The organism is Chryseobacterium sp. GW823-FHT05E08 (assembly GCF_058795655.1).
Genome location: NZ_JBXAHY010000001.1, coordinates 901,001 through 956,211 on the forward strand (window position 1 = coordinate 901,001; position 55,211 = coordinate 956,211).

61 protein-coding genes (2 of these 61 running past the window's edge) are annotated in these 55,211 nt (G+C 33.5%); 33 read left to right on the forward strand and 28 right to left on the reverse strand.

Features of this window, described 5'->3' with window-relative positions:
- From AC1Q7L_RS04175 to AC1Q7L_RS04190, 4 genes are all read left to right on the forward strand, one after another.
- Positions 1-1,760 carry the 3' portion of a M16 family metallopeptidase gene (locus tag AC1Q7L_RS04175; RefSeq protein WP_492306528.1) on the forward strand. It extends 1,180 nt beyond the left edge of the window, so 1,760 of the gene's 2,940 nt are visible here — the last part of the coding sequence; its start codon lies beyond the left edge, outside the window; the stop codon is at positions 1,758-1,760.
- Positions 1,761-1,909: 149 nt separating this feature from the next.
- On the forward strand, positions 1,910-2,542 hold the full coding sequence (locus AC1Q7L_RS04180) for a peroxiredoxin (RefSeq protein ID WP_410690271.1): 633 nt from the start codon (positions 1,910-1,912) through the stop codon (positions 2,540-2,542).
- 106 nt (positions 2,543-2,648) lie between these two features.
- Positions 2,649-2,957: a thioredoxin family protein gene (locus tag AC1Q7L_RS04185; protein ID WP_066758846.1), complete on the forward strand. Its 309-nt coding sequence runs from the start codon at positions 2,649-2,651 to the stop codon at positions 2,955-2,957.
- Complete coding sequence (locus AC1Q7L_RS04190) at positions 2,957-3,205, forward strand: DUF6952 family protein (RefSeq protein ID WP_027375263.1); 249 nt, start codon at positions 2,957-2,959, stop codon at positions 3,203-3,205. Before AC1Q7L_RS04185 ends, AC1Q7L_RS04190 begins: the two co-directional genes overlap by 1 nt.
- A 172-nt stretch (positions 3,206-3,377) precedes the next feature.
- Here AC1Q7L_RS04190 and AC1Q7L_RS04195 read toward each other — a convergent pair whose 3' ends face one another.
- The 3 genes from AC1Q7L_RS04195 to AC1Q7L_RS04205 are packed head-to-tail and all read right to left on the reverse strand — an operon-like array spanning position 3,378 to position 5,627.
- Positions 3,378-4,064: a Bax inhibitor-1/YccA family protein gene (locus tag AC1Q7L_RS04195; RefSeq protein ID WP_492306529.1), complete on the reverse strand. Its 687-nt coding sequence runs from the start codon at positions 4,062-4,064 to the stop codon at positions 3,378-3,380.
- A 37-nt stretch (positions 4,065-4,101) separates the two neighbouring features.
- Positions 4,102-4,548, reverse strand: a complete 447-nt coding sequence (locus tag AC1Q7L_RS04200) for a peptidylprolyl isomerase (RefSeq protein WP_492306530.1) — start codon at positions 4,546-4,548, stop codon at positions 4,102-4,104.
- 44 nt (positions 4,549-4,592) lie between these two features.
- A complete protein-coding gene (locus tag AC1Q7L_RS04205; RefSeq protein WP_492306531.1) occupies positions 4,593-5,627 on the reverse strand; it encodes an aldehyde dehydrogenase family protein in 1,035 nt (344 codons plus the stop codon).
- Positions 5,628-5,686: 59 nt separating this feature from the next.
- On the opposite strand from AC1Q7L_RS04205, the gene AC1Q7L_RS04210 reads away from it, so the two are divergent.
- From AC1Q7L_RS04210 to AC1Q7L_RS04235, 6 genes are all read left to right on the forward strand, one after another.
- Positions 5,687-6,037 (forward strand): 4Fe-4S binding protein, encoded by a 351-nt coding sequence (locus AC1Q7L_RS04210; protein ID WP_054508722.1) that lies wholly within the window; start codon positions 5,687-5,689, stop codon positions 6,035-6,037.
- Between the two features lie 123 nt (positions 6,038-6,160).
- Positions 6,161-7,225 carry a 3-phosphoserine/phosphohydroxythreonine transaminase gene (gene serC, locus AC1Q7L_RS04215; RefSeq protein WP_410690266.1) on the forward strand — a complete coding sequence of 355 codons (1,065 nt, stop codon included), beginning with the start codon at positions 6,161-6,163 and terminating at the stop codon, positions 7,223-7,225.
- 58 nt (positions 7,226-7,283) lie between these two features.
- A complete protein-coding gene (locus AC1Q7L_RS04220; RefSeq protein ID WP_410690265.1) occupies positions 7,284-8,249 on the forward strand; it encodes a D-2-hydroxyacid dehydrogenase in 966 nt (321 codons plus the stop codon).
- A 3-nt stretch (positions 8,250-8,252) separates the two neighbouring features.
- On the forward strand, positions 8,253-9,497 hold the full coding sequence (locus AC1Q7L_RS04225; RefSeq protein WP_492306532.1) for a DUF1015 domain-containing protein: 1,245 nt from the start codon (positions 8,253-8,255) through the stop codon (positions 9,495-9,497).
- Between the two features lie 57 nt (positions 9,498-9,554).
- A complete protein-coding gene (locus AC1Q7L_RS04230; RefSeq protein WP_410690264.1) occupies positions 9,555-10,961 on the forward strand; it encodes a M28 family peptidase in 1,407 nt (468 codons plus the stop codon).
- A gap of 1 nt (position 10,962) precedes the next feature.
- Positions 10,963-12,321, forward strand: coding sequence for a M20/M25/M40 family metallo-hydrolase (locus AC1Q7L_RS04235; RefSeq protein ID WP_492306533.1), 1,359 nt, complete (start codon positions 10,963-10,965; stop codon positions 12,319-12,321).
- Positions 12,322-12,388: 67 nt separating this feature from the next.
- On the opposite strand, the gene AC1Q7L_RS04240 is transcribed toward AC1Q7L_RS04235, so the two are convergent.
- The 3 genes from AC1Q7L_RS04240 to AC1Q7L_RS04250 are packed head-to-tail and all read right to left on the reverse strand — an operon-like array spanning position 12,389 to position 15,484.
- Positions 12,389-13,534, reverse strand: a complete 1,146-nt coding sequence (locus AC1Q7L_RS04240; protein WP_492306534.1) for a hypothetical protein — start codon at positions 13,532-13,534, stop codon at positions 12,389-12,391.
- 41 nt (positions 13,535-13,575) lie between these two features.
- Positions 13,576-14,124, reverse strand: coding sequence for a DUF6705 family protein (locus tag AC1Q7L_RS04245; RefSeq protein WP_492306535.1), 549 nt, complete (start codon positions 14,122-14,124; stop codon positions 13,576-13,578).
- Between the two features lie 19 nt (positions 14,125-14,143).
- The gene (locus AC1Q7L_RS04250; protein ID WP_492306536.1) at positions 14,144-15,484 is read right to left on the reverse strand and encodes a hypothetical protein; all 1,341 of its coding nucleotides are present in this window, start codon (positions 15,482-15,484) and stop codon (positions 14,144-14,146) included.
- Positions 15,485-15,619: 135 nt separating this feature from the next.
- Here AC1Q7L_RS04250 and AC1Q7L_RS04255 point away from each other — a divergent pair, with 135 nt between their 5' ends.
- Complete coding sequence (locus AC1Q7L_RS04255) at positions 15,620-15,985, forward strand: helix-turn-helix domain-containing protein (protein ID WP_066758876.1); 366 nt, start codon at positions 15,620-15,622, stop codon at positions 15,983-15,985.
- 346 nt (positions 15,986-16,331) lie between these two features.
- Positions 16,332-17,066 carry a DUF6261 family protein gene (locus tag AC1Q7L_RS04260; protein ID WP_492306537.1) on the forward strand — a complete coding sequence of 245 codons (735 nt, stop codon included), beginning with the start codon at positions 16,332-16,334 and terminating at the stop codon, positions 17,064-17,066.
- 316 nt (positions 17,067-17,382) lie between these two features.
- Here AC1Q7L_RS04260 and AC1Q7L_RS04265 read toward each other — a convergent pair whose 3' ends face one another.
- The 5 genes from AC1Q7L_RS04265 to AC1Q7L_RS04285 all read right to left on the reverse strand — a co-directional run bounded on the left by AC1Q7L_RS04265 (position 17,383) and on the right by AC1Q7L_RS04285 (position 22,813).
- Positions 17,383-18,546, reverse strand: a complete 1,164-nt coding sequence (locus AC1Q7L_RS04265; protein ID WP_492306538.1) for a retropepsin-like aspartic protease — start codon at positions 18,544-18,546, stop codon at positions 17,383-17,385.
- A gap of 101 nt (positions 18,547-18,647) precedes the next feature.
- Complete coding sequence (locus tag AC1Q7L_RS04270; protein WP_492306539.1) at positions 18,648-19,871, reverse strand: hypothetical protein; 1,224 nt, start codon at positions 19,869-19,871, stop codon at positions 18,648-18,650.
- Between the two features lie 153 nt (positions 19,872-20,024).
- Complete coding sequence (locus tag AC1Q7L_RS04275) at positions 20,025-21,062, reverse strand: peptidylprolyl isomerase (RefSeq protein ID WP_410691276.1); 1,038 nt, start codon at positions 21,060-21,062, stop codon at positions 20,025-20,027.
- Positions 21,063-21,139: 77 nt separating this feature from the next.
- The gene (locus AC1Q7L_RS04280) at positions 21,140-21,649 is read right to left on the reverse strand and encodes an FKBP-type peptidyl-prolyl cis-trans isomerase (protein WP_492306540.1); all 510 of its coding nucleotides are present in this window, start codon (positions 21,647-21,649) and stop codon (positions 21,140-21,142) included.
- A gap of 90 nt (positions 21,650-21,739) precedes the next feature.
- Positions 21,740-22,813: a branched-chain amino acid aminotransferase gene (locus AC1Q7L_RS04285; protein ID WP_066758892.1), complete on the reverse strand. Its 1,074-nt coding sequence runs from the start codon at positions 22,811-22,813 to the stop codon at positions 21,740-21,742.
- 84 nt (positions 22,814-22,897) lie between these two features.
- Between AC1Q7L_RS04285 and mnmC2 the strand changes: the two genes are divergently transcribed.
- Both mnmC2 and AC1Q7L_RS04295 read left to right on the forward strand, forming a co-directional pair.
- The gene (mnmC2, locus tag AC1Q7L_RS04290) at positions 22,898-23,572 is read left to right on the forward strand and encodes a tRNA (5-methylaminomethyl-2-thiouridine)(34)-methyltransferase MnmC2 (protein ID WP_492306541.1); all 675 of its coding nucleotides are present in this window, start codon (positions 22,898-22,900) and stop codon (positions 23,570-23,572) included.
- Between the two features lie 123 nt (positions 23,573-23,695).
- Positions 23,696-24,112 carry an NUDIX domain-containing protein gene (locus AC1Q7L_RS04295; protein ID WP_492306542.1) on the forward strand — a complete coding sequence of 139 codons (417 nt, stop codon included), beginning with the start codon at positions 23,696-23,698 and terminating at the stop codon, positions 24,110-24,112.
- A 34-nt stretch (positions 24,113-24,146) separates the two neighbouring features.
- Here the strand turns inward: AC1Q7L_RS04295 and AC1Q7L_RS04300 are convergent, their stop codons facing one another.
- Positions 24,147-24,851, reverse strand: a complete 705-nt coding sequence (locus AC1Q7L_RS04300; RefSeq protein ID WP_492306543.1) for a DUF4294 domain-containing protein — start codon at positions 24,849-24,851, stop codon at positions 24,147-24,149.
- A gap of 51 nt (positions 24,852-24,902) precedes the next feature.
- Between AC1Q7L_RS04300 and chrP the strand changes: the two genes are divergently transcribed.
- Positions 24,903-25,976, forward strand: coding sequence for a chryseobasin maturation metalloprotease ChrP (chrP, locus tag AC1Q7L_RS04305; RefSeq protein WP_492306544.1), 1,074 nt, complete (start codon positions 24,903-24,905; stop codon positions 25,974-25,976).
- Positions 25,977-26,060: 84 nt separating this feature from the next.
- Positions 26,061-26,711: a ribulose-phosphate 3-epimerase gene (gene rpe, locus AC1Q7L_RS04310; protein ID WP_066758901.1), complete on the forward strand. Its 651-nt coding sequence runs from the start codon at positions 26,061-26,063 to the stop codon at positions 26,709-26,711.
- Positions 26,712-26,941: 230 nt separating this feature from the next.
- Here rpe and chrI read toward each other — a convergent pair whose 3' ends face one another.
- Complete coding sequence (chrI, locus tag AC1Q7L_RS04315; RefSeq protein WP_492306545.1) at positions 26,942-27,427, reverse strand: chryseobasin maturation helper ChrI; 486 nt, start codon at positions 27,425-27,427, stop codon at positions 26,942-26,944.
- Between the two features lie 193 nt (positions 27,428-27,620).
- Between chrI and AC1Q7L_RS04320 the strand changes: the two genes are divergently transcribed.
- A complete protein-coding gene (locus tag AC1Q7L_RS04320) occupies positions 27,621-29,459 on the forward strand; it encodes an alpha-L-fucosidase (protein WP_492306546.1) in 1,839 nt (612 codons plus the stop codon).
- Between the two features lie 90 nt (positions 29,460-29,549).
- On the opposite strand, the gene AC1Q7L_RS04325 is transcribed toward AC1Q7L_RS04320, so the two are convergent.
- From AC1Q7L_RS04325 to AC1Q7L_RS04360, 8 genes are all read right to left on the reverse strand, one after another.
- On the reverse strand, positions 29,550-29,966 hold the full coding sequence (locus tag AC1Q7L_RS04325) for a nucleoside-diphosphate kinase (protein ID WP_066758910.1): 417 nt from the start codon (positions 29,964-29,966) through the stop codon (positions 29,550-29,552).
- Between the two features lie 315 nt (positions 29,967-30,281).
- Complete coding sequence (rsgA, locus tag AC1Q7L_RS04330) at positions 30,282-31,208, reverse strand: ribosome small subunit-dependent GTPase A (RefSeq protein ID WP_123984264.1); 927 nt, start codon at positions 31,206-31,208, stop codon at positions 30,282-30,284.
- Positions 31,209-31,333: 125 nt separating this feature from the next.
- Complete coding sequence (locus tag AC1Q7L_RS04335) at positions 31,334-32,416, reverse strand: chorismate mutase (protein WP_066758914.1); 1,083 nt, start codon at positions 32,414-32,416, stop codon at positions 31,334-31,336.
- Positions 32,417-32,824: 408 nt separating this feature from the next.
- Complete coding sequence (locus tag AC1Q7L_RS04340) at positions 32,825-33,259, reverse strand: DUF8439 domain-containing protein (RefSeq protein ID WP_492306547.1); 435 nt, start codon at positions 33,257-33,259, stop codon at positions 32,825-32,827.
- 182 nt (positions 33,260-33,441) lie between these two features.
- The gene (gene dnaX, locus AC1Q7L_RS04345) at positions 33,442-34,527 is read right to left on the reverse strand and encodes a DNA polymerase III subunit gamma/tau (protein WP_072406777.1); all 1,086 of its coding nucleotides are present in this window, start codon (positions 34,525-34,527) and stop codon (positions 33,442-33,444) included.
- A gap of 97 nt (positions 34,528-34,624) precedes the next feature.
- Entirely contained in the window at positions 34,625-35,254 is a 630-nt protein-coding gene (locus AC1Q7L_RS04350) for a TetR/AcrR family transcriptional regulator (RefSeq protein WP_072406779.1), read from the reverse strand.
- 15 nt (positions 35,255-35,269) lie between these two features.
- Positions 35,270-36,526 carry an aminotransferase class I/II-fold pyridoxal phosphate-dependent enzyme gene (locus AC1Q7L_RS04355; RefSeq protein WP_410690248.1) on the reverse strand — a complete coding sequence of 419 codons (1,257 nt, stop codon included), beginning with the start codon at positions 36,524-36,526 and terminating at the stop codon, positions 35,270-35,272.
- A 343-nt stretch (positions 36,527-36,869) separates the two neighbouring features.
- The gene (locus AC1Q7L_RS04360; RefSeq protein ID WP_492306548.1) at positions 36,870-37,613 is read right to left on the reverse strand and encodes a response regulator transcription factor; all 744 of its coding nucleotides are present in this window, start codon (positions 37,611-37,613) and stop codon (positions 36,870-36,872) included.
- Between the two features lie 94 nt (positions 37,614-37,707).
- Here AC1Q7L_RS04360 and AC1Q7L_RS04365 point away from each other — a divergent pair, with 94 nt between their 5' ends.
- Complete coding sequence (locus AC1Q7L_RS04365; protein WP_492306549.1) at positions 37,708-38,355, forward strand: DUF1349 domain-containing protein; 648 nt, start codon at positions 37,708-37,710, stop codon at positions 38,353-38,355.
- A 201-nt stretch (positions 38,356-38,556) separates the two neighbouring features.
- Here AC1Q7L_RS04365 and AC1Q7L_RS04370 read toward each other — a convergent pair whose 3' ends face one another.
- The 4 genes from AC1Q7L_RS04370 to AC1Q7L_RS04385 all read right to left on the reverse strand — a co-directional run bounded on the left by AC1Q7L_RS04370 (position 38,557) and on the right by AC1Q7L_RS04385 (position 42,273).
- Positions 38,557-40,419, reverse strand: a complete 1,863-nt coding sequence (locus tag AC1Q7L_RS04370; protein WP_492306550.1) for a phage tail-like protein — start codon at positions 40,417-40,419, stop codon at positions 38,557-38,559.
- Positions 40,420-40,735: 316 nt separating this feature from the next.
- On the reverse strand, positions 40,736-41,605 hold the full coding sequence (locus tag AC1Q7L_RS04375) for a LysR substrate-binding domain-containing protein (protein ID WP_492306551.1): 870 nt from the start codon (positions 41,603-41,605) through the stop codon (positions 40,736-40,738).
- 63 nt (positions 41,606-41,668) lie between these two features.
- Positions 41,669-41,878, reverse strand: coding sequence for a hypothetical protein (locus tag AC1Q7L_RS04380; protein WP_410690242.1), 210 nt, complete (start codon positions 41,876-41,878; stop codon positions 41,669-41,671).
- Positions 41,879-42,063: 185 nt separating this feature from the next.
- Complete coding sequence (locus tag AC1Q7L_RS04385; RefSeq protein WP_492306552.1) at positions 42,064-42,273, reverse strand: hypothetical protein; 210 nt, start codon at positions 42,271-42,273, stop codon at positions 42,064-42,066.
- 536 nt (positions 42,274-42,809) lie between these two features.
- On the opposite strand from AC1Q7L_RS04385, the gene AC1Q7L_RS04390 reads away from it, so the two are divergent.
- Positions 42,810-43,142 carry a hypothetical protein gene (locus AC1Q7L_RS04390; protein WP_492306553.1) on the forward strand — a complete coding sequence of 111 codons (333 nt, stop codon included), beginning with the start codon at positions 42,810-42,812 and terminating at the stop codon, positions 43,140-43,142.
- 3 nt (positions 43,143-43,145) lie between these two features.
- Here AC1Q7L_RS04390 and AC1Q7L_RS04395 read toward each other — a convergent pair whose 3' ends face one another.
- Positions 43,146-44,723, reverse strand: a complete 1,578-nt coding sequence (locus AC1Q7L_RS04395) for a Na+/H+ antiporter (RefSeq protein ID WP_492306554.1) — start codon at positions 44,721-44,723, stop codon at positions 43,146-43,148.
- Between the two features lie 221 nt (positions 44,724-44,944).
- Positions 44,945-45,793 (reverse strand): phage tail-like protein, encoded by an 849-nt coding sequence (locus AC1Q7L_RS04400; protein ID WP_492306555.1) that lies wholly within the window; start codon positions 45,791-45,793, stop codon positions 44,945-44,947.
- A gap of 287 nt (positions 45,794-46,080) precedes the next feature.
- Between AC1Q7L_RS04400 and AC1Q7L_RS04405 the strand changes: the two genes are divergently transcribed.
- From AC1Q7L_RS04405 to AC1Q7L_RS04425, 5 genes are all read left to right on the forward strand, one after another.
- Positions 46,081-47,064, forward strand: coding sequence for a helix-turn-helix domain-containing protein (locus tag AC1Q7L_RS04405; RefSeq protein WP_492306556.1), 984 nt, complete (start codon positions 46,081-46,083; stop codon positions 47,062-47,064).
- Positions 47,065-47,195: 131 nt separating this feature from the next.
- A complete protein-coding gene (locus AC1Q7L_RS04410; RefSeq protein WP_492306557.1) occupies positions 47,196-48,104 on the forward strand; it encodes an MFS transporter in 909 nt (302 codons plus the stop codon).
- A 13-nt stretch (positions 48,105-48,117) separates the two neighbouring features.
- Positions 48,118-48,381 carry a hypothetical protein gene (locus tag AC1Q7L_RS04415; RefSeq protein WP_492329374.1) on the forward strand — a complete coding sequence of 88 codons (264 nt, stop codon included), beginning with the start codon at positions 48,118-48,120 and terminating at the stop codon, positions 48,379-48,381.
- A 208-nt stretch (positions 48,382-48,589) separates the two neighbouring features.
- Positions 48,590-49,006, forward strand: a complete 417-nt coding sequence (locus AC1Q7L_RS04420; RefSeq protein ID WP_410690235.1) for a hypothetical protein — start codon at positions 48,590-48,592, stop codon at positions 49,004-49,006.
- A gap of 157 nt (positions 49,007-49,163) precedes the next feature.
- Positions 49,164-49,910, forward strand: coding sequence for a ThiF family adenylyltransferase (locus AC1Q7L_RS04425; protein WP_410690233.1), 747 nt, complete (start codon positions 49,164-49,166; stop codon positions 49,908-49,910).
- A 24-nt stretch (positions 49,911-49,934) separates the two neighbouring features.
- Here the strand turns inward: AC1Q7L_RS04425 and AC1Q7L_RS04430 are convergent, their stop codons facing one another.
- Complete coding sequence (locus tag AC1Q7L_RS04430) at positions 49,935-50,693, reverse strand: response regulator transcription factor (protein WP_492306559.1); 759 nt, start codon at positions 50,691-50,693, stop codon at positions 49,935-49,937.
- A gap of 126 nt (positions 50,694-50,819) precedes the next feature.
- On the opposite strand from AC1Q7L_RS04430, the gene AC1Q7L_RS04435 reads away from it, so the two are divergent.
- From AC1Q7L_RS04435 to AC1Q7L_RS04475, 9 genes are all read left to right on the forward strand, one after another.
- Positions 50,820-51,452, forward strand: coding sequence for a hypothetical protein (locus tag AC1Q7L_RS04435; protein WP_492306560.1), 633 nt, complete (start codon positions 50,820-50,822; stop codon positions 51,450-51,452).
- Positions 51,453-51,556: 104 nt separating this feature from the next.
- Positions 51,557-53,032, forward strand: a complete 1,476-nt coding sequence (locus AC1Q7L_RS04440; RefSeq protein WP_492306561.1) for a hypothetical protein — start codon at positions 51,557-51,559, stop codon at positions 53,030-53,032.
- A 105-nt stretch (positions 53,033-53,137) separates the two neighbouring features.
- Positions 53,138-53,437 carry a hypothetical protein gene (locus AC1Q7L_RS04445; protein ID WP_410690229.1) on the forward strand — a complete coding sequence of 100 codons (300 nt, stop codon included), beginning with the start codon at positions 53,138-53,140 and terminating at the stop codon, positions 53,435-53,437.
- A gap of 8 nt (positions 53,438-53,445) precedes the next feature.
- Positions 53,446-53,754: a hypothetical protein gene (locus AC1Q7L_RS04450; protein WP_492306562.1), complete on the forward strand. Its 309-nt coding sequence runs from the start codon at positions 53,446-53,448 to the stop codon at positions 53,752-53,754.
- 7 nt (positions 53,755-53,761) lie between these two features.
- Positions 53,762-54,055, forward strand: a complete 294-nt coding sequence (locus tag AC1Q7L_RS04455; protein WP_410690227.1) for a hypothetical protein — start codon at positions 53,762-53,764, stop codon at positions 54,053-54,055.
- Positions 54,056-54,068: 13 nt separating this feature from the next.
- On the forward strand, positions 54,069-54,362 hold the full coding sequence (locus AC1Q7L_RS04460) for a hypothetical protein (RefSeq protein ID WP_492306563.1): 294 nt from the start codon (positions 54,069-54,071) through the stop codon (positions 54,360-54,362).
- Positions 54,363-54,386: 24 nt separating this feature from the next.
- On the forward strand, positions 54,387-54,683 hold the full coding sequence (locus tag AC1Q7L_RS04465; RefSeq protein ID WP_492306564.1) for a hypothetical protein: 297 nt from the start codon (positions 54,387-54,389) through the stop codon (positions 54,681-54,683).
- A 17-nt stretch (positions 54,684-54,700) separates the two neighbouring features.
- A complete protein-coding gene (locus AC1Q7L_RS04470; protein ID WP_492306565.1) occupies positions 54,701-55,000 on the forward strand; it encodes a hypothetical protein in 300 nt (99 codons plus the stop codon).
- A gap of 22 nt (positions 55,001-55,022) precedes the next feature.
- On the forward strand, positions 55,023-55,211 hold the 5' portion of the coding sequence (locus AC1Q7L_RS04475; RefSeq protein ID WP_410690223.1) for a hypothetical protein. Its footprint extends 99 nt past the window's final position; only the first 189 of its 288 coding nucleotides appear in the window; it begins with the start codon at positions 55,023-55,025; the stop codon falls past the right edge of the window.

The following is a 55,211-nucleotide window of genomic DNA, read 5'->3' on the forward strand; positions in this document are numbered from 1 at the left end:
TTTTATTACAGGGGAAACCTACTGAGGGACAGTCTTTAGATGAAGTTAAAAACTTATTGCTTCAGGAAATCGATAAATTAAGAAAAGGTGAATTTTCGGATGACCTTATCCAATCTATCGTAAACAACGAGAAGAAAAGCATCATTCAGAAAGATGAAAAATATTCGTCAAGAGCTGGTATTTTGATGGATGAATTTACTTCTGATATCGATCATAAAACTTCTCTTGAATATGTAGAAGAGATCTCAAAGCTTACCAAGAAAGATATTATGGATTTCGCTTCAAAATATCTTCAAGCTAACAATTATGTTGCTGTTTATAAAAGAAAAGGTGAAGATAAAAGTATTGTAAAAGTTGACAAGCCTACCATTACTCCGATTTCTGTAAACAGAGAAGATCAATCTGAATTCCTGAAAAAAGTTGAGGAAATGCCGGAAAATGCAATTGCTCCGGTTTGGCTGAATTTTGATAAAGATATCACTAAAAACAAGCTTGGAAATGTAGATGTTCTTTCTGTAAAAAATACAGATAATGCGCTTTTCAGATTGTATTATCATTTCGATTCCGGAAAATGGAATAACAAAATTCTTCCTTTGGCAGCGGAATATTTACAGTATTTAGGTACAAAAGATAAATCTTCCGAAACGATAAGTAAAGAGTTTTACAAATTAGCTTCAAGCTTTAATGTAAGCGCAGGAAACGAAGAAACTTATGTTACTTTGGAAGGTTTAAATGAAAACTTCGATAAAACAATCGCTTTATTTGAAGATTTAATTAAAAATTCTCAGGCAGATCAAAAAGCTTTGGATGCCTATAAAATAAGACTGAAAAAATCAAGAGACAATGCAAAACAGAACAAATCTACCATTATGGCAGGTTTGAGAAGTTACGCACAATATGGCGCTCAAAATCCCTTCAATAATGTTTTAAGTGATGCTGAATTAGATGCTTTAAAAGCGGAAGATTTAATTAATGTTCTTCATGATCTTTTTAATTTCAAGCATAGAGTATTGTATTACGGACCAAAAGCAGGAAATGAAGTTGTTGCTTCTTTAACTCCAGTTCACAAGCTTCCTGCTACATTGAAAGAATTGCCGAAGTCTAAGACTTTTACGCAGGTTCCAACAGATAAAAGCAAAGTTCTATTTGCTCATTATGATATGGTTCAAGCCGAGATCTTCTGGGTGAGAAATTCTGATCAGTACAATGCTTCTATAACGCCGACTGTAAGCTTATTCAACAATTATTTTGGAGGCGGAATGGGTTCTATTGTTTTCCAGACAATCAGAGAATCTAAGGCTTTAGCATATTCTACTTATTCTTATTTCTCACTTCCGAGCAAAAAAGAAGATAAGGATATCGTTATGGCTTACGTAGGAACGCAGGCTGATAAGTTCAATGACTCTACTCTAGCGATGAATGAACTTCTGACAACACTTCCAAAATCTGATCAATTATTCGAAACAGCGAAAAATGGATTGAAAAAATCTATTGCTTCCGAAAGAATAACCCAGGACGGAATTATCTTCTCTTATTTAAGATCCCAAAAGCTTGGAAATAACTTTGATATGAGAAAGAATGTCTACGATCAGGCTCCGAAATTAGCTTTTACAGACATCAACAGCTTCCATGACAAGGAAATGAAAGGCAAGAACTTCACTTACTGCTTAGTAGCATCGCAAGACAAAGTAAATGAAGCCGATATGAAGAAATTAGGCGAAGTAAAAAAACTTAATTTAAACGAAATATTCGGTTACTAAAATAAATGAAAAAGCTCTGGAAACAGGGCTTTTTTCTTTGTACTACATCAAAAACAATTATAGATTTTATTTATCGAAATCAACTTGTTCGATAGATGAAATACTCTTATCTTTGCCACAGAAAATTTAATTATAAAAACGAGAAAATTATGTCTTTAGTAGGAAAAAAATTCCCGAATGTAGCAATTGATGCAATGTCTGAAATGGGTGATGATCTTAGAATCAACATCTTCGAAGAAACAACTAAAAACCAACAGAAAGTAATTTTGTTCTGGTATCCAAAAGATTTCACTTTCGTATGTCCCACTGAACTTCACGCTTTTCAAGAGGCTTTAGGTGAATTCGAAAAAAGAAACACTAAAGTAATCGGTGCTTCTTGCGATACAAACGAGGTACACTTTGCTTGGTTGAACGTTTCAAAAGATAACGGAGGTATTGAAGGGGTAACTTACCCACTTTTAGCTGATACTCACAGACAATTGGCAAACATGCTAGGAATTGTAGATCAGGATTTCGAATATAACGATGAGGGAGAAGAAGTTTTCACAGGTTCTAACGTAACTTACAGAGCAACTTACCTAATCGACGAAACTGGAAAAGTATTCCACGAGTCTGTAAACGATATGCCTTTAGGAAGAAACGTAAAAGAATATTTAAGATTGATCGATGCTTACACGCACGTTCAGAAGCACGGTGAAGTTTGTCCTGCAAACTGGGAAGAAGGAAAAGATGCAATGAAAGCTGACAGAAATTCAACTGCTGAATATTTATCAAAGAATTAATTTAATGTGTTAATATGGCAATGAGATAGTTTGCTGATGATTCTTAGGAGCATTTTCAAATTATCTCATTCCTTTTTTAATTAAATTATTAATCAACAAATCAATTATGTACACAGAATTAACCGAAGATACGTTACAAAATATCGTAACAGACAATGAAAAAGTAGTTGTTCAATACGGAGCAACATGGTGCGGAAACTGCAGAATTATGAAGCCAAAATTCAAGAAATTAGCTTCTGAAAATGACAGTATCCCTTTCCTTTATGTAGATGCAGAAAAATTACCGGAAAGCAGAAAATTAGCTAAAGTTGACAATTTACCTACTTTCGCGATCTTCAAAAATGGTGAATTGGTAAATCAGGTTCAATCTAATCAGGCTGAAAGTTTAATTAACCTTTTTAACGAATTAGCATAATGAAGTTACCCGTAATAAGACAGTTTTACCAAAATCAAACTCCTGAAAATCTTGAAAAAACATTAGAAGTTTTAGAAAGTTTCAGTGAATTCAGAGGAACAAGTGAGGAGGACTTAAACGTTGCAGGTGAGTTAATTACAAACATCTGTGGAGCACTGGAAGTTCACGCCAACGTACAAAACGGAATGAGCGAGAAAGATGCTTTAAATTCTTTTGCTCAAAAGGTTTTAGGATCGATTGATAAATAAAACTTAAACACTAATACCACAAATATTTCACGAATCTACACAAATAAGCTTATAAAAATTTAGTGTTTATTTGTGATAAAATTAGTGTCATTTGTGTTTAAACCACCAAAAATAAAATCCCGATGAAAAGACATCAGGATTTTTTGGGTTTATAAAATTTCTTTATTTTAAATTAGCTTCTTCTGCTCATCAAAATACTCAAGATATACCAGAACAATAACATAATAGAAGCAAAAAGCTGTAACGAAGCTCCTACATATTGATTTGTAGCGTAAGAATCTTTAAGCTTACTTGTTTGATATAAAATTGTTGCAGAAGCCAAAATCACCATTCCTACAGAGAACCAAAGTCCAAGATTGAAACCGAAAAGCATTCCGCCAACGATTAATCCTAATGCGATAAATCCACCAATTACGATGATATTTCTTAGAAAAGAAAAATCTCTTTTAGAAGTAAAAGCAACCGCTGAAATTCCTGCAAACATTGCAACTGTTAATGTCGCTGCTTGGAAAATCACTTGCGCTCCGGAATACACCATCGCAATATAAATTAACGGTAAGAAAATAACCGCTTCAAGCAAAATATAAAATCCAAGTCCCATATATTGCGTTGATTTACTTTGTGAAAGTGACCATTTTGCAGCTAAAACTGAAGCTAACCAAAACACACCAATAATCAACAACCAAGCGAATCTTTGCGCGAACATTGCAACGATCAATTGCTCAGGAACCACTTTTAATAAAACGGTTTCAACTCCAATAAATCCAAGAATCGCCAAAGCAACATGCAAATACGTTTTCTTGTAAAAACTGGCCTTTTCTACGTCTGTAGAATTCGCCACTAAAACATCTGTCATCATAGTTTATATTTTTTATTTAAATATAATTAAAAATAAATTATTTTTTGAATGGCTTAACTCCAAGAATCTTACCATTATTTTCAAAAACTGCTGTAATTACCTCCTTTGGATCAGCAGACTTATCATCAGCGTATTTATATTGGATCATCGGATAACTATTACCGTCTATCAAAGGTTTATAGCCTGTTTTAATGATCGTAAGTTTTTTGCTTGTATTGATATCTGCCGACAGTTTTGTAAACACTTTATCGGTCACTACTTGCTTTGCCTTGTCGGAAAGTAAAGCTTCCATTCCTTTTCTGTCAGATGATTTCAGGGCAGTGATAAATTGCAGAAATTTCCCGTTGTATAGATCAATCTGTTTTTTATTCAGATCTAAAGGAGTTTCTGTCTTTCGATTGTTTTCTACCTTTAAATCAACAACTTCCTGCGAAAAGAAAAGCTGTACAGATAAGATTGAAAGTATTAAAAATATTTTTTTCATTTTAGTAATTTCGGATATAAATTTACAATTGAAGATACGTAAAATTAAATTAATTCTAAAAATTTCATCGTATCCACATTATCCGCATAAGTATCCAAACCTGGATTTTGCGCTTGTCCGAAATATACAGAATCCAGGCCAAGTTCTTCTTTAGCAACAATACATTGAATATTTTCTTCATTTTCAGCAATAAAGCTTTTAACTTCATCCAAAGAAGAATATCTGCTGAAATTAATGACAGAAAGTGGACTGAATAATTTATCATCTTCTTTCATCATCACAAAATTATTATCCCAGAATTTATCCAGATTTAAAAGATAAACTGCTCTGTTGTACTCATAATTATTCGCATATTTATTATGATTGATAATATCCTGATAACCTACAAAACTTTCAAACAATCTGTCAATTACAAAATCCTCCGGAATTAAAATTCTCGTTACATTTCTGCAACCCAATCCAAAATATTGGAAAATATCATTCGCTAAAAGTTTTAATTCTTCAACAGTTTCGTCACCTTTCAAAATGGCAACTGAAGTTCTGTTTTTACGGATAATATTCAGATGATTTTTAAAGTAATATTCTAAATATCTTGCTGTATTGTTGCTTCCTGTTGCAATCACTGCGTCATAACTTTCTAGCCTTTCAACAAATTCATATTCAACATTATCGTTAGAAAACTCTTTCCATTTTTTTAATAAAAACGGAACCATATATCTGTCTTTTGAAGATAATTTAATCACCGGAATATGATTGCTCAACACCACTGAAATCACATCATGCAATCCAACCAAAGGAATATTTCCGGCAAGGATCAATCCTACTCTTTTTGTGATTTTAGAGATAGAATATTGCTTAATCCAATCCTTAATATTTTCTTCCGTCAGCAGATCCGACCATTGTTTTAAAGCAAATTTCTGATTATCAATGGTAAACCATGGATTTTCCATTTCAGACTTTCTTAACAATAATTCAAAATCAGAATCATTCTCGTTATATTCAGCAATATCTTTTGCTAAAAACTCTTTTATATAATCACTTAGGTTAATAAGTCCTAAAACTTGATTTTCGATATTCATAATTACTGTAAAATTGGGGAATATTTTGTAATTTTGTGCAAATTTAAAAAAAATTAGCGATGGCTATTAAAATAACTGATGAATGCATTAATTGCGGTGCCTGCGAACCAGAGTGTCCCAACAATGCAATATATGAAGGAGCAGTAGACTGGAAAGCTTCCGAGGGTACTGAGCTTAAAGGTACTGTCACATTGCCATCAGGACTTACAGTGGATGCAGATGCACCGCAAGAGCCTGTAAATGATGATGTTTATTTTATTGTAACAGATAAGTGTACAGAATGTAAGGGATTCCATGAAGAACCACAGTGTGCAGCGGTTTGCCCGGTAGATTGCTGTGTTCCTGATGAAGATCATGTAGAATCTGAAGAAGCATTGCTTAACAAGAAAGCATTTTTACACGGTGAATAAAAAACGCCGTCTCAGCCAGTATGAGACGGTTTTTTTAACCAAATATTTCAAAAGATCTAAGTAAAATATTAAAAATGAAACGGTAAGCCCGAAAGTTCTTACCAAAACCAAAAAAATAAAAATATGAGCAAAAAGCACAACTTCAGCGCAGGACCATGTATTTTACCACAAGAGGTATTCGAAAAATCGGCAGAAGCGATTTTAGATTTTAACGGTATTGGTCTTTCTCTTCTTGAGATTTCTCACAGAAGCAAGGATTTCGTTGCAGTAATGGACGAAGCGCGTGCGATTGTAAAAAGATTAATGAACCTTGGGGATGATTATGAAGTTTTATATTTAGGAGGTGGCGCTAGTCTGCAGTTTGCGATGGTTCCTTACAACTTGCTAAAAGTTGGCGGAAAAGCGGCTTATTTAGATACGGGAACTTGGGCTGCAGGAGCAATCAAGGAAGCAAAAAAATTAGGTAATGTAGATGTTGTAGGTTCTTCAAAAGAGGAAAACTATTCTTTCATTCCTAAAGATTATACGATAGGTTCAGAGTACGATTATTTCCACTGTACTTCAAACAATACGATTTACGGAACTCAAATGAAGTCTTTCCCTGAAGTTGATACTTTGATGGTTTGCGATATGAGTTCTGATATTTTCTCAAGACAATTGGATTTCTCTAAATTTGATCTAATCTATGCCGGAGCTCAAAAAAACATGGGACCTGCAGGAGTTACTTTGATCGTAATTAAAAAGGAAATCCTTGGAAAAACAGGAAGAGAAAATATGTTGTCGATTTTAGATTATTCTCAGCATATTTCAAAAGAATCTATGTATAATACTCCACCGGTTTTCCCTGTGTATGCATCTCTATTGACTTTGCAACATCTAGAAAACAACGGAGGAATTGCTGCTGCTGAAGCAAGAAATGAAGCAAAAGCAAAACTTTTATATGATGAAATTGATAGTAATCCGTTATTTGAGACGTTTTGTGTAAAAGAAGACCGTTCTTTGATGAATGTTTCGTTCAAATTGATCGATGACAGCAAAAAAGAAGAATTCGACGCTGCTTGGAAAGCTGCGGGAATCAGCGGACTGAATGGTCACAGAAGTTTAGGTGGTTACAGAGCTAGTTTGTACAATGCTTTACCTATTGAAAGCGTGCAAGTTTTGGTAGATGTAATGAAATCTATAAAATAACTATATTAGGCGACTGAAAAAATTGAAAAATTAAGACATTTCAGAAAAATATAAAACCATGAAAGTTTTAGCTAACGACGGAATTTCCGAAGCAGGACGAAAAGCATTGCAAGATGCAGGAATCGAAGTACTAGATAACCGAGTTGCTCAGGATCACGTTATTAATTTCATTAATGAAAATAATGTGGATGTCCTTTTGGTAAGAAGTGCAACCAAGGTAAGACAAGATATTATTGATGCTTGCCCGACTCTTAGAATTGTAGGAAGAGGCGGAATCGGTATGGATAATATTGATGTTGACTATGCCAAAACAAAAGGCTTAAAAGTGATCAATACTCCAAATGCATCTTCAAAATCGGTTGCTGAATTGGTTTTTGGACACTTCTTTGCTCTGGCAAGATTCCTTCACGAATCAAACAGATTGATGCCTTTGGAAGGTGAAACGCATTTTAATGCGATGAAAAAATCTTTCAGCAATGCTTATGAACTTTCAGGTAAAACTTTAGGTGTTATAGGTTTTGGAGGTATAGGTCAGGAAGTTGTGAAGATGGGAATTGCTTTAGGAATGAAAATTAAAGTCTTAACAAGAAAGCCTAAAACAAAGGTTCTTACGTTAGACTTTTTTGACGGACAGACTATAAATTTTGAAATCACTTCAACTAATGATTCAGATGAATTCCTTAAAGACGTTGATTTCATTAGCATTAACACTCCAAAAACAAACGAATATATCATAGATACCGCCCAATTTGAAAAAATGAAAGACGGTGTTTATATTGTCAACACTGCAAGAGGCGGCGTTATTAATGAAGTTACTTTAATTGATTTTATTGAGTCAGGAAAAGTGGCTGGAGCAGCTTTAGACGTTTTTGAAAACGAACCTACTCCGGAACTTCCATTATTAATGAATCCTGCTTTATCCCTTTCTCCACATGTAGGTGGAAATACGGTTGATGCTCAGGAAAAAATCGGATTAGAACTTGCAGAACAAATTATTAAGCTACAAAAAGAAACTATACTATAAAATATGCCTATTTTTAAACCTTTTCGCGGAATAAGACCTCACAAAGACTTTGAGAGTACTTTCCCTACGCATCCTCTTGATAATTTTACTCAGGAAGAGATCGCGGAGAAAGCTCAAGTTGAAAATACTTACATCAATATGATTAAGCCATATGTTGTAAGTAAATCCAAAGATATTGACCGAAATTTAAGGAAGATCCGTTCTACTTTTGAAGAATTAGTGGAAGAGAAAAAACTCGTCCAGGACAGTTCGGCGTATTATCTTTATGAGCAGATCTATCCGAGTAAACAGATTTTCAGAGGTTTGCTGGGTTTGGCAAGTATCGAAGATTTCTGGAGCGGAAAGATCAAAAGGCACGAAAGTACCATTCCTCAGAAAAAGGAAAAACTGGCACATTACCTTGAAAAAGTAAACTTGCAGGCAGAACCTGTATTGTTGACCTACCCTTCCAATTCAAAGATTGAATTATTGATGAATCATGAGGAAAAAAATGTTCCAATCTTCAATCATGTTGATACAAAAGGAATAAGACATAAAATATGGAGAATTGATAACCGATTGAAATTACAACAGTTCAAGGAAGTTATTGATCAGATCGATGCATTTTATATTGCAGACGGACACCACAGAATTGGTTCTACTGCATTGAATGCAAAATATCATAAGGACAAGAACAAAAGGCACAACGGTACTGAGGCTTATAACTTTGTGTATAGTTTTATAGTTTCCAACCAGTCTATTAAAATTCATGATTATAATAGAATTGTGACTGATTTAAATAATTTAGAAACTGCGGATTTTTTAAAGCAATTAGAAAAATATTTTCTGATTCATGAGAAAGAAGGTACGGCATATTATCCTTCTCAAAAATTCCACATTTCTATGTATTTGGATGGTAAATTCTACTCTCTTCACGTAAAGCATGAGCTTCGTTCTCAGGAGATGTCTCTGGATAATCTGGACCACCATCTTATTGATAAATATATCTTTAAAGACATTTTAAAAATTGACGATCCGGACAGTTCAGATAAAATTTCTTATGTAAAAGGAACTTCTAATCTTGAAGGAATCAATCTTTTAAAAGAAAAAATAGACGGCGGAGAAGGAAGAGTCGGATTCGGAATTTTCCCTGTGAGTTTTAATGATATGATCAAAATTTCTGATCTGAAATTAAGCATGCCTCCAAAATGTACATTCATTGAGCCTAAATTGGTTACAGCGTTGCTAATGTACGACATGAAACAATAAAATATTCTTATTTTTTTCCTACTTTTATGCACGGAAAAGAATAAGGTAAATAAAAAAATGAAAAAAATATTCATTATCATACTTCCACTCTTTTTGAGTGGATTTTTATTTTCTCAGAAAAAACCTCAAAAAAAGCCGGTAAAAAAAGGAATCGTCACCAAGATGAACTATCATGATGAGTTTAAAAAGATCTCAGACGAAATCATGACCAACGGTACTGCCTACGAAAACCTTGGTGAATTAACCAAAGGCGTTGGATCTCGTTTCAGTGCAACTCCGGGTTATATGAAAGCTGTGGAATGGGCTGAAAAGAAGTTTAAAGATGCTGGTGTAGAAATGATCTGGAGACAGGAAGTAAAAGTTCCTGTTTGGATACGTGGAAAGGAATCTTTACAAATTAAAGCCAGCAATGGAGATTGGAAAAATATTAAAATGCTCTCTTTCGGAAATTCCGAAGGAACAGGCGGAAAAGATCTTACAGCTGAAATTGTTTTAATTAATACCACTTCTGAGCTTAATGCTCTATCAATCGGACAATTAAAAGACAAAATAGTTTTCGTTAATCTTCCGATGGATCCGAAAATTATTAATACAAGTGATTCTTATTTAATTACAGCAAAATCGAAATTAATATCTGCTTCTGTCATTGCAAAAACAGGAGCGAAAGCTTTAATTATAAGATCATTAACAACGGCAACAGACGATACACCGCATGCAAAAATGGTGTATTATGAACCGGAGGACAAAGTAAAAATTCCCGCATTATCAATCGGAGTAAGATCCGCAGATGAGCTTGAAAAATTATTAAAAAAACAAAAAGTAACCGCCAAATTAAACATGTCTGCCGAATCAAAAGGCGACACGACCAATCCAAATATCATTGCTGAAATTCAAGGTAAAAAAGATTCTAAGGTGATTGTTTTGGGAGCTCAGCTAGACTCTTGGGATTTCGCCGAAGGCGCTCATGATGACGGCACGGGAGTCGTTCAGTGTATTGAGGTTTTAAGAACTTTAAAAGCGCTTGGCATCGAAAATAATCATACCATCAGAGTTGTTTTGTACGCGAATAGTGAAAATGGCGGACAGGGTCGCGACATGTATGCAGCTTACGTTAAAAAGAGAGACGAGAAACATATTTTTGCTTTAGGAACCGATGCAGGAGGCTATTCTCCGAGAGGTTTTTCATTAGATATGTCTCCTCAGAGAAGAAGATTGATATTTGACTGGAAAAGCTACTTTCTTCCGTACGGTATTTATGATTTTGATCAAACCGATGCCATTCAGGATATTTCTCCTTTGAAAAAACTGGATATTCCTTTGGCTGAAATGGTTGTGGACACTCAAAGATATTTCGATTATCATCATTCGGTTGAAGATACTTATGATAAAGTGAGCAAAAGAGAACTTCTTTTGGGCGCAGTGGCTATGACGCAAATGATTTTTATGATCGATAAAAATTGGTAAAATGAAAAAACTATTAGGAACATCATTATTAGTTCTAAGCTTGACGGTTTTTGGTCAGGTTAAAGAAGATTCAATACAATTCAGTAAAATTTCAACAGAGATTTTAAATAACGGAAAAGGTTACACAGAATTAAAAGATTTAACTAAAAATATTGGTCACCGTTTAAGCGGTTCCGAAGCTTACGAAAAGTCCGTAAAATGGGCTGAACAGAAACTTAAAGATGCCGGAGCTGATAAAGTCTGGCTTCAGGAAGTGATGATTCCGGTTTGGGAAAGAGGAAAAGAATCTTTGCAGATCAAAACCTCCAACGGAACATGGAAAGGCTTAAAAATGCTTTCTTTAGGAAATTCTGAAGGTACAGGTGGAAAAGATATTTCGGGAGAAATTATCATGGTTAAATCCATGGAAGAATACGAAAAACTTCCTGCCGAAAAAGTAAAAGACAAAATAATTTTCTTCAATTACTCTTTCAGTCAGTCTTTTGTTGAGACTTTCAGAGGGTATGGTGATGCCGCAAAATATAGAACAACAGCCGCCTCATTAACGGCTAAAAAAGGTGGTAAATTTGCGATTATCCGTTCGCTTTCTTCTGCTTTTGATGATGTTCCTCACACGGGAGCCATGCGTTACGAGGATAAAGTCAATAAAATTCCGGCTGTTGCTATTGGAAATACAACGGCAGATGAATTAGAAGCATTATTAAAATCTCAAAAGATCACTGCAAAACTCAATTCTAATTGCGGGATGAAAGGCGAGAAACTCTCCCACTCTGTTATCGGTGAGATCACAGGTAACAAAGATAAAAGTGTCATCGTTGTAGGCGGACATTTAGATTCTTGGGATGTTGGAGAAGGCGCACATGACGACGGAGCCGGAATTGTACAGAGTATTGAGGTTTTAAGAACGTTCAAAAAGTTAGGAATTAAAAATAATCATACAATACGAGTTGTCTGTTTTGCCAACGAGGAAAACGGTGTAAAAGGCGGAATTCAGTATGGAAAAACAGCAAAAGAAAACAATGAAAAACATCTTTTTGCATTAGAATCAGATGCCGGAGGTTTTACTCCAAGAGGAATTGCTCTTGAAATGGATGATGCCAAAAGAAACCAGATCAAAGGCTGGTCGGCTTTATTCTTCCCTTACGGAGTGTATAATTTTGAAGGGAAATATTCAGGAACAGATATCTATCCGCTTCATGATATGGGAGTTCCAACGGCGGAGCTGGTTCCTGATTCTCAAAGGTATTTTGATATTCATCATACCGAAGAAGATACTTTCGAAAAGGTTAATCGAAGAGAGTTACTTTTAGGAGCCGTCGCCATGACGCAGATTATTTATATGATTGATAAGAACTGGTAAAATATAGGAAAACCGCTGATTGGGTCAGCGGTTTTTTGTTTTATTGTTTTGTGAAAATTATTAATTATTATTTTTCATAATATTCAATTTTTCTTATCCATTTGTATAGATCTTTTCCGTCTACGTTTTTGATAACTTCTGTCCAGTTTTTTTGTTTGTCGAAGATATACCTGAAGGTGATAACTGAAGGTTCTTTTTTATTATATGTATCTAAATAAAGTACTTTGCTTATATAATTATCTTTATACTCAAACCTTATATCATTTGAAACTTTATTGTTATAATACATTGTTCTTCTTTCTAATTTTTGATCTTTAGTATAGCTGTAAATTGTATAAAAAGTTTTTTCAGCATTATCCTTTTTTTCCTCTTTTATTATTTTTCCACTTCCAGAAATAATGTAAGAGTAAAGATTTCCATCCGAAAAGTTAGTTTCCTTTATTATATTTCCAAAATTATCATACTCATATTTAAGAAACTTATCTAAATAAACCGTTCTGTTTTGAAAATCACTTTCATACTTAAAAAACTTATCTTCAATTATTTTGTATTGATTATTGTAAACTTTCACTCTAGTTAATTTCTTATGATAAATTGAATCTTTAACTTGAGTATAGCCTTTATCTACCTTTTTCCAAATATCATTGGTAATCGTAAAAATACTATCTGTCTTTGTAATCGTGTCAAATTTTGTAACAAACAAAGGTTTAAAAGTTTCAGTATTATTCACATATTTTTCCATAGGCTCATTTTCCCATTTAGAATAATATTCTTTAAATTTTGCCGTTTTACTATCTTTATCATAAAAATAACGAGAAGTATCTTCTGAATATTTATTCTTAGATTTTTCTGTGATTAATCTATTCAAAATATCATAGGTATAATCATAATCATCAACAATTTCACCAGACTTATAATACCACGTTTCTTTGGTAATATTTCTGTTTTTAGCATAATGTGTCTCATTGTTTATATATCTACAAAAATCTGTTTCAAACCATGTTCCAGACATTCTTGATCTCAAATTTTTAGGAGCCATAATTGTTGCATGACCATATTCATCATCTCCTTTCATAAAAGTAAAAGGACCAGAATCGTTTAGAAAAACCACAGATTCTTTCACAAATTTAGGCTTCCCTAAAATTGAATCTTTAATAACCTGAGAATTAAAATAAGCAGATAAAAAAACTAAAAAAAATAATATTTGTTTCATATTTCATCATTTAAAAAGCCTCTTTGCAGAGGCTTTGTGTTTTACTGTTTAGTAAATACTAAATCTTTTGTTTCAGGAAGATAAATTGTTGTATCTGCACTATTTGGGCAATTTATTGTCAGTGTAGAATTTGGATAATATGACCATTTTATATGACTTGTATCTACATATCGTATGCCAATATTTCCCCATCCTACATTGCATCCACCCCCAGAGTAAGAAAATATGGCTAGATTATTAGGATCCATTCCTTCACTTATAATATTGACATTATCATTAGTAAAATTCTTTGTACTCTTAATTATTTGATTTGAACTATTTTTAACTTCATATCTTATCATAAGTACGTCGCTGTAATAGTTTTTATTACCTGAATTAATTGATCTATCCAATTGCTTTTCTATATATATGAATATAGCTTGATTGTTGAAATTTGATTTCCATGTACCTAAAAATTTATTATATTCATTATTTGTATCTTTAATATGCATGCCATTTGTAATGCTATTATATGGGGTATTTAAACTTGTTTGTTGCGCATTACAAGAAAGAAATAATAAAATAAGTGATAATAAAAATATATTTTTCATATAATTTGTTTTTAAAAGTTTAACAAGGTACAGGCAAAGTCGTACCATCTGGTTTTAGTTCAATTGTAGAAGTATTTCCTCCATTTTCTTTGATAAGGTTTACTTTTCCATCCAAGTTCATTTCTTTTAATATTCCAAAAAACAATTTTTGTAAACCACTATCAGAAATTGCATCTCCTAAGGAAACTCCTTCTGAACGTCTTATGTCATTATATAGCTTCAAATATGCATCATTCATTTTGATTAAATAAGCAGTTTGTTGAGCTTCTGTCATATTTGGAGGCAAAGCTGTACCTCCTCCGTTAAAGTTAATAAAATAAGTTCCAGATTGAGAAATCATTCCTACAAATGCATCTCCTGTATTATCAGCCGTGCTTCCTACAGGAAGTGTTTGGTTTTGTACGCCTGCGAACCCCAATAGAGCTAATATATCGTTTGGAGAAAACATATGAATACCTGTAAGTGTATGATTATGAATTCCACCTACAGAATTATGATCTACTATGAAATCTACATGATGCTCTCCATCTACATGAGCAGGATTTACATTTCCAGATTTATCCTGCTGAAATCCTTTTTCGTCCTTTATCGCAGTTAATGCAAAAATTTTTAGACTATCTATTTTTGTTTTTAATTTAGGATTATTTACGATTGCTTTCGTTTTCGCACAAGGCGTTTGATTTTGCTGAGGATTTCCACTTCCCCCTCCCGGATAAGGATAAGTGGGGCCCAAAGGAACACAATTTCCAGCAGTATCATAATATCCTGAACAAACTCCATCATTCATGCCGCCACCTCCGTCTGAGCCTTGGCAATTTGTCATATAATTTGTTTGCCAATGACCCGGCCCATCAGGATCTGATGGGCTATCAGGAAGCCATACAGATATTGATGTAAAGCTACATTCTCTTCCTCCTTTTGCATTTTGATTATCAAGAAGCTCCTGCTTTATTGCTTTTCTATATTTTGCTGTAGTATACGCTTGAAAGAATTTAATTTTTTCCGGATCATCATCATATACAAACCTGATTACGTCTCCATATCTCGGCACTTGTATGCAGGAAACAATCTTATTATTAACTGATACGGGAACAATCAGAAAACTTTCATTCATATATCCCATGGTCATGGCATAATCCCAAAGTGGAGTTCCAGACAGTTTTTGGATTTCTGCTTCGTGTTCTTTATAAACTTGCATTACATTCTTGATGTAAATTTCATCTTCTTTCCAAAGACTTTTAGATTGGTATTCTTTAGAAGAAGGATCAGATGATGAAGAAATCTCATCATGAACACAGGAGTACAGCAAGATGCTGACGGCTACTAATAGGAGTAACCTGATAATAAATTTGTTTTTCATTCACTTGTTTTTTAATTCGTTAAATATATAAAAAATTCTTTAATCACATCGCTGTGATTACTTTTGACAAAACTAAAATAAAATTTGTCCCAACATCATAAGAATTTTTATATTTTTGATAAAAATTCTTATAAAATGAGTATAGGTACTAGGGTAAAGCAATACAGGGAAGCTAAAAACTGGTCTCAGGAGGATCTGGCAATACGTCTTGATACTACACAGACCACGATTTCCAATATAGAATCTGATAAAAATATCCCCAATTCTTTGCTCTTAAAAAAGATTGCTGATGAATTAGAAGTTAATTTAAATGATCTATATGATGATAAAATAACGAATATTAGTAATATAGAAAAGAATGATGGTGTTGTAAATACAGGAAGTGGAACCGTAAATATGCAATCACCAGAATTACTAGAAGCTATTCTAAAAAATCAGGAGCAGATCGCCAAACTGATGGAAGCTCAAAGTAAGCTGATAGAAAGTTTATTGAAAAAATAAGATTATATTACCCCAAAAATACAGGTTTGCATTGTCGGAGTTTCCGAAAGTGCAAACCTTTTTTATTTCTTGTCGTCGGAAGTTCCGACGGGTTAAACTTAATTCATTTCTCTTCGTCGGAGTTTCCGACAGCGTGAATATGTTTCGGTTTAGATCGTCGGAACTTCCGACAATGCAAACCTGTATTTTAGGAAGAAGAAATGAACTTTTACACTCCATTTATCATCAAACATTAAATTATAGATATTATTCTATGTCTATATCCTTAATAATTAATATAGAAACACTGTTTTTGGCACAAAAATAGCTTCAGAAATCCTTGAAAAACACAATTAATACACACAAGATGAAAAAATTAATCCCGGTGGATCTTATGAAGCTCCATCATGCCGAATTCGGGCAGTTTATCGTACGCTTTTTTGAAGACTTCAACAGCTCTTCTCTCGATGCCAATACCGATCCTGATTTTAAGAAGATGTTTGATGCTATTCAGACACAAATCCCGATCTACAACAGTTCTTTAGACCAGATAAGAGGAAGTGAAGAAACGTCAAAAATTGCAGCCGCAGACGCTGTTCGTGATGCAGATCTTCAAGCGTTGAGAGACGCCGTAAGACCTTACAGAAACGCTAAAACACAGACCGAAAAAGATGCTTACGTTACCATAAAACTGTTATTGAATCAATATAAAAATGTACAGCACGCTTCTTACGAGGAAGAAACCAACAGACTTACTACTTTGGTTGGAAAGCTCCTTTCTTCGGAATATAGCTCTGCTGTTTCTTCATTGGGAATTGTAAAATTCACCAATCATTTATCGGATTCCAATGCTACATTTAATACGATCTTTTCTTCCCGGTTTTCAGGAAATTTTCAGAAGCAGAACTTTGATGTTAAAGCTTTAAGAAAAGTTTTAACTCACGATTACAAGCAGATGGCCAACTATATTGTGACATTGGCGAATGTAAAGGAAGACCCATTCTATACCGATCTGCTGGCAATCCTGAACAACGGAAGAAACTATTTCTCAAAAACCGTTCTTGCCAGAAGAACCGCAAACAAAACAGAAACACAACTTTAAAAATTATAATGATGAAAGATTTATTTGAAATGATATTCAGAACACGGGAAGATTCCACCAAAGTACAGGTATTAAGCATTTTCTTATTGATTGGCTTCGGCCTTTTTTGCCTGTTCATTTTTACGGCAAAAATCCATTTAAACAGCTTGCTTGTATATGTAACTGCTTTTCTTGCTTACGTAGGTTTTTCCCTACTATTTATAAGCTCTTTGCTGAGAAATATGAGAAGAAAATAGACAGATATTGGACAACAATCTCTGCATAAAAAAACCGTCCTTTTTAAAAAGACGGTTTTTTGTTTAATATTATTTTATAATTATTTCAAATACTCATTTTTATCGAGTTTAAAATCAAGGATTTTTCCATCTCTTTTTACCTTGACTTCAATGGTTTTATAATCCTTTTCTACTCTATTGATCATATAGTTACAGGCAGATTCTTTATTTAAATGATCGAGATCAATAGTATTGATGCTTAAAATAGAATCACCGATCTGAACAGGCGAGCCACTATCTTTAAACACAAAAACCACAACAGGTTTTGCATCTATAAAACGATATCCGAAACCGAAAGATTCCAGTTTTGGAGGATTGTTTTTGATGCGTTTCATGTAGATTTTGTTGTTTTTCCAGTCCATGATGAAAATAAAGTCTTTGAAGAATTCATTTCCGATCAGGCTTGTACTTCCGGTCATTACTAATTCATTCTGAAAAGTTTGGTTTCCCAGCGTCATTTCCTCCGTTCTGAAAATATATCCCGGAACCGATTTCCCTGCTCCAAAAGCTCCAACTGAATTTGTCCCGTAAGTTTCAACCGCTTGTTTTACCTTTTTTGAATTATAATTGCTGTCCGAGATCTTCAACCTTCCTGTAAATCCTGTATCGAAAGTCAGTTCAATTTTTTTATCTAAAATTTTTGCCAGAACGGTTGGAGTTTTCTGCGTCTTTGCATCAAATGGAATGACCGTTTCATAGTCTTTCAGATCAAAATTTGCCAGATCTTTTGTCGTTTCAATCGAACTTTCTGAATAATTGATTCTCCAAAATAATTTTGCCATCTGATTTGCTCCTAAAATTCCATCAATTTTGAAACAGCCCAACTCTGAACCATTTAAGTCCATAACAACAACTCCGATGTTTTTGAAAACAACATTGTCAACCGTCATTTCCGGTAACTGTGTGAAGATCTGTTCCTGTTTATTTTTCTGCGAATCTTTTACTTTGCTTGAGTGCTTTTTCTCAAGATTCAGTTCGCTGTAGATCGCGTTGGAAATCACAGTCGGCGCACCGGAATCAAACAGAAAATTGTAGATTTTTCCATTGATATTGACCTTTACAAAAGGTAAATCGCTTGTATAAATTAGATTGATCTTCTCAACTGGATTTTTTAATTGCACCTCTCCGTCTTCGAAGAATCTTTTGCCCTGCGCGGAAATGAGGATTGTGAAGAATATTAAAAATAGTTGGAGGATCTTTTGCATTGGAGTTATTTTGGGCTAAAGTAGGGAAATTTTTATTGTTGGATGGAAATTAAAAACCGTCCTTTTGGGGACGGCTATTATTAACGAATAAAAGTTAGTTACTATTTCTTTCTATTTACAACTGCATCATAAAATAAAAATCTTAAATATTCACTTGCTTCAATATCTTCATTTGCAATAACTTGTAGTTTATTAAATAATTTTAATAAGTCCATAATATTATTTGTTATGGTTAAGGTCAATTCATTTGACATAGTAGATTGAAATTTCTTTATATCCTCATTTTTTGCGTTATCTATTTTTCTTTTAATGATAAACTTAATTTGTTCCGTATTTTGAATACCTTTTATATTTTCTATTTCTCTGTATAATTCTTCATGTATATCCTTGTAATTTTCAATATCAGAAAGAACTTCTACAGCGGTTTTTGGTTTTTGATTGTGTTTAATTGAGAAAATCTTAGATTTTATATCCGTTGGTTTAATAAATAATTCACCTTTATTGTTATTTCCATCATCATAATTAATTGAACAAATACTTAAAAACTTCAACGACTCTCTTTTAATTTCATCATTAGAAATTTCAATTATATTTCTTACAAAACCAATTCCCTCTAGTTCTTTTGTTTCTGATGTATCAAAAAACATTCTAATATATGACTCATTATATTCACATGATTTTAAAGAATATACAGTACCGGTATTTTTTATTTCTTCAAATAAAATTAATAATCCTACAACAACTGCTATACTATTGTTATAATCAAAATAAGAATTTTTAGAAACTATAGCTCTTAGATAGTATTTATCATTATTCAAATCATTGATTAATCTATATCTATTTTCTGTTTGCTTTAATTCTTTAATTAATTCAAGGTTCTTATTAACAACACTTTTAAAACCTCGATCAATCAAATTTTTCGCATACTTATCCATTCCAAATAACTTCGAGAAAAAATCTCTTTGTGCTGAATATATAGGATATGCATTAATGCTATGAATGTTATGAAAGTTTTTAGGATCATTAATCTCATTAAAATTAAAGCAAAATTCATTATCATCATTATAGAATGAAATATTATTTAACTTACTTAATAGATCAATTTTCTTAATTTGCTTTTTCAAGCTGTTTTGAGCATTAAATAAAGTCGTTGCCCCTTTAATAGGAATAAATTCATCTAAAATTTCCTTAACATTTAATTGTTCTAGTAAATCTATAACGATTTGTTCATTCTGATCTAATAATTGAATTAAGTCTGATACTAAAATACCATTATCATTAATCCCTATATTTTCTTGAGTAATAGATTTTTTTCTAACATCCATTTTATAATATTTTTTAATTTTTAAATATATAAAGATACATTTCCGGAACCTTACGGGAATCCGTATTTCTACCTAATTTTCAACTATTTAAACATATAAAAACAAAAAAAAGCCGCCCCAAAAAGGACGGCTTTCAATATCATAAAGATTCAATTACTGAACTTTCACAAGCTCAACATCGAAAACTAACCATGCGTTTGGTGGGATCACTCCTCCTGCACCTCTTTCTCCGTAACCCAATGCTGGTGGGATCAATAAAGTAGCAGTTTCACCTTCTTTTAATAATAGGATACCTTCGTCCCATCCTTTGATCACTCTACCCATTCCGATAGGAATTTCGATAGGCTCGTTTCTTTTGAATGAAGAATCGAATTCAGTTCCATCTACCAATTTTCCAGCATAGTGTACAGAAATGTTGTCACCTGCTTTTGGAGCTTTTCCGGTAGTTGTTTTTGTGATCTTGTAGTATAATCCTGATTCAGTTTTTTGCATTCCTGCCTGTAAATCCTCAACCATTTTCAACTGATTTGCTTTGAATTCCTCTTCTTTTTTCTTTCTGTCAGCTTCTTCTTTTGCGATATAAGCTTTGTTATTTTCAGCGATTTTAGCTTTTCCTTCTGTGAAAGTTTTTGCTGCATCGTAGTTTTTGTACTCATCTCCTTTGCTGAAAATAGATACTTTTTCAAGTACAATATCAGTTTTAGGTTTATCCTGAGCTCCTTTGTCTACATTAGCGATAGCATCAATAACATCATTACCTTTTACTACTGCTCCGAAAATCGTGTGTTTTCCGTCTAACCAAGGTGTAGCTACTTCAGTGATGAAAAACTGAGAACCGTTTGTGTTTGGTCCAGAGTTCGCCATTGATAAAATACCTTTTCCTGTGTGGTGAAGATCGTTTCTTTCGTCTTCGAATTTATATCCAGGATCTCCAGCTCCAGTTCCTTTAGGATCTCCCCCTTGGATCATGAAATCTTTGATTACTCTGTGGAAGATCGTTCCGTCATAGAAAGGAACTCCTTTAGCCTTAGCTTTGTTATCAATTTTACCTTCTGCAAGACCAACAAAGTTAGCCACAGTTACAGGCGATTTTTTGTCTTCAAACTTTACAATAAGGTTACCTTTAGTTGTTTGAAGATTAGCATAAAGTCCGTCTTTAAGCCCTTCGTAAGTTTCTTTGTCTACGTTCATTTTTTTATAAATTGGTGTACAACTCATCAGCGAAACACTAGCCGCTGCCAGAATTATATTCTTGTTAAACAATTTCATTATAATGCTTTTAATTTTATGATTAATGGGATATCATTATCTATTTTTTTTTCGTCTCCATAGGTTCCATAAGCCAGTGCAGACGGCACCAAAAGCGTAACTTCTTCCCCATCATGTATAAAACGCAGTGCATTTTCTACAGCTTTTAATTCATCAAAGTGTCCGAATTTGGCATCTCTTCTTGCAACGGGTTCGTCATAGATCTTGGTATCATCAAAATCATACAGATCATAAGAGTAAGAAATAAGGGAATTATCCTGTCTTCTTTCTCTCTGATCAAAACCTTCGGCAGTTACCCAATAATTAAGCTGTGTAGGATAGAATTTTACAGACTGCATCCCAATCCATTGCTGGATCTGGTTTCTTTCTATTGAATTAAGATTTTTCATTCTGTCTTTAGAGACATCAAGATCTTTTTTACTCAATACCCCGCCCACGGGAGGATGAACCTGTGTATTTCTGTTACAGCTCAGTAAGCCTAATATCGATATGAAGAGAATTTTTTTCATAAACTTTTGCGAAAATACGCATTTCACAGGATATAAAAAACAAAAAAAGCCAAGAATCTCTTGGCTTTTATATAATTTTTCTGAGTTGAATTAAACTGTTTCAAGAACATTTTTCTCAACCACTACTCTCCATCCGAAAGTATCTTCTGCAACGTTCGTCTGAATATTAACTAAATCATTTTTAAGTGTAGCAGCAAAACTTTCATCATCAGAAAGTACAGGTAACTGTAATTTATCACCATTGTATCCTAAAGCTTGGAAAACTGTAGTTACAACCGCAGTTCCAACGCCCCAAACTTCTTTCAATGTTCCGTTCTTCTGAGCTTCTACAACAGCTTTTACAGGAATTGGTTCAACCTTTACTTCAATTCCTCTTTTCTTAGCTAACTGAATAAAACTGTCTCTTGTAACACCATCTAAAATCTTCTCAGAAGTTGGAGGAGTATAAATTGTATCGTTAATTCTAACGAAAACATTCATTGTTCCACTTTCCTCGAAATATTCGTGTGTAGCATCATCAGTCCAGATAATCTGCTCATATCCTTCATCCATTGCCAATTGAGTCGGGTAAAAAGATGCTGCATAGTTTCCTGCTGCTTTAGCAGAACCTACACCACCGCTTGCCGCTCTTGAATAGTGGTCTGAAATTTTAACAGAAACCGGCTCTGTATAATAGCTCTTTGCAGGTGTTGCAACGATAGCGAACATATATTTATTAGAAACTCTAGCTTTCAATGCTTCTTCCGTAGCGAAGATCAATGGTCTAATATACAGCGACATTCCCTCTCCAGAAGGAATCCAGCCTCTGTCTAAATCTACCAACGCCTTTAAACCATCTAGAAACATTTCTTCCGTAACTTCCGGCATTGCAAGACGCGTAGCCGACTTGTTGATACGCTCAAAATTCTTTTCAGGCCTGAAAAGGAAAACCTGCCCGTCTTTGTCTTTATAGGCTTTCATACCCTCAAAACAAGCCTGTCCGTAGTTTACCCCCATCATCGCTGGTGTAAACATTAAAGGACCATAAGGAACTAATTTTACATCCCCCCATTTTCCGTCTTCATACTCACATATTATCATATGATCTATAAAAGTATTTCCGAAAGAAAAATTGTTTGGGTCGAATGTAGAAATTCTGGAGTTTTCAGTTTTTTGAATTATCATTTCTAAAATTTTTTATGATGTTCTACAAATTTAACATAATTTTCTAAATATAAAAATTTTACATTAAATTTGACAAAAAAAAGCTTGAAACGAGAAATTAAGACCACAAATGACGGCAGTAAAACTTTGTTTATCAATGATTTAAATGAAAACTACCACTCGCACCACGGAGCACTGCAGGAAGCAGAACACGTGTTTATTAAAAATGGATTAAATTTAATAAATTATTGCGAAATTAATATTCTAGAACTCGGTTTTGGAACAGGTTTGAATGTTTTGGTTACAATTAATGAATATTTAAAAACTGACAAAAATCATATCATCAACTATTTTACCCTTGAAAAGTATCCCATAAATGAATCAGAAATTGAAGATTTGGCCTACTTTGAACATTTTGATAACCCAGAATTAAAAGAAATTTATCAAAAAGTTCATCAAGCAGAATGGGGGAAATCGGTTGAAATTATTAATGGATTTAATTTAAAAAAGATACAATGTGACTTCTTTGACCTGAAAGACATTGAGTTACCTAAAATTAACCTCGTTTATTTTGACTGTTTTGGCGCCAGAGTTCAGCCTGATCTTTGGGAAAAGCCATTATTTGAATTAGTTTCGGATAAAATGAGTGTTAACGGCTTATTAACAACCTACTCTTCTAAAGGAAGCGTAAGAAGGATTCTTCAGGAGCTTAATTTTAAAGTTGAGAAGAAACAGGGCCCACCGGGGAAAAGGGAAATGATTAACGCGGTGAAGTTATAGGTTAGAAGTTTGAAGCGCGAAGATGGAAGTTTGCAGACCTATTAAATATATAGTAGTAAACTTCCGGAATCATCTTCTAACTTCCGGCAAAAATTCCTAAATTAGCTATACAAATTATTATATATGATAGATAAGATCAACGTCAGAGTTTATGCCTGTGCTGTAAAAGACAAAAAAGTTCTGACACTATTTGAGGAATATGCAGGAGAACCTTTAATGAAATTTCCGGGAGGCGGATTAGAATACGGAGAAGGGCTTATTGAATGTTTACACCGCGAGTTTGATGAAGAGCTTAATGTAAAAATAGATATCGTAGAGCATTTCTACACACAGGAAAATTTTCTGGTTTCGCGTTTCAGAGAGAACGAACAACTTCTTACCATATATTATATAGTAAATATTACCAATGAAGAGGATTTCATCATCCTTGATCCTTGTATTGAAAAAACAGAATGGATCTCTATCGACAGACCGGACAATCCGTTTCCTTTGCCTGTAGATAAAGTAGTGTTCGATAAATTAAAAGAAAAATACCTGTAAAATTTACAGGTATTTTTTATTGTTATATTGTTTGTTATTTCGGGGATTTAAAAGTACTTGCGCCAGGATAAGGCTGCAGGTAACCGGAATTCCAATTGGATTGCAGAAGGGACTCTAAAAATTCGTCTGTTCTGTTTTTGCGTGGATTATATCGGTCTTTCAAATCAATATCTGCCATTTTTCCTTTTAAATTCCACCAGAAAGCATTAAATCCGCCTCTTAATTCCTTAATAATTTCAAATACGCTTTTGTCGGTTGCTCTATTCATTAATTTTGCAAAAACCTGACCTTCCGTGGTTGTTAATTCTCTTAATTGCTTTTCATATTGGTCAGCCAGCATACTTTGTCTGTCTCTTACGTATTTTCTCTTTGCCTTGCTGTCCAGATCTGTCATTTCCTTTTGAATATCTCTGTACTGCTGAAGAGCAGTCACAAATAAAGGATAAACTCTGTATAATTTTTTATTAAGAAAATAATAATAATTTTTATCTAGCTGGTTATTAAATTTCGGTTTATTCACTAATACCAGCTCATCCATGGCCACCACAGTTTCCCCGTTGATCTCATAGATTCTGGCTTTTTGGTTTTCATCGTAGTAATATTTGTTTCCAAATTCATCTACTTTCAATAACTCTTGTGGATATTGGCTTAAAGGCTTTGCTATCACAGAATCCCTTTGTCCGAAAACAGAGATCCCAAAAAAGAAAAGAAAAAGATAAACAATCTTAGTAAAATTCATTATTTTTACACGTATTAGAACAAAAATTAAACGCAAAAATCATTCCTTTTTATGAAATTTGAGAAGAAATCTTTGAAATTTTTAGAAAAATACTTAAATACTTCATCGCCAACCGGATACGAACACAAGGGACAGGAAGTCTGGATGGACTATATTCGACCTTATGTTGACAAAATCGAAGTAGATCATTACGGAACTTGCTATGGGATAATTAATCCCGATGCGCCATTTAAAGTAGTCATTGAAGCTCACGCTGATGAGATTTCCTGGTACGTAAATTACATTACAGATGAAGGATTAATCTATGTAATCCGAAACGGAGGCTCAGATCAGACCATTGCACCGTCAAAAGTCGTTCATATTCACGGAGAAAACGGAATTGTAAAAGGAGTTTTCGGATGGCCTGCGATTCATACAAGAACCAATCAAAATGAACCAATTCCAAAAATCGAAAATATTTTTATCGACTGTGGAGCAACCACCAAAAAAGAGGTTGAAGAAATGGGAATTTACGTTGGCTGTATGATCACTTACCCAGACGAATTCTTCGAAATGAATGACCGTTATTTCATTTGCAGAGCTTTAGACAACAGAATCGGTGGTTTTATGATCGCGGAAGTGGCAAGACTTTTAAAAGAAAACAAAAAAACGATTCCGTTTGGATTGTATATCACGAATTCCGTTCAGGAAGAAGTTGGTTTATACGGAGCTGATATGATTGCAGATACCATCAAACCAAATATCGCCATCGTTACAGATGTTACTCATGACACAACGACTCCAATGATCGAAAAGAAAAAAGAAGGCGACCAAAAATGTGGTGACGGACCTGTTATTTTCTTTGCTCCAAGCGTGCATCACGTGATCAGAGAATTGATTATTGATACTGCAAAAACTAAGAAAATTCCTTTCCAGAGAGCGGCAGCAAGCAGAGCTACAGGTACTGATACTGATGCTTTTGCGCACTCCAACGGCGGGGTTCCGAGTGCATTAATTTCGTTACCTTTGCGTTACATGCATACTACCGTGGAAATGGTTTCTAAAGAAGACGTAGGAAACGTAATTAAACTGATCTACGAAACACTTCTAAAGATAACACCGGAAATGAAGTTGAAATATCATTAATTAAAGAAACTAGAAATTAGATTTTAGAAGTTGGTTTTAATCTAACCTCTAATTTCTAACTTCTAAAATCTAAATATAAGTAAAATGAAAACGAAGCTTATTGCTCCTTCCCTTTTATCTGCAGACTTTGGGAATCTGCAAAGAGACATTGAAATGTTAAACAATTCTCAGGCCGACTGGCTACACATTGATGTGATGGACGGAAGGTTTGTACCCAACATTTCATTCGGTTTTCCTGTGATGAAAACTGTTCAGCAACATGCCAAAAAATTTGTAGATGTACATTTGATGATCTTAGAACCTGAAAAGTATGTTGAAGAATTCATCAATCACGGTGCTGATCTTATTTCGGTTCATTATGAAGCTTGTACGCATCTTCACAGAACGATTCATCATATTCAGAGTTTGGGAGCGAAAGCTGGGGTTGTTCTGAACCCTTCTACTCCGGTTTTAATGTTGGAAGATATTATCGCTGATGTAGATCTTGTTTTATTAATGAGTGTAAATCCCGGATTTGGTGGACAAAAATTTATTGAAAATACTTACAAGAAAATTGCTGAAACGAAAGATTTAATTTTAAGCAATAACTCCACAGCTCTTATTGAAATTGATGGAGGGGTAAATCTGGACAACGCTTCAAAACTTTTTGAAGCCGGAGCAGATGTCTTAGTTGCCGGAAATGCAGTTTTCTCATCAGAAAGCCCTGAAAGAACCATTGAGCTTTTAAAAATTTAATTATTTTAGTTTTTAAATAAGGAAAAAGGCAGCTTGTAGGCTGCCTTTCTTACTCTGTAATCTGAGCTTATGATGGTTATTAGTTTTCGTTTTTTAAAGCTTAGTGTTTAAACTTCCTGTTGTAATTCTGATGTAAAGATCTATATTAATTTCATTAAAAACATCCGTAAAAACACTGAATTTTCGTTAAGTATTTATACTTAATAGAGATTTTAACGAAAGAAAAATTTTTATTCAACCTTATTCCAGACACAGGCGCAAACGACTAAAAGTATGCTGATTACAGAAAAAACAGTTCTTACATTGTTTAAAAAATTCCATCTGTTTTCAAAATTATCACGCATTTGCCTGATTCCTTCTTTTGTAGAATTTACAATATCAAACTTATCTAATTGATCATTAAGCGGAACATTTCCAACTATTGTCACTCCGAATACACCGATCAAATAAGCTAACGTAGCCAAAAGAAGCAAAATAAAAACAGGATTCTGCGCCCGATATAAAAAGGTAGAAATCGGTAGCAAAGCCGCAGTTCCCATAAAACTTATAAAAAATACAGGATTCAGGATCTCACGATTGATCGACTGCATTGCTTTTAAATATTCTGAGTCTGATAATTTCCCTAATCCCAATACCACAGAACAGGAATAAGCGTAGAAAAGCCCGGCTATCAAGGCTGTGAGGACAGCTGTAACAATTAAAAGTATCGTTGTCATTTTCATATATTTAATTTGATGATTTAGTTTTTTGCTGAAACATAAAAATAATACATTAAAAACAATTTTAAGTTTAATAATTTTTAATATTTAATTACAGATTCACAATACTTTCTTATTTCGCGCAATTAATCAGTGATTATAAAGGAGTTTTTATCAACTTTCCTTATTTTAGTCCACAAAACAGAGAAAGATGAAAAGTAAAATTACCGGAACATTTTTATTGGGATTAATTTTATCAACCGGCACTCTTAACGCTCAAGATAAAACGCCTGATAATAAAAAAATGGAATGGTTTCAAGATGCCAAACTGGGAATCTTTATCCATTGGGGAATTTATTCAGTTGACGGAATTGCTGAATCATGGTCTTTTTTCAATAATTACATCAATCATGAAAATTATATGAAGCAACTCGACGGATTTTCTGCTTCACAATATAAACCTGATGAATGGGTGAAATTAATTAAAGATTCCGGGGCAAAATACGCTGTTATCACCACAAAACACCACGACGGCGTTTCTCTTTGGGATTCTAAAGCTGAAAAAGCAACCACAATTCCTAAAAACTCTTTGGCTAAAAAAGATGTTTTGGCACCTTTTGTTTCTGAGCTTAAAAAATCAGGTCTAAAAACAGGACTCTACTATTCTCTTCCCGATTGGAGCCATCCTTATTACGACAATAACACCAGAACAAAAAAACGATATGATATTAAAAATGATCCCAAACGTTGGGCAAATTTTGTCAATTATTATCAAAGTCAACTGAATGATCTTTCCAGTCAATTTAAGCCAGATTTATTATGGTTTGATGGTGATTGGGAGCATTCATCTGAAGAATGGCAGGCGCCAAAAACATTAGAAAATTTAAGAAAGTATAATCCGAATATTATCATCAATTCAAGGTTAAATACACACGGAGATTATGAAACACCTGAACAGGGAATTCCTGTTATTAACCCTCAAAGTGATTATTGGGAATTGTGCTACACGATGAATGATGCGTGGGGTTATCAGCCTTTTGATAAGAATTATAAAACGCCCAACATGATCGTGAGAACATTAGCAGACGTAATCAGTATGGGCGGAAATTTATTGCTTGATATTGGTCCGAAAGCTGATGGAACAATTCCAGCCGAACAAGTTGAAATTTTGAAAAATCTGGCAAGATGGACTTCAAAATACCCAGATGCCATCTACGGAACCAGACACGGAATTCCGTTCGAAAATTACAAAGGAAAATCTGCCATGTCAAAAGACGGAAAAAAATTATTCCTCTATCTGGAAGAAGCGAAAGATTTTACAAAAGTTTATGGATTATTATCAACGCCAACATTCGCAAAAGTTGTGGGAACAAATCAAAAAGTCAATTTTACAAAAGAAGTAAATCAAACAATAACATTGGATCTTTCAAATGTACAGTTTGACCAAGATGTTACGGTTATAGAACTAGATTTTCCGGAAATTTTAATTCAAAAAGATATTCAAAAAGATAATCCTTCCATTACTCAAATTTTAGAAACTAAAAATACTAAATTGGCTGCCTATCAAATTGCAGAACAGCTTCATGACGGAAATAATATTTTTAATAAATCAGGATTAACAAGTGATGGACTTGATATGAAGTTTCCAAAATCATCAAAAACAAATACGGAAACCATCAATTGGATCAGTAAAAATGCCGAAGCTTTATTTGAAACTGAAAAAGGTCTGCCAAACGGGCATTATTCAGGCAACAGTGTTCTTTCGAAAGACAAGCAGACAATTTATCTTTTTGTTGAAGGAACTCCAACCGGGCCAATTGCTTTAAAAGGGATAAAAAATGGTATTGCAAGAATCAGGATTGTTGGTGATGGCTCTTTGGTAAATCATAGATCTTACAATAAATTATATTGGAGTGACAAGCCAGGAATCGTTTATATTGACATTCCAAAAGAAAGACTTGACAAAAATATGACAGTAATTGCCGTTTTACTGGACAAACCGATCGAATTATACCGAGAAAAGGTAGGTGCCGTTGAAAACAACCTATAAAATCTGCCAACAATATGACAGTATGGCGTAAAAAAACAAAAATCCAGAAAAAATTTCTGGATTTTTTATTTTAGATAAGAAAATTCTTAATTAGAAAATCTCTCTTCCGGAAAAATGGAATTGAGCTTCGATAAGAGCATTCTCGTTAGAATCTGAACCGTGAACAGCATTCTCTCCGATGCTTCTTGCAAACATCTTTCTGATCGTTCCTTCCGCAGCTTCAGCCGGGTTTGTAGCTCCGATCAAAGTTCTGAAATCTTCAACAGCATTATCTTTTTCAAGAACAGCAGCAACGATTGGCCCAGAACTCATGAAATCTACCAATTCTCCGTAGAAAGGTCTTTCAGCGTGAACTTCGTAGAATTTTTTTGCATCAGCAACAGTAAGTTGAGTTAATTTCAAAGCTTTGATTTTAAAACCACCTTCTGCAATTTTACCTAATATAGCACCGATATGTCCGTCTGCAACAGCATCAGGCTTAATCATAGTGAATGTAATGTTAGACATAAATGTATATTTTTTTAATGCCGCGAAATTACGAAAAATATTTTTGATTTTAATTTTAATTTTTTTTTAACATAAAAATAACTTTTATTAAGAAATGGTGAACAAAAGTTGGCACAGTAATTGTTTATTTTATTCCGATTCTCATGTTTAATTTGAGTTTTCATGGTTATTAGTTTTTACCCAGCCTCGGCTGGGTTTTTTATTGCCTAATACTCCCCAAAAAGATCATCCAACTCAAACATTATGACATAGTTAAACTCCTGTTTAACTAAATTTTAAACAGGATATATTATATTTTGTTATTATTAAGTAAATTTATTTTTGAGACAATTCTTCCGCTTCGTCCATCAACTTGATGTAAGTCGAATATCTGGTTTCTTGAATTTCGCCCGTTTCCAATGCGTCAAGAACGGCACATTTTGGCTCATTGATATGCATGCAATTGTGAAATTTGCATTCTTTTCTCTTTCTAAAGATCTCAGGGAAATAATGCTGTACTTCTTCTTTTTCAATATCAATCATTGCAAACTCGCGGACTCCAGGAGTATCAATCACATTTCCACCAAAATTCCAGAAATGCATCTGGGCAAAAGTGGTTGTGTGCTTTCCTTTAAGATGCGTGTCTGATATTTCAGAAGTTTTGATATTCAAACCTGGCTGTAAAGCATTCACCAAGGTAGATTTCCCACATCCGGAATGGCCGAAGAAAACAGAAGTTCTGTCTTTTAGAAGTTCCTGCAAATCGTTCAAATTTAATTGAGAATAAGAGGATATTTCCAAAGTATTGTATCCGATGTCCTGATAAACAAACTCGATATCTTTTACCAATTCGATTTCAGGTTCATTTAAAACATCCATTTTATTGAACAAAAGTAAAGGCTCAATATTGTATGCTTCACAGCATGCCAAAAATCGGTCTAGGAAACCAAGAGATGTTTCGGGATGTTTTAAGGTAAAAATAAAGCAAGCGACATCGATATTGGATGCAATAATGTGTGCTTCTTTTGAAAGGTTAACAGATTTTCTGATCAGATAATTTCGTCGTTGTTCTATTTTTGTAATCCAAGCGACATCATCCTGTTCCAACTGAAATTCCACAAAATCTCCTACAGCAAGCGGATTGGTAAGTCTGGTTTTAATTAATTTGAATTTGCCACGAATTCTGGCCTCGAAAATTTTACCAGTTTCCATTTCTAAAACCTGATACCAACTTCCTGTAGATTTAATGATTTTTCCTTTCATATATATTACTGGGTGCAAATATAAGGAATTAGGAAATAGGGCTTAGGGTTTAGGTTTCAGATATTAGAAAAATTTTACGCGATCCTACTAATTCCTGAAACCTAAACCCTAAGCCCTAAATAAAACTACTTTCTATCGATCATAATGCTATTCTGCACCTCAATGGATTCTTCGTGAATCGCTTTGAAAACTTTCTCGATAAAATCCTGAGACATACCTGTTTCCCTAGCTTTTTGAGTAGCGTATTCTGTGATCACTTTCCAACGTTCCGGCTGGAAGATGGCGATATCATTCTCTTTTTTAAGCTTACCAATTTTTTCTGAAATTTTCATTCTTTGAGAAAGAAGTTCAATCAATTGGAAATCCAGATCAGAAATTAATGTTCTGTGTCTTCCCATTTCACCGTCAAAACCTGCCAATCCGGAGTTTCTGATTTTTAAATTTCCGATTAATTCAGCTAAAACTTCCGGCGTGATCTGTTGAGATGCATCACTCCAAGCTTCATCAGGATTGCAGTGAGATTCGATGATCGCACCTTGGTAACCAACGTTCATTGCTTCCTGCGTGATGTCTGCCAAACCAGTTCTGTTACCACAGATGTGAGATGGATCGATCAACATTGGAATATTCGGGAACTGACTTTTGAAATCTAATGCAATCTGCCAGTTCGGATTGTTTCTGTATTTTGTTTTTTGGTACGTAGAAAAACCTCTGTGTATTGCTCCAAGGTTTTCAATTCCTTGTCCTAATAATCTTTCTAACGCTCCGATCCATAATGCTAAATCTGGGTTTACAGGGTTTTTAACCAAAACCGTTTTATTCGTTCCTCTCAAAGCCATTGCAATTTCCTGAACGGTAAACGGATTTACGGTAGAACGCGCTCCGATCCAAAGAATATCCACATCAGCTTCCAATGCAGCAAAAACGTGGTGCGCGTTGGCAACTTCTGTAGCCGTTTTGAAACCGTATTCTTCTTTTACTTTTTTTAACCAGTTTAGACCGATCACTCCTACTCCTTCAAATCCGTTCGGTTTTGTACGGGGCTTCCAAATTCCTGCACGGAAAATAGGAACCTGCGCACCTGTTTCTTTAATTCTCCTTGCTGTCTCCAACATCTGAGCTTCACTTTCCGCGCTACATGGCCCTGCAATCATCATTGGTTGAGGGAATTCGTTGATCCAGTCGTTTTTTAAGTCACTTAAATTCATATCGTTAATTTATATATTTATTTTTACTGTTTATATCAATAGGCAAATGATTATAAAATTTAATTTATAATTTCTTTCAAAAAATGCCGTTAAAAAAATTAAGTGGGATTAGGAATTATGATAGAAAATCAATCTATTCCTTGTATTTTTTTGAGAAAGAAATTTAGTTAGTAATACCAATAAAATCGATAATACGTTCCAAAATTTCTAAGATAGCTAAAAGATAAACCAAAATAACTGCTAAAGAAATCAGCAGTTGCAAAACCAAAAAGGTTTTTAGAATTAGGTTTATGTAAAATTGTTTGTTCCACTTTTAAGTTGTGAATCTTCTATTTTCAGCTATTAAATTTATAATTTGTGTTTGTCAAAAAGTTATTTAAAACAAAATTATTTGACAAATATATAAAATTATGACAAATCAAACTTCATTAAATCATCAAGATCTTTCAGTAAAGGATTTTTCTCAATAAACTTTTCGAATATCTTCTTAGTCGTAACAACCTCAATTTTAAGGCTTTCGAAGTCTCTTTTGTATTCAATTTCAATAGAATAATTATGTACTTTTCTTTTGAAATGATTAAAAAATTCTCCGCTTATTTTATCAAATTCCACTTTTGCAGAGTCTGAAGGATAAGAAACCTGAATATTATGCTCGTCTATTTTAACTAATTTAAAAGCTTTAATAGCATTAAAAACAAATGTATTCTTGGATTGCAATTGTTTCAATAGCAAATTCCATTCCATTTGTAAATCAGTTTCTGTAAAATGATTTTGTGGAAGGTCTTCAGTTTTTGTGGCAAGCGTGCTATCTTCCTTTTTTTCAACTTTCTCTTCTTTGTTCATAAAAGAATTGATACTGAAACCGGAAGAAGATCCTTGTTTAGATAAAGGTTTGGAAGTTTTTTTAATAACAATTTCCTGAGGTTCATTAGAAATTACAGGTTTTTCAACCTTTTCTTCTTTCTTTACCTCTATTTTTTGCGGAATTGCTACTTCAATCTTTTCATGAAGGAAGGGCGCTAGTATTAAGAACTTTTTTTTTTAGCAAGGTCAGCATTAGCCGTCAGTGAGGACAATTGCATTAACGCAATTTCTACCGTAAGTCTTGGATTCTTTGAGTTCTTATAATTGATATCAGCATGATTACAAATCTCGATACCATCTATTAATTGTTGAGCGTTCCATTTTTGGCCTTGCTCTACAAATTTGGTTTTTGTTTTCTCTCCTACTTCAATTAAATCAATTGTAGAAGCATTTTGAGCCATCATTAAATCTCTGAAATGATTTCCTAATCCTGCAATGAAAATATGAGAATCGAAACCTTTTTTTACAATTTCATTAAAAGCAAAAAGTACTTCGGGAATTTTATTTTCTTTGGCAAGATCAACAATATTTAGATATTGATCATAATCTAAAATATTAAGCACTTCGGCAGCTTTTGCCAGCGTAATATTTTTCTGAGAAAATGTAGATAGTCTGTCAAATATAGAAAGAGCGTCTCTTAAAGCTCCATCGGCTTTTTGAGCTATTAAATATAAAGCATCATCTTCATATTGAATATTTTCTTTCTGAGCAATATTTCTAAGGTGTGACTGAATATCTTCAATCACAATTCTTTTGAAATCGTAGATCTGACAACGCGATAAAATCGTTGGGATGATTTTATGCTTTTCTGTGGTTGCCAAAATAAATATTGCATGTGCAGGAGGTTCTTCCAGCGTTTTAAGAAAAGCATTGAAGGCAGCAGAAGACAGCATGTGTACCTCATCGATGATATATACCTTGTATTTACCAACCTGAGGAGCAAAGCGCACCTGATCTATCAACTCTCTGATATCATCAACAGAGTTGTTGGAAGCAGCATCTAGTTCATAAATGTTGTACGCGAAACCATCTTCTGAAACGGAACCGTCTTTTTCGTTGATCTTTCTGGCCAAAATTCTGGCACAAGTCGTTTTACCAACGCCTCGGGGTCCACAAAACAGTAAAGCCTGAGCCAACTGATTTTCTTCAATTGCATGTTCTAGCGTATCCGTAATATGAGATTGCCCAACAACCGTGTCAAACTCTTGTGGGCGATATTTTCTTGCAGATACGATGAAATTTTCCATTGGTCAAAAATAAGAAATATTGTTCTAATTTGAAAATTTAAATTTTCAAAATTTCATGTAAATCTTACTTTTCTACAAATGGAAAACTTCAAACATCTTATTTTTTATCTTCGTAAGCAAAGTCGATCAACTCAACGATAGCTTTTTCAATTTCTGCTCTACCTTCGTCAGTTTTCATATCGATACCACAAAACTTGTTTGCGTTGTATCCTGTGTAAAGATTTAAGTAATATGCTCCAGAAATAATTAACGCCATAATTGCCCTGTACCTAGTAGCATTCTCTCCAAAATGAGGGTCTGTAATATGCTGGAATAACATATCTCCCACTTCTTCACGCTGCTCTACTAATTTCCTAAGAATAGGTTTACTTTCTGAAAGCTCCCAAAGAATGATCTTCTGAAGTTCTTTGTTCTTTTTCAAGTTATCAAACTGGTTAAGCAATGCCATTTTTGACAATTCTTTACCTCCGTCTGAGATATCAACTTCTACATTTTGATTGAATTTCGTCCAATAATCCTGAGATTTGATATACTCATCGATCAACTTATCAGTGCTTCCAAAATATTCATAGATAAGTTTTTTGTCGAAACCTGCAACGGCAGCGATCTTACTTACTTTTAAACCTGAGTAACCTTTTACTCTTAAAATTTTACCAACTGCGGCAAGTAATTTCTGTTTAGTTTTTTCTTTGTCCCTTATGGGACCTTGCACAACTTTTCTGGGCATAATACTAGTATTATTTTATTTTTTTGCAATATGCAATTTTTTGTTTATATCTTCAAACGCATTCAACGTTTTATCAAGATGTTCTCTTTCATGCCTCGCCATTACACTCATTCTGATACGCGCATCTTTTCTGGGAACGGCAGGATATAAAATCGGGTTTGTATAAATCCCTCTTTCAATAAGTAGTCTTCCGACGTCTCCTGTTACATAAGGATCACCGATTTTTACCGGAACGATCGCAGAGCGCGTAACTCCTGTATCTAATCCTAAATCATCCAACCCTTTTTTGAAATAATTAATATTATCCCAAAGCTTCTGTCTCCAGATAGGCTCTTCATCAATTAATTCAATAGCCTTTATAATTCCTGCAGAAGAAGGCGGTGCCGTTGCAGAAAAAATCTGTTGTTTAGACTGGAATCTCAAAATTGCCGCTATTTTCTTATCTGCAATTACATATCCTCCCAAATTACCGAAAGTCTTACTAAATGTTCCTGTAATAATGTCTACTTTATCCAATAGATCGGCTTCTTCAAGCGTTCCTCTTCCTGTTTCTCCTAAAATTCCAACTCCATGCACATCGTCCACCATTAAAAAAGCATTATACTTTTTTACTAACGCATAAATCTCTTTTACATGCGAAGTATCCCCATCTTGTGAGTACACTCCATCTATAACTACGAGTTTTGTACGATAAAGGTTTTCTGAAGTCTTCAAAATGTGTTCCAAAGCTTCTAAATTGTTGTGAGGAAACGTTTTTTTATTTGTATAGGCACATCCTTCATGCACACTTGCATGTACTGCCATGTCTAAAATAGCGATATCCTCTTTCTGCATTAAGCACTGCAATGTAGCGCTATTAGCCGTATATCCTGTAGTAAAAACTACTGCTTCCTCCTCCTTTCTTCCAAAAAAAGAAGAGATCTTTTTTTCAAGATCATTATGGTAATCGAAATATCCTCCGATAAGCGGTGTAGCACCTGTTCCAGTCCCGTATTTTTCAATTCCGTCAATTGCTGCCTGTTTTACTTTCGGATGTTGTGTAAATCCTAAATAATCACTGGAAACAAAACTTACATATTCTCTATCATTATTGGCAATATTTACATGAACTAAAGAGTTAGTTCCTGTTGTATTTTTTAATCTGTAATTCATGTGTCCGTTGGACTTCATAAATTCTAAAAATTCATAAAAAATCTCTGCTCTTTGAGATATATTATAGTCCGGAATATTCTCAAAATCCTTAAATGTGGCTGTTGTAAAGTTAATGTTCATCCTTAATTTTGTTAGCTGTTTAAAGAACAAATATATGATTATTTAACATGGCTGACTTTGAATTTTCAATTAAAATTTATTATGCATATAATATTTCAATCATATGGTTTGAAAATCAACATATTTCACACTTATTAGACCATTTTAATATTTATTAACATATCTAAAAACCTTTTCATTTAAATAAAATTAATGAAAAAAATAACACAAAACCTCATCAAAAACAAAAAAAAATGGCCACTTTCGCAACCATCTCACTTAAATATGAAATATTTAACTATTTACTAGATAACTCCACATTTATTCAACGAAAAAGTCAATTAATAAAAATTTTATTTTAGACTTAATAAAAACTGTCATTAAATGCCTTAATGGAGTTTTTTACATTCAGTTTTTCAAGGATATTTTGGCGGTGACGGCTGACGGTATTTACGCTTATAAAAAGGAATTCTGCAATTTCTTTACTTGTGAAACCTTCGCCTACGAATTTCAAGACTTCCAGTTCTCTTTGAGATAAGATATTTTTATAATTTAATTTATCTTCAACAACCACTTCCCCCTTCGTAGAATTTATAATTAAAAAATCAGAAGGCAAAAGAATTGACTGATCCAAAGCTATACTGTACAAACAAAGCGCGAACCTCAGCTTATTATTGTAAGGTGAATAGGTGTAAAACATACGATGCTGCACAAATCTGTATTCGTCATTTTTATCTTTCATGCGAATTCTGGATACGACATTGTAATTAACGCGGTCTTCAGGTTTAAGCGAATCCATTAATTTAAAAAAGCGTAATTCATGGATGTATTTCTTCAACTTATCATCAGGATGAATTTTTTTTAAGATCTCTTCTTCCCAAATTGAATCTATAATGGCTGGATTTTCCTTAAAATTCAAACCTAATTCCAACGCAGATTTTGAAGTGTAGACGTAGCTTTTATTGGCCTGCATATCACTCAACACCGAAATAACATTTTCGATTTGAGAATACATTGATGCCTGTTGTTTATATATCTCAATATCCAACAGACAATTGCTTCCATTTTTGTTAAGCAGTGTTTTGTTAAGCGTGTCTAAGATCTCCATAAATGGTTATTTATAAGTATTGATGATACAACGGTAAAATTTTACTTTTGCTAAATTAATACTTTACACTCAGTTATACCGATAAAGAAAGAGAATGAAGAGAATAATTTTAAGTTTCTGTGTGCTTCTGTTGGCTCAGAAAAGTTTTGCTCAGACATTGGAAAAAATGACATGGTTCAACGAACCTGAAAAATGGGAAATTAAAAACAATGCTTTATCAATGTTCGTCACTCCTCAAAGTGATTATTGGAGAATTTCGCATTATGGCTTCACAGTAGACGATGCACCTTTCTATTACACAACTTATGGTGGAGAATTTGAAGCGAAAGTAAAAATTACAGGAAACTATAAGGCAAGATTTGATCAAATGGGATTGATGCTTAGAATTGATAAAAACCATTACATCAAAGCCGGCGTTGAATTTGTAGACGGAAAATACAACCTCAGTACCGTTGTCACTCATACAACAAGCGATTGGAGCGTGATCACATTAGATAAAACACCTCCCGCAGTTTGGATAAAAGCGGTAAGAAGGCTTGATGCAGTAGAAATTTTTTATTCTTTTGATGACAAGAATTATATTCTGATGCGTAATGCACATTTACAGGACAACACCCCCGTCATGGTTGGTTTAATGGCTGCGTGCCCGGATGGAAATGGTTTCAATGCAACCTTTGAAAACTTCAAAGTGAAACATCTTGCAGATGAAAGACGCTTACAATGGCTTGAAAACCATAAATAACGATTGAATTACACTTCAATATACAGTCAATTTTTATTAACCTCTCATTTTTTTGGGAGGTTTTTATTTTTTAAGCTTTAGTAAAATAAAAAACCGGATAAAATTATCCGGTTTGTATTTGTGTGTTTTAGAATCTGATTGTGTGTTTATGAAAAATAAGAAACTATTTTGAGGGAAAATAATTTCTTAAAAGGAAAGTTATTAATCAAGTCTTGTAAGCGATATTCTATAACTTTTAGCAACGTTTCCATTATTCGTTATGTTAATTGTTCCCGCAGAAGGCAATGTTATGGTATAATCAAAACCAGCTGGACTACTTGTATCAGCACAGCCCGAAACTCCGCTCCATGAAACTCCTACAGTATTTCTTACTGTTTGAGTAAATACAGGACGGCTTCCATTACTGCTTACTAGCCCATTTTGCCCATTAAGAGCATAAAAGTTATTTGTACCAGCACTATGAACTAAAAACTCTGTTGTCGCAATATCAGCACAACCATTAATGACTACAACCGTAACTCTATATGCTCCATCTGCCAAACCTGTAATTATTGACCCTGAAGCACCACTCGCAATAGCGGATGTATTTGATCTAAATCCACCATAGGTACTCGATGTTGAACCTTTTACCAAAACACCAGTAGGATCAACATAAACAGGTGATATCACAGTACTTCCTGCAGCCTGGTTAACTGTTCTTACTCTTGTTGTACCGTTTACGTCCAAAGTATTTGTTGGCGCGGTATTGTTACCAATCCCAACGCTTCCTCCAACAGCACTGATAGTAGCATTTGCTCCAGAAGTACCAAGGGCTCCACCCAAAAATGCATTCCCGCCTTCGGTTAATATTAAACGGCGTACACTGTTGGTACGGTCAATAATACTGAATTGAGAAGTAGGTGATGTTCCTTCAGGATCAAGCCCCCACAAGGAAGTAGCATTACTAAGTCTAACTTCCGCTCCTTCTACATGAAGTTTGGAGGCTGGTGTTGTAGTTCCAACTCCCATATTCCCGTTGGATAGCATAGTAGCTACCGTTGTTAATGTCTGCCCATCACCGTAAGTTCCCACAGAGTTTGATCCTACATTAAACTGCAACCCAGATTCTGCTCCCGAAACGTTAATAGAAGGAATACTTGGAGTAACATTAAACCAAATATTATCCCAACTTCCACTACCCGTAGAGCTTTTCATACCAAAAGTAGTTCCTACGATATCCAGTTTTGCAGCGGGTGCCGTATTGCCAATTCCAACTCTTCCGGTATTGGCGTCTGTAAGATACATAAGCTCATTAGGAGTAATACCAACACTAAAAGATAGATAACGAGGACCTACTGCAGTACCTGTAGACGTATCCCCAAAATTAATACGAGAAATAGGCCCCGGAAAAATAGATGATGAAGACTTCATATTAATTCCAAAATTATCTGTACGGTTACCGTAACCAAAACCGTCTTGGCCGACATTAATATCTAAAGCATCTTTACTTAAAGCTGTTGTCACTGCAGCATTAAGAAACTGCCCTCCTTCTACATGTAGTTTTCTTGTAGGAGCAGCAGTTCCAATACCTACTCTATCATTCGCGGCATCTATAGAAAAGGTAGCTCCATCTACTGAAAATGCATTTGTTGCACTTGCTGTAAATGCCAAAGTATTGGCAGCCTGAGTTACAATTCTATTCCCATCTAATGCACCATTAGAGTTATAAATATTAAGATTAGAAAATATCGCATTACTTGGGTTATGCATTTTCACCCATGCCGTACCATTATAATAATAGTAACCTACAGCATCTATATTAGCAGCAGCCCCTGTTTGCAATCCTGTAGCTGCATCATTTACATAGATTAAAGTAGAAGTAGGAACACCTGTCATAACCTGAGCTCTCTGCCTGTCCACTCTAGGCACAAGCATACCATCTACATTTGTTGCAGGGCCTGTGGCATTTTTAGCGAGAATATCAATAGTAGCAGTTGGCGAAGGTGTATTAATCCCAACCTGGGCGTTAATCTGAATAGCAAAAACTGAAATAGTCATTACAATAGTTAATACTGTTTTTTTCATATGTTACAAGTTTTTTGGGTTTTGGTTTTGTGAAAATACAAATTTTAATTTATAAATTCAATAATAATATTAAAAATTGAATACTATTATTAATCAAATAATCATTTGTTAAGTAAATATTAATAACAATATGATATTTTTAATATATAATGAAGATTTAATTAATTTTTAAAATCTGTTCAAGTGTAGATTTGATCTACTTACTATAAATATTTCACAAAACTATCCAAAAGCTAGTATTAAATATTCATTATATCAATAATTAGTGAATATTTAAACTGACTTAACTCAGGTTAATTTAAAGAGAAATAATATTTTACTGAGTAACGAGAAAAGTATAAAAAACAGTCATCGCTTTCTTTTCATAAGCATCCTTTAAGGAAATTAGCATTGCAGTTCGGATCATATTTTTCCCTTTGATTGGAACAGTAATCAGGTCGTCTTTTTCTGTAACTGTAGTTTGTGCGAGAATGGTAAACCAATTACCGCTTTTCGTTAGCTCAAGCAAAGTGGGAATATCATTAATTTCAATTAAAATATTTGGTGATAAATTGTTGTTTTTAAAGGCTTCGGTTACAAATTTTGTTGTGCTGTAGCCTTTTGTTGGCAATGCCAATGGTAAATCTGTAATTTCTTTTAAAGTGATACTTTCTTTATTCTTAAAATCAGATTTTTTTGAAGCTACCAAAGTCATCGGAGAAGTAAAAAGCGGAGTATAATTGAATATTTTCTCCTTATTCCCTTCAGCAAAAGTAAGGGCAAAATCGAGTTCTAGATGGGTTAATTTTTCAATTAATTCTGAAGTTGTTCCAAAAATGATATTTACCCTCACGCCTGGATATTGCACAGAGAACCTAATGAGTGCTTCGATTAAAGTAGAACGCATTCCGTAAGTAACTCCGATTGTAAGCTCCCCGGTTTTAAGATCTTTCAAATCTCTTAAAGCCAAAAAACCTTCCTGTGATTTTAGAAGGCTTTTTTCTGCGTATTCTGAGAAAACAGCTCCAGCTTCCGTTAATGTAATGCGCTTCCCTATCCTATTAAATAATGGAATGCCCAATTCATCTTCAAGCTGTTTGATCTGCTGTGAAAGCGTGCTCTGACTTATAAATAAATGATTAGCTGCTTCCGTAAAATTAAGCAGTTCCTTAGCTTTAAGAAAATAACGAATTTGTCTAAGTTCCATAGTTGTAAATCGGTTTTAACAATGAATATTGTCGAAATAACACGTTTTACAAATTTAGAAAATTTAGCAACGATTAAAGCTTTTAAAAATATCTATTTCGGAAGCTTTTCCATCTTTAAATGTAATGGCAAAAATAGTTCTTCTGCCGAACCATGTTTTTTCTAATTCATAAGTCCAGGTTTCATTATTAAAATAATTAAATCCATCTCCTAGTTCTTGCTTGATTTGATTGCGGGATTTACCAACCAAATGGTTGAAATTTTCTTTTTTCATCTTGTGTGTTTTATAAATGTTATCAAAATTATTTACATGCAAAAATATCGTCAATATTTGACAAGATTTCTACTACAACTTTACTTCTCCCTTATAAATCAATAGAATATTTGGTTAAAAAATAAATTGTAGTAATAATGTAGTATTGAAATATGAAAGACTAATTGTGTTTTTTTTTGAAAAATTTAGCTTTTACCAAAAACTTTTGACAGTTTTATTTCAGAAACATTTTCATTTTTAAAGGTCAATGAGAGAATAATTTTTCTGAAGAGCCAGGCTTTTCCGACTTCATAAGTCCAGATTTCATTATTAAAATAATTAAACCCATCTCCTAGTTCTTTGATAATTTCATTGCGCGATTTACCCAACAAGTGGTTAAAATTTTCTTTTTTCATTTTGTGTGTTTTATTTTTATTATCAAAACAAGTACCAAAATGTTAAAATCTGTATTTATCAGTTGTTACAAGTAATTAATTTAGAGTTAATTAAAATAATATTCTAAAAGATATTTCCACTTTTACCCATATATTTTTAAGTTTTATTGGTTCTAAAGTGATGATTCAAAATTAAAAAATATTATTTATCGAATAATAACATCTACATACCACAAAAATGACAACAATAATTAAAGTTTAAGGAAAAATAATACATAAACAAGAGGTTTTATTACAAATTTTTAATATTTTTGAAACAATGTAAGTATTTTGGTTAGGTTTTTGAAGTGAAATATTTTATATAAAATTAAGCTAGTCACTTATTTTTTTAATCATTTAAATATTAATATCATGAAACCTTCGAACTTTACTTCATCACGAAAAAAGATTATTCTGATATTGAAAAAATCATTTTCAATTCCCGTCTGTTGATCTTTTACAGATCCACTAAACGTGTTTTAAAAATATTACAGACTCACTAAAACTCTCACCACATCATGATTTTTGAAAATGAACAACATTCTGTTTTACAGGATACGCATAATCTTTCGTTTGTAGCAAACGTTATTAATTTCCATGGAGATAAATCTTTCATTCTAAATTCTTTACATAAAATAAAAAATAATACGATTTGTAAAATCAAACGAAAATTAATCAATAAATATATTAAAGATTACACGCTTCATCTCAATCAATATATTGAAAATGAAGATATCAATTCAAAGCCGGAAAACTATGAGCTTTCACCAGCTTATGTGAGACAGTCTTATAATAAGGTTGTAAAAGAAAATGAATATTTACAGAGACTTTTAACGATTATCAATGATTAAAATTTAATGAATCAGAAGTATTCTGGCTTCTTCCAGATCGATTTTCATGAGGTATTTTTTGATAACATCTTCGTTGACATCATCATTATGTTTCTGGTCTAGAAGCCATGCTCTCTGTGTGCTTAAAACATCAAGATAAACATCTTTTACCTCTGAAGTTAGTTTTACTTCAGTCTCAACATCTGCTTTTCCTTTCAAATTCTCATGGATTTGTTTTAAAAAAGCACTTCTACCCAATATTTCGGAGTGATTATTGGTGATATGATCTGCGGTATGTTTTGCAATTTGTCTTTTGATCAAGTCTTCTGCTTGGTCATCAGGCAAATAATCATTAAAAGTGGGAAGTTTAATTTTTTTAATCAAATAAGGAAGCGTAAGTCCCTGTACCAAAAGCGTGGTTAAAATAACAATGAAAGTGATAAATAAGATTAAATTTCTCTGCGGAAAAGCAGGCCCACCAGCATATAAATGGGTTGGTATTGACAATGCTGCAGCGAGAGAAACCACTCCGCGCATTCCCGTCCAGCCCAATACAATTGGAGCTTTCAGTCCTGGACTTCTTGTATCTGCAACGGGAATATAATTTCTTGCAACTAATGTGATCAAAACTGCACCATAAGCCGATAAAATCCTTACAACAACCAATACTCCTGTTACCATTAATCCATAAATGATAGCAGCAGAAAGTCCGACGCCTTCAAGGCCTGAGGTGATTTCAGGTAAAGCTAAACCTATTATAAGAAATACCAATCCATTCAAAACAAACGCAAGACTTTCCCAAACATTGAGGCCTCGCAAACGCGATGAAGTACTTAAGAAACGGTGTCTGTTATTGGATAAAAGCAATCCACCACTTACAACAGCCAAAACACCGGAACTGTGAACTTCTTCTGCCGCGATGTACATTACGTAAGGAGCAACAATAGTTAAAATAGTATCCATATTGGCATCAGTGGGAAGATATTTATGCCCTTTCATGAAGATAAAGCCGATTAATACTCCGATTCCGATTCCTCCTACGAGCATCCATGAGAAACTTAAAGCTGCATCAGACCAAATAAATTGTCCTGTTGCAACCGCGATCATCGCAAAACGGAAAATTATTAATGAAGAAGCATCATTCAGTAAACTTTCTCCTTCCAAAATGGATGACATTCTTTTTGGGACATTTACAAATTTTAAGATTGCACTTGCACTTACTGCATCTGGCGGAGAAACGATTCCACCTAATAAAAATCCAAGTGCTAAAGAAAATCCGGGTATAAAATAATTCGCAAAAAACGCTACAGAAATAGCCGTAAGAAAAACCACCACAAAAGCAAAACTTCCTATGATACGTCTCCATTTCCATAATTCTTTCCATGAAATCGCCCAAGCTGCTTCATATAATAAAGGCGGAAGAAATATAATAAAAATAAGTTCCGGATCAATATGAATCATCGGAATGCCGGGAATAAAACTGATACCCAACCCTGCAATAACGAGCAATACAGGATAAGCAACCTTAATTTTATTGGCCAACATGATGAGCAATACAATTGCTACAATAAGGGATAAATAGAATGGAAAATCTTCTATCATTTGTGTATGTTTTTTTATTAATGCAATGATAATGAATTATCACTTTTAATCAAAAAATAGCTCAAACATATTTAGATTTAAAAAGAATTAAAACTTTTCACAAATTTTAAATCTATAGTAAAACTTTATAGCAAAAAAAGAGAGGACAAACGCCTCTCAATTTATATAATTTTTCTTGTGTGTTTATAGAATCGAAACCTGTTTAGAATCAATAAAATAGATTAATATAATCTTTGTACTGATAAAAACAGTTCTCTTGTATTGTCAGCTGTACTGGAGTCTGATGTTGTATTATTACTTGTTCCTGTTGTAGATTTATTATCCACTCTGAAAGCATAATACACTCTGTACCATCTTGGCTCCGGTTCCTGAATCGTGATGTCAAAAGTTACCGTTTCATTATGAGTTTGTGTAAGATAAACTCCGTCGTCAAATTGTCTGTAAGCTCCCGGTGACAGCTTTATATTTCCATTGTCCGAATCACCTGTGTGGGTAGACATTTCCGAAACCCAGATTTTCATATCAGAAGTTCCGACATTGTAAAGACGTGGATTAAAAGTAGTTGCTGCTCCGGTTCCTGAAGAATTACCGTCAAACTGAGCATCAAGCCTTAAAACACCTCCCAACACAGGAAGGTCTGTAAGATAAGTACTTGCCAGAATATTTATTCCTGAGGTATTTGCGGGAATACTTCCGTGATAATAGACCAGTTCGCCAATCAGAATATCATTATCGTTTCCTCCGAAAGCAAACTTCCAGGTTTCACCGTTGAACATGTAATATCCTGGTTTATCAACCTTTGCTGTTTTTACAGAAGGCGTTCCCACTGCCTGCGTTACATACACCAATGCTCCCGTCTGATCTGCAAGATAAACCAAATCCTTAGCTTTAAGTTGATCTCCTGTCATTCGGGGAGCAATTACTCCATCTGCTGAAGTTGTCACAGTTGGTTTTCCTATAACGTCTAATGTTGCTTTAGGAGACTCTGTATTGATACCTATTTGAGCGTAAGTTTCTGACGAAAAAAAACTCAATGCTAAACCTAAAAGAGATAATTTTAATTTCTTCATGTTTTATAATATATTATTTGTGTCTAATTTATAATGAGTACAATTTCAGAGATATCGTTTTATTTTATTAACTCTTTTTTATCTTTGTACTAATAAAATTCCTGATTAAGAACTGATGCAAAGTTATCGGCCTCGATAAATCAAATTTTAAACACATCAATGAAACCCTGAAAATAGCTTACATTATTTATTTCACTTAAAATCAATGATTTAATACAATTAATTCCTAGATTTGACTGATGAAAAAGATAATTGCTGCTATTCTGAAGTAATATTTTAAACAACAAATGATAATTACCGATCCTATAAAACTTCAAAAAATAGAGAAACATAAAAAAGATCTCGTGCATTATTATGTCATCTTAATGTCGGCTGTGCTTTTTGTGTATGCTCTTATTTTTACGTTTCTTATTCCGGATAAAACGATCTCATGGTATCTTTATGGCGGGGCATTTTTTCTGTCATATTCTTATTTTATGATTCGTAAAAATTATTCTATCAATATTCTGGTTCATACGTATATTATTCTTGCGTCTTTATATAATTTCTATATCATGCTTGCCTTTTGGAATAATTCTGTGGCAAGTTTCGTCTGGTTGATGCCTATTCCTTTGGCTGCCTATGTGTTTTTTAACAGGAAATATGTGATTATTTACAGTGTTTTTATCTTAATTAATATCATTTTAGGCTATTTGATTTCTAAAAATTTTGATTTTAATTTTCAGGAGCATACCAAAGAGGATGTGAAACTGACGGATACTTTTTTGGTGATCTCCAATGTTGCAGTATTCGCGCTGATTATCTATTTTAAAGACAAGATCAGACGAGAAGAAATTTATCATGAAATTGAACAAAAACAACAGTCTGAACCGAGAATAACGGTATCTGTAGAAAAAGATCCGGCATTTGGAGATGAATTATTCGAAAGAATAGAAAATATGATGGCAGAAAAACTGTCTTATAAAGATGTTAATTTTAATATTTCAAAACTGTCTACAGAATTGGAAGTTAACAGCACATATATTTCAAAAGCAATCAGACAGCATGGTTTTCCCAACTTTAATAATTATTTGAATATTCACCGCATCAATTGTGTGAAAAAACTGCTAAATGAAAACGATCTGGAAAAGGTAACCTTGATGTATATTTACACGGAGGCCGGATTTTCTAACCAGTCAACTTTTAATCGTGTTTTTAAGCAAATTGAAAAAATTACGCCTTCGGAATACATCAATACTTTGCAAACAATCAATGCTTCAGAAAATATTTAATTCTAAATCGGTTTCAGCGATGCATATTATCGAAATAAAGCGTTTTAGAAATTAAAAAAATATCAGGAAATTTACAGATTATAAAATTCTTCAAGAATTTGATTCTAGAAAGGTTTTAATTCTAAAAAATCATGATCATACCTGAAAAAGCAGACAAAAGCAGTAAACGTTTCCGATATATAAAACTTTGTATCTTTCTTTCAGGGCTTTCTGTATTTGCACAGCTTTATCTTTTTCAGCCTTTGTTACCGATGGTTGCAGAGCATTTTCACACGACTGTTGGAGATAGTTCCCTACTCGTTTCGTCCGCTACAATAGGAATGGCTTTTGGATTATTCTTTTTCGCCTTTAAAGCAGACAGTTATTCAAGGAAAAAACTGATGATCTTTTCATTGCTTTCCTCCGCTGTACTGACAATTATTTCAAGTTGGGTTCAAAGTTTACCTTTATTAATAGCAATTGGCGTTCTAAAAGGTTTTGTGATTTCAGGAGTTTCTTCGGTTGCACTCGCCTATCTTACGGAAGAAGTTGAACTTTCTGTAGTTGCCTTGGCCATCAGCATGTATCTCAGTGGAAATACCATTGGCGGGATGAGCGGAAGAATTTTAGCGACAATAATTGCCGGAGAATTGGGATGGAGAAATGCTGTTTTGATCATCGGAATTGAAAGTTTGATCTTAGGCTTACTCTTTTGGAAATTTTTCCCGGATTCAAAGTTTTTTAATCCTCAAAAAACAGATTATTCTCTGAAATTGAAGCAAATGTTGAAGTTTCTTACGGACTCTTATATGCTTCGTCTATACTTAATTGCAGCACTTCTGATGGGAAGTTTTGTGAGCGTTTATAATTATCTTACGTTCCGATTGGAATCTGCTCCGTTTTCATTAAATCATTTTTGGATCGCTTTTATATTTCTGATGTATACTTTCGGAGTTTTCGGGACGATGATCAAGCAGGTTATCAAAGAAAACAGACCGGAAAAATATTCTGAAAGGCTCTATTCTATTCATGCTTGCCGGAATTTTATTTTTACTTTCTGAAAATATTTATATTGTGATTTTCGGACTTGGATTATTTACGCTTTCATTTTTCGCAGCACATACAATGGCAAGTCAGATGACGGCTTTGCGTGCAAAGGAAGGAAAATCTTCTGCAACGTCTATTTATTGGCTTTTCTATTATTTTGGTTCAAGCATTTTGGGAAGTGGTACAGGCTACATTCTCCATGCAACTTCCTGGAAATTCTTTATTCTCTTCCTTATTCTCTCTATTATCATTGCTTTTTCACTCACTATTGATAAAATTTCCCGTCAATAAAGAATATCAGATACCACACAAGTACCACATTTTTTATTTTAGGAATACTTCAACATTAATGTAATCAACATATTAATTATTTAAGAAAAATATTAACAATTAATTATTAAAAAGATTAAATAAATTTACCGTGTAAGGCATAATATTTGTAAACATAACTGTACCAACACGCACATTCAATATACTTTTAACCTTAACACAAAATATTATGAACGTTGTAGATCTTAAAATTAAAAATTTAGTGGAATACAGAAATCAGATATTTACAATAACTGAGATATTCCAGGATAATGAAAAAGATTATTTTGTAAAAATAGAGAATGATATTCACAGTTTTTCTGTTTCAGCAGAATCTATTACACCTATTCAGATCACTGAAGAATGGTTAGAGAAATTCGGTTTTTCAAGAACATACAGCTCAGAACAGCGTATCAGATATGAAAGACCGGAAACGTTCATTAAATATGATATCGACCTGAATCCAAGAAAGATCGTAGAAGGTTTAAAAATCTACGGAAATTCTATTAAATGTAAATATATCCATGAGTTCCAGAACATTTTTTCGTGTTTATTCGGAAAAGAACCTGCTCCTGTGAACTATGGCCTATTGAAGACCGAATCTTAGTTTAATATATTATCACAAAAAAATCCACAGCTTTTCAGTTGTGGATTTTTTATGTTTTGAATCTTTAAAAATTGTCTGACAATAAGGAAAACTACTACTTTGTGTAGCAGGAAAATACTTTAAATGAAATACTTTTGAAGAAATAAAAAATCATATTATGGAAGAGAGATATTCCAGAAACCGACTTTACATAAATTCGGAGGAACAGGAAATCATTAAAGCCACTCCCATCCTTTTTGCAGGTAGCGGAATCGGAAGCAATATCGCAGAATGCGCCCTGCGAATCGGCTTTGAAAACATTACAGTTGTAGATGGAGATGTTATTGAAGTAACCAATCTGAACAGACAAAATTACACAGAGAAGGAAGTTTCAGAATATAAATCTAAAGCGCTGTATGACCGCCTGAAATCTATCAATCCAAATGCTAATATTAAACATATTCAGGAATTTATAACGTTTGACAATATTGAAGAAATTGTAAATGGACATACAATTGCTGTGAATGCACTCGATTTCACAAGTAATATTCCACTTTTCTTTGATGATTTATGTAAAAAAAGCGGAATTCCGGTTCTTCACCCTTATAATTTGGGCTGGGCAGGCTTAGTTACCGTTATTTCTCCTACAGGCCCTACTTTAAGCAGCATTAGCCATAACGACAGCTTTAACGAACTGAAAATGGTAGAATACGTTGTCGGGTACCTTAGATTCTGGGAAAAACGTAATGAATGGCTGGAAAAGATTATTGAAGATTACAAACAGGAAGAAGGTAACCTTCCTCCACCTCAACTTGCTGTAGGATCTTGGATCGTAGCAGGAATATGTACGAATATCATGTTTAATATCGCAACACAAAAAGAATATAAAAGATTCCCTGAATTTTATCTAAGTTCAGTAATGTAAGACAATTTTCATTGTCTTACATTTTTATAATAATTTGTTATTTTTGGCATAAGCCAGGGCTTCGGTGATGTTATTCACCCCAATTTTCTCGAAAAGTTTTCTTCTGTGAAATTTCACAGTATCTGCAGAGACAAATATCTTTCCTGCAATCTCGTTTATTGTAAGCCCGCTGGCATATAAACTTAATATTTCAAGCTCTCTTTGTGAGAGTTTTTTCTTTTCCTCTTTTATCCATCTGTTTTCCGAGAGATCATACTTCCAGATGTCATCAGAACCTTCTTTATTGATCAAAATATTCCCTGACGAATTGGTAGGAGAAAGTGAAACAATACACATCGCCTTCCAAATTTTCCCATTTCTTGTAAGAAACATCGGCGTAAGTTTATGATTGATTAATATAACATTTTTCTTATCATTTATAATATGAAAATCATAAGAAATTGTGTACAGTTTTCTCTCACTAATAGGAAGTTTTTCGTAAAACTCAAATCCTACATCATTTATTTTAAGTAAAAGCTGTTGATCATCACTTATTACATTTCTAAAATAGAAAGCATATCCGAGATCTCTTACTTCTTCAGGAGATAATCCACATAAGAATAAAGGATTATCTGAAACATACTCAAATGATTGCTTCTGATAATCAATTATATATAAACTCTGATAAGTTATTCTTGCAAAAGCTTTCACAATTTCCAAGTAGTCACTCGTCTGCATAAGATCGATATCTGCATTGCCTTCGATCTCATTTTTTTCTGTAAAAAACTTTTTTATTTCATCCATAATCCCAGTAAAAAAATTCGACTACCCCAAAGTGTAGTTTTTTATGACTTTTTAACAAATCTACACAAAAGTGTAGCGATTTCCAAAGCGAACAACGATAATTTTAGAAAAAAATTAATCAAAACCATGCACAAATCACAATTTAATCCGCTTTACAATAATGAACTTTACGATCTTGCAAAATTTGTTGTTGAAGAAAATTTTAATCACCATAATGCAGATTCTAATGAGGATCTGAGAAACGAAATTACAGCAGTTTATAAAGAGGAAGCTTCTCTTAATGACTCTAAAATTTTCTTCTCAAAAGATTTCAGTAATTCTATTACTGGATCTATAAGAGTTGTACGTTGGAACAAGAAAGACATATTGCCTATCGAGAAATTGTTCAGCATCCACCCTTACCAAGTTATAGAAAATCAAAATATAGATATCTGGCATATCGGAAGATTTGCAGTAAAAAAAGACAGATCTGGATTTAAAACTTTCAAAGCTTTAATGACCTCAGCAATTAATGAAGTTTGTAAGAATGAAAACTCTGTTGCTTTGGCTGAATGTGATGCAAAACTTTTAAAAACATTAATTCTTTTGGGAATAGAATGTACAACACTTTCCGAGTCTATAGAATATCTGGGATCTGAAACGATTCCTGTACTTATCTCTTATGCAGGATTAAAGTCTTTTCTAGATAAAAATAAAAATTTACTACACGAAGGTTTAACAACTGTACAAAAAGGAGCTATACTGAAGAAAACGGCGTAAAAACTACACCTTTGTGTAGTATCAAACTAAACTATAGTGTAGTGTTTTTATCTCTTGGACTCAGTAATATTGTAATGTAAAACAAGAACAAATAACCAACCAAAATGAAAACTTCAAAATTATTAATATTTAACAAAAAGAGATTCTTATATATACTTGCTGCTGCTTCACTGGCATCATGCTCAGATAAAAACAATAGCTACGGAATTTTAAACAGCGATAAAAGTATCAATTCTAAAAGTGCTTTTGATTTCATTAAGAAAAATGCTATTTTAAATTTCCATGTAAGTGCGGCGGGAGTTCAGGAGCAGGATTCAAAATTCATCAATGATGATGATATTCGCGAGAACATTGAGCTTTCTTATGACAGATCTAAAGAAATGATCAACTCTAATGTAATATCAGATTATAGTTTTGTAAATTTTGTTCTTCCTTATAAAGTTAATTTCTCAAATGACTTCAACTGGAGAAAAAACGTTCTTAAAAATTACGAGCTTCCAAAAAAATATAATTTAACTACTGAGAAATCTGTGATCGAATCTTCGAATTATTTAAACAATAAAATTAAAGGTTTGAATCTTCCTTACTCTGATCCATTTCCACAGGAAGATTACTGGTCGTTCAATGATTTATTAAAAGAAAAGAAAGGTTCTGACATTGCTTTGGTCAATTTATCAACTTTCATCAACAAAGCCAACGGAATACCTGTAACTATAGACTATGCACCGGTTTGGGGAAATGTAGACGGCGGAAAAGCCTGGAACGCATTGGTTCTTAATGATAAAAAATCATTTGCTTTTGCTGGAGGTTCTGATAATATCGGTTCATACAATCCTACAAGAATTATTCAAAGTATAAAAGATACGCTTAACAATACTTACACCGCAACAAAAGTGTATAGAAGAGGTTTTGTTCCTGATACAGCTTCAGTTTATTTAAAATATTACAAAACATTGAGCAAACTGGGATTCACTTCAACGTATTCTGATATTGATGTTACGGATCTTTATGCTAAAACTATCAAATATAATGTAAATGGCTTCTATAATGATAAAACCGAGCTTGCCTTGCTTTCTGTTTTCAGTTACAACAAATGGCTTCCGATAGCAGCTATCAGCCCGAAACGTAAACAAATGGTTTTCGACAAAGTGGGTGTTGGCGCATTATATCTCGTACACACACCGGATAATTCGGGTAAAAAATCTCTGTTCTATGTAGATAAAACCGGAAAACTTCTATTCTTTGATAAAGCTAAAACCTCAGCGATCAATATTACACAGACCGAATCTACAGCTACAAGAATGAAAAATATGGCTGCAAATAACAGAAATGCTTCTAATATGGCTGCATTGGCGCAAAATACAATCAATTCTAAGCTGGAAAATGGAAAATCATATACTTTGTATAAGTTAACCGACAGCAGTTGGGAAAAACAGGAAACTAAGCCTGTTGCCAATAATACATTGTCATTCTCTAGTAAATATCAGGACGGAATTTATCTTGCAGCTCCTGAAAAAGAAGAAAAAATCAACTCTAAAAGACCGTTTATTCTGGTTGGTGGAAAGATAGTCTTCATCTAAAAAACTACAACTTTTAAAGCAAAACTTCATATTTCTCTTCACATAAATTAGAGAGACAGGGAAAACTTTATCCAAAAACTAATAACCATTTTAAACAATTTATACATGAAAAACTACAAAAAACTTCTCTTGGCAGGTTTTGCGGTTGTACCCCTCGCACTATCTTCTTGGACTTCCGAAGAATTGGGAAATGAGCTTAAAAGCATTGAAAATAATCAAGCTACTACTGTTTCTGATATTGAGATAATAGGCACAGGTTTAGTAAAAACGGATAAAGTAATAAGAGGTCCGAAAGGAGCAACGGTAAAAAATGTCAAAGACGATCTTAACACTAAAGTTGTATCCGCAGACACCCCAACTCCAACCAATCCTTCTTTTGAGGATATCGTAAAAACTTACAAATAATAGAGATTATGAAAAACAACAAAAAACTTTTATTGGCAGGATTTGCAATTGTTCCTTTAGCTCTTTCTTCATGGACTTCTGACGGATCAAAAAATGATCTTACAAATACCACACATCAGGAAAATAACAATACATATATTACAGAAGATATGGGTACTGTAATTGTTGGGAAGCTTACAAGAGTTAACACAGACAAACCTGGTCCTTCAATGAGCAGACTAGATATAGAAACTGTAAAAACCAAAATTGTATTTTCAGATGATACACTAACTCCTTCCAACCTTTCTTTTGAGGATATCGTAAAAACTTACAAATAGTAGTCCCATGAAAAACCACAGAAAACTATTATTGGCAGGATTTGCAATTGTTCCTTTAGCCCTTTCTTCATGGACTTCTGAGGAACCTAAAATGAACTATCAAAATACAGATGATCACAGTCAATTATCTTCTATTGAACGAATTGGAACTTTTGATACGCAAGAAGATAATGTTGTACAAAGTAAAAAAAATGCTGTTAAGTTAAATAACTCAGACATTACCATTGACAAAGCTATTGCAACAACAAGAACACTGGAACCTCAGACATCATTTGAAGATATTTTAAAGGATTATCAATAAAAAAGTATTAATCATGAAAAACTACAGAAAACTATTACTGGCAGGTGTTGCGATTGTTCCTTTGGCACTTTCTTCCTGGACTTCTGAAGATCCTGTTTCAAAAATTAGAACTATTGAAAATCAAAATTCAATTTCTTCTATTGACAAGATTGGAGCAACAGATGTTGTTGTAGATGTTTCAGAGAAAAACAAAAAAAATGTTATCGCTTTTATAGATAAAACCGACGCTCCGAGTAAAGTTGTTACAACAACAAAAACACTGGAACCAACCACATCTATAGAAAGTATTGTAAAAGCTTATCAATAAAGATTTAAAACCAAACTAATAACCATGAAAAACTACAAAAAACTTCTCTTGGCAGGTTTTGCAGTTGTGCCCCTCGCATTATCTTCTTGGACTTCTGAAGAATCAAACACTCAATATCAAAACATTGAGAATCAGAATTCAAAGTCTTCTAACGAAATAATTGGTACTACAGATGTTCAGAACGTAATTATTGTTAAAACTAAAACCAGTAAACTCGACAGAACCGATTACGGTCTTAATCCTGACAAAATTGTAACAACAGATAGAACGTTGGATCCTACCATAACATCATTTGATGAGATCGTTAAAGTTTATCAATAAAAACTAAATAATTAACCATGAAAAACTACAGAAAACTACTTTTGGCAGCATCTGCAATTGCTCCTTTGGCACTTTCATCATGGACCTCGGAAGATCCGGATGCCAATTACAAAAACATTGAAAGCCAAAATGTGAAATCTTCTATCGGAGATATTGGTACCGCAACTGTTTCTAAAAATTTTGTTTTTAGTAAAAAAGTAACAGCTCAACATGATGATGCAATAGTAGGGCCAAGAGATATTGGTGCAAGCTCAAAATTGGCAACCGATCTGGAACCTTCTCTGTCCTTTGATGATGTTCTAAAAAACTACAAATAAAACCTTAAAATAAATATTAACCATGAAAAACTACAAAAAGCTGCTACTCGCGGGTCTTGCAATAGTTCCGCTGGCACTTTCCTCCTGGACCTCAGGAGATCCACCCGATGCCAACTATCAGAAAATCGGGAATTATGATACCAAAACTTCAATCGGAACAATTGGTCAGGCAGATGTATCAGGAGAAATACTGATTACAGACAAACAAAGA

What these genes read in the sequence shown, in the direction of transcription:
- AC1Q7L_RS04180 (WP_410690271.1), top strand. Translation starts at nt 1,910, where the DNA reads ATGTCTTTAGTAGGAAAAAAATTCCCGAATGTAGCAATTGATGCAATG.
- AC1Q7L_RS04185 (WP_066758846.1), top strand. Translation starts at nt 2,649, where the DNA reads ATGTACACAGAATTAACCGAAGATACGTTACAAAATATCGTAACAGAC.
- AC1Q7L_RS04190 (WP_027375263.1), top strand. Translation starts at nt 2,957, where the DNA reads ATGAAGTTACCCGTAATAAGACAGTTTTACCAAAATCAAACTCCTGAA.
- AC1Q7L_RS04195 (WP_492306529.1), bottom strand. Translation starts at nt 4,064, where the DNA reads ATGATGACAGATGTTTTAGTGGCGAATTCTACAGACGTAGAAAAGGCC.
- AC1Q7L_RS04200 (WP_492306530.1), bottom strand. Translation starts at nt 4,548, where the DNA reads ATGAAAAAAATATTTTTAATACTTTCAATCTTATCTGTACAGCTTTTC.
- AC1Q7L_RS04205 (WP_492306531.1), bottom strand. Translation starts at nt 5,627, where the DNA reads ATGAATATCGAAAATCAAGTTTTAGGACTTATTAACCTAAGTGATTAT.
- AC1Q7L_RS04210 (WP_054508722.1), top strand. Translation starts at nt 5,687, where the DNA reads ATGGCTATTAAAATAACTGATGAATGCATTAATTGCGGTGCCTGCGAA.
- serC (WP_410690266.1), top strand. Translation starts at nt 6,161, where the DNA reads ATGAGCAAAAAGCACAACTTCAGCGCAGGACCATGTATTTTACCACAA.
- AC1Q7L_RS04220 (WP_410690265.1), top strand. Translation starts at nt 7,284, where the DNA reads ATGAAAGTTTTAGCTAACGACGGAATTTCCGAAGCAGGACGAAAAGCA.
- AC1Q7L_RS04225 (WP_492306532.1), top strand. Translation starts at nt 8,253, where the DNA reads ATGCCTATTTTTAAACCTTTTCGCGGAATAAGACCTCACAAAGACTTT.
- AC1Q7L_RS04230 (WP_410690264.1), top strand. Translation starts at nt 9,555, where the DNA reads ATGAAAAAAATATTCATTATCATACTTCCACTCTTTTTGAGTGGATTT.
- AC1Q7L_RS04235 (WP_492306533.1), top strand. Translation starts at nt 10,963, where the DNA reads ATGAAAAAACTATTAGGAACATCATTATTAGTTCTAAGCTTGACGGTT.
- AC1Q7L_RS04240 (WP_492306534.1), bottom strand. Translation starts at nt 13,534, where the DNA reads ATGAAACAAATATTATTTTTTTTAGTTTTTTTATCTGCTTATTTTAAT.
- AC1Q7L_RS04245 (WP_492306535.1), bottom strand. Translation starts at nt 14,124, where the DNA reads ATGAAAAATATATTTTTATTATCACTTATTTTATTATTTCTTTCTTGT.
- AC1Q7L_RS04250 (WP_492306536.1), bottom strand. Translation starts at nt 15,484, where the DNA reads ATGAAAAACAAATTTATTATCAGGTTACTCCTATTAGTAGCCGTCAGC.
- AC1Q7L_RS04255 (WP_066758876.1), top strand. Translation starts at nt 15,620, where the DNA reads ATGAGTATAGGTACTAGGGTAAAGCAATACAGGGAAGCTAAAAACTGG.
- AC1Q7L_RS04260 (WP_492306537.1), top strand. Translation starts at nt 16,332, where the DNA reads ATGAAAAAATTAATCCCGGTGGATCTTATGAAGCTCCATCATGCCGAA.
- AC1Q7L_RS04265 (WP_492306538.1), bottom strand. Translation starts at nt 18,546, where the DNA reads ATGCAAAAGATCCTCCAACTATTTTTAATATTCTTCACAATCCTCATT.
- AC1Q7L_RS04270 (WP_492306539.1), bottom strand. Translation starts at nt 19,871, where the DNA reads ATGGATGTTAGAAAAAAATCTATTACTCAAGAAAATATAGGGATTAAT.
- AC1Q7L_RS04275 (WP_410691276.1), bottom strand. Translation starts at nt 21,062, where the DNA reads ATGAACGTAGACAAAGAAACTTACGAAGGGCTTAAAGACGGACTTTAT.
- AC1Q7L_RS04280 (WP_492306540.1), bottom strand. Translation starts at nt 21,649, where the DNA reads ATGAAAAAAATTCTCTTCATATCGATATTAGGCTTACTGAGCTGTAAC.
- AC1Q7L_RS04285 (WP_066758892.1), bottom strand. Translation starts at nt 22,813, where the DNA reads ATGATAATTCAAAAAACTGAAAACTCCAGAATTTCTACATTCGACCCA.
- AC1Q7L_RS04295 (WP_492306542.1), top strand. Translation starts at nt 23,696, where the DNA reads ATGATAGATAAGATCAACGTCAGAGTTTATGCCTGTGCTGTAAAAGAC.
- AC1Q7L_RS04300 (WP_492306543.1), bottom strand. Translation starts at nt 24,851, where the DNA reads ATGAATTTTACTAAGATTGTTTATCTTTTTCTTTTCTTTTTTGGGATC.
- chrP (WP_492306544.1), top strand. Translation starts at nt 24,903, where the DNA reads ATGAAATTTGAGAAGAAATCTTTGAAATTTTTAGAAAAATACTTAAAT.
- rpe (WP_066758901.1), top strand. Translation starts at nt 26,061, where the DNA reads ATGAAAACGAAGCTTATTGCTCCTTCCCTTTTATCTGCAGACTTTGGG.
- chrI (WP_492306545.1), bottom strand. Translation starts at nt 27,427, where the DNA reads ATGACAACGATACTTTTAATTGTTACAGCTGTCCTCACAGCCTTGATA.
- AC1Q7L_RS04320 (WP_492306546.1), top strand. Translation starts at nt 27,621, where the DNA reads ATGAAAAGTAAAATTACCGGAACATTTTTATTGGGATTAATTTTATCA.
- AC1Q7L_RS04325 (WP_066758910.1), bottom strand. Translation starts at nt 29,966, where the DNA reads ATGTCTAACATTACATTCACTATGATTAAGCCTGATGCTGTTGCAGAC.
- rsgA (WP_123984264.1), bottom strand. Translation starts at nt 31,208, where the DNA reads ATGAAAGGAAAAATCATTAAATCTACAGGAAGTTGGTATCAGGTTTTA.
- AC1Q7L_RS04335 (WP_066758914.1), bottom strand. Translation starts at nt 32,416, where the DNA reads ATGAATTTAAGTGACTTAAAAAACGACTGGATCAACGAATTCCCTCAA.
- AC1Q7L_RS04340 (WP_492306547.1), bottom strand. Translation starts at nt 33,259, where the DNA reads ATGAACAAAGAAGAGAAAGTTGAAAAAAAGGAAGATAGCACGCTTGCC.
- dnaX (WP_072406777.1), bottom strand. Translation starts at nt 34,527, where the DNA reads ATGGAAAATTTCATCGTATCTGCAAGAAAATATCGCCCACAAGAGTTT.
- AC1Q7L_RS04350 (WP_072406779.1), bottom strand. Translation starts at nt 35,254, where the DNA reads ATGCCCAGAAAAGTTGTGCAAGGTCCCATAAGGGACAAAGAAAAAACT.
- AC1Q7L_RS04355 (WP_410690248.1), bottom strand. Translation starts at nt 36,526, where the DNA reads ATGAACATTAACTTTACAACAGCCACATTTAAGGATTTTGAGAATATT.
- AC1Q7L_RS04360 (WP_492306548.1), bottom strand. Translation starts at nt 37,613, where the DNA reads ATGGAGATCTTAGACACGCTTAACAAAACACTGCTTAACAAAAATGGA.
- AC1Q7L_RS04365 (WP_492306549.1), top strand. Translation starts at nt 37,708, where the DNA reads ATGAAGAGAATAATTTTAAGTTTCTGTGTGCTTCTGTTGGCTCAGAAA.
- AC1Q7L_RS04370 (WP_492306550.1), bottom strand. Translation starts at nt 40,419, where the DNA reads ATGAAAAAAACAGTATTAACTATTGTAATGACTATTTCAGTTTTTGCT.
- AC1Q7L_RS04375 (WP_492306551.1), bottom strand. Translation starts at nt 41,605, where the DNA reads ATGGAACTTAGACAAATTCGTTATTTTCTTAAAGCTAAGGAACTGCTT.
- AC1Q7L_RS04380 (WP_410690242.1), bottom strand. Translation starts at nt 41,878, where the DNA reads ATGAAAAAAGAAAATTTCAACCATTTGGTTGGTAAATCCCGCAATCAA.
- AC1Q7L_RS04385 (WP_492306552.1), bottom strand. Translation starts at nt 42,273, where the DNA reads ATGAAAAAAGAAAATTTTAACCACTTGTTGGGTAAATCGCGCAATGAA.
- AC1Q7L_RS04390 (WP_492306553.1), top strand. Translation starts at nt 42,810, where the DNA reads ATGATTTTTGAAAATGAACAACATTCTGTTTTACAGGATACGCATAAT.
- AC1Q7L_RS04395 (WP_492306554.1), bottom strand. Translation starts at nt 44,723, where the DNA reads ATGATAGAAGATTTTCCATTCTATTTATCCCTTATTGTAGCAATTGTA.
- AC1Q7L_RS04400 (WP_492306555.1), bottom strand. Translation starts at nt 45,793, where the DNA reads ATGAAGAAATTAAAATTATCTCTTTTAGGTTTAGCATTGAGTTTTTTT.
- AC1Q7L_RS04405 (WP_492306556.1), top strand. Translation starts at nt 46,081, where the DNA reads ATGATAATTACCGATCCTATAAAACTTCAAAAAATAGAGAAACATAAA.
- AC1Q7L_RS04410 (WP_492306557.1), top strand. Translation starts at nt 47,196, where the DNA reads ATGATCATACCTGAAAAAGCAGACAAAAGCAGTAAACGTTTCCGATAT.
- AC1Q7L_RS04420 (WP_410690235.1), top strand. Translation starts at nt 48,590, where the DNA reads ATGAACGTTGTAGATCTTAAAATTAAAAATTTAGTGGAATACAGAAAT.
- AC1Q7L_RS04425 (WP_410690233.1), top strand. Translation starts at nt 49,164, where the DNA reads ATGGAAGAGAGATATTCCAGAAACCGACTTTACATAAATTCGGAGGAA.
- AC1Q7L_RS04430 (WP_492306559.1), bottom strand. Translation starts at nt 50,693, where the DNA reads ATGGATGAAATAAAAAAGTTTTTTACAGAAAAAAATGAGATCGAAGGC.
- AC1Q7L_RS04435 (WP_492306560.1), top strand. Translation starts at nt 50,820, where the DNA reads ATGCACAAATCACAATTTAATCCGCTTTACAATAATGAACTTTACGAT.
- AC1Q7L_RS04440 (WP_492306561.1), top strand. Translation starts at nt 51,557, where the DNA reads ATGAAAACTTCAAAATTATTAATATTTAACAAAAAGAGATTCTTATAT.
- AC1Q7L_RS04445 (WP_410690229.1), top strand. Translation starts at nt 53,138, where the DNA reads ATGAAAAACTACAAAAAACTTCTCTTGGCAGGTTTTGCGGTTGTACCC.
- AC1Q7L_RS04450 (WP_492306562.1), top strand. Translation starts at nt 53,446, where the DNA reads ATGAAAAACAACAAAAAACTTTTATTGGCAGGATTTGCAATTGTTCCT.
- AC1Q7L_RS04455 (WP_410690227.1), top strand. Translation starts at nt 53,762, where the DNA reads ATGAAAAACCACAGAAAACTATTATTGGCAGGATTTGCAATTGTTCCT.
- AC1Q7L_RS04460 (WP_492306563.1), top strand. Translation starts at nt 54,069, where the DNA reads ATGAAAAACTACAGAAAACTATTACTGGCAGGTGTTGCGATTGTTCCT.
- AC1Q7L_RS04465 (WP_492306564.1), top strand. Translation starts at nt 54,387, where the DNA reads ATGAAAAACTACAAAAAACTTCTCTTGGCAGGTTTTGCAGTTGTGCCC.
- AC1Q7L_RS04470 (WP_492306565.1), top strand. Translation starts at nt 54,701, where the DNA reads ATGAAAAACTACAGAAAACTACTTTTGGCAGCATCTGCAATTGCTCCT.